36 protein-coding genes and 2 pseudogenes are annotated in these 46,832 nt (G+C 69.2%); 17 read left to right on the top strand and 21 right to left on the bottom strand.

Translation table 11 applies throughout. The features are described 5' to 3' along the window. Positions 1-136: 136 nt before the first annotated feature. Entirely contained in the window at positions 137-1,228 is a 1,092-nt protein-coding gene (locus tag HNV26_RS20360) for a D-TA family PLP-dependent enzyme (RefSeq protein WP_171442852.1), read from the bottom strand. Between the two features lie 135 nt (positions 1,229-1,363). Here HNV26_RS20360 and HNV26_RS20355 point away from each other — a divergent pair, with 135 nt between their 5' ends. Continuing rightward, positions 1,364-2,458: a winged helix DNA-binding domain-containing protein gene (locus tag HNV26_RS20355; RefSeq protein ID WP_171442851.1), complete on the top strand. Its 1,095-nt coding sequence runs from the start codon at positions 1,364-1,366 to the stop codon at positions 2,456-2,458. Between the two features lie 59 nt (positions 2,459-2,517). Here the strand turns inward: HNV26_RS20355 and HNV26_RS20350 are convergent, their stop codons facing one another. After that, a complete protein-coding gene (locus HNV26_RS20350; protein ID WP_171442850.1) occupies positions 2,518-2,895 on the bottom strand; it encodes an ArsC/Spx/MgsR family protein in 378 nt (125 codons plus the stop codon). Between the two features lie 1,340 nt (positions 2,896-4,235). Then, a complete protein-coding gene (locus tag HNV26_RS20345) occupies positions 4,236-4,646 on the bottom strand; it encodes a hypothetical protein (protein WP_171442849.1) in 411 nt (136 codons plus the stop codon). A 99-nt stretch (positions 4,647-4,745) separates the two neighbouring features. Between HNV26_RS20345 and HNV26_RS39335 the strand changes: the two genes are divergently transcribed. Then, complete coding sequence (locus HNV26_RS39335) at positions 4,746-5,102, top strand: hypothetical protein (protein ID WP_171442821.1); 357 nt, start codon at positions 4,746-4,748, stop codon at positions 5,100-5,102. Positions 5,103-5,616: 514 nt separating this feature from the next. Here HNV26_RS39335 and HNV26_RS39330 read toward each other — a convergent pair. Continuing rightward, positions 5,617-5,877 (bottom strand): annotated as a pseudogene (locus tag HNV26_RS39330) (transposase); the annotation flags it as partial. A gap of 458 nt (positions 5,878-6,335) precedes the next feature. Between HNV26_RS39330 and HNV26_RS20335 the strand changes: the two are divergent. Then, positions 6,336-6,698 carry a hypothetical protein gene (locus HNV26_RS20335; protein ID WP_253816838.1) on the top strand — a complete coding sequence of 121 codons (363 nt, stop codon included), beginning with the start codon at positions 6,336-6,338 and terminating at the stop codon, positions 6,696-6,698. Between the two features lie 69 nt (positions 6,699-6,767). Here HNV26_RS20335 and HNV26_RS20330 read toward each other — a convergent pair whose 3' ends face one another. Both HNV26_RS20330 and dacB read right to left on the bottom strand, forming a co-directional pair. Further along, complete coding sequence (locus HNV26_RS20330) at positions 6,768-8,975, bottom strand: prolyl oligopeptidase family serine peptidase (RefSeq protein WP_171442847.1); 2,208 nt, start codon at positions 8,973-8,975, stop codon at positions 6,768-6,770. Positions 8,976-9,128: 153 nt separating this feature from the next. Then, the gene (gene dacB, locus HNV26_RS20325) at positions 9,129-10,613 is read right to left on the bottom strand and encodes a D-alanyl-D-alanine carboxypeptidase/D-alanyl-D-alanine endopeptidase (protein ID WP_171442846.1); all 1,485 of its coding nucleotides are present in this window, start codon (positions 10,611-10,613) and stop codon (positions 9,129-9,131) included. A 149-nt stretch (positions 10,614-10,762) separates the two neighbouring features. On the opposite strand from dacB, the gene rdgC reads away from it, so the two are divergent. Continuing rightward, positions 10,763-11,410, top strand: coding sequence for a recombination-associated protein RdgC (rdgC, locus tag HNV26_RS20320; protein ID WP_171442845.1), 648 nt, complete (start codon positions 10,763-10,765; stop codon positions 11,408-11,410). Then, the gene (locus tag HNV26_RS20315) at positions 11,397-12,086 is read left to right on the top strand and encodes a hypothetical protein (RefSeq protein WP_171442844.1); all 690 of its coding nucleotides are present in this window, start codon (positions 11,397-11,399) and stop codon (positions 12,084-12,086) included. Before rdgC ends, HNV26_RS20315 begins: the two co-directional genes overlap by 14 nt. 9 nt (positions 12,087-12,095) lie before the next feature. Here HNV26_RS20315 and HNV26_RS20310 read toward each other — a convergent pair whose 3' ends face one another. Both HNV26_RS20310 and HNV26_RS20305 read right to left on the bottom strand, forming a co-directional pair. Then, positions 12,096-12,800 (bottom strand): TVP38/TMEM64 family protein, encoded by a 705-nt coding sequence (locus HNV26_RS20310; RefSeq protein ID WP_171442843.1) that lies wholly within the window; start codon positions 12,798-12,800, stop codon positions 12,096-12,098. Beyond that, positions 12,793-13,218: a GAF domain-containing protein gene (locus HNV26_RS20305; RefSeq protein ID WP_171442842.1), complete on the bottom strand. Its 426-nt coding sequence runs from the start codon at positions 13,216-13,218 to the stop codon at positions 12,793-12,795. Before HNV26_RS20305 ends, HNV26_RS20310 begins: the two co-directional genes overlap by 8 nt. 181 nt (positions 13,219-13,399) lie before the next feature. Between HNV26_RS20305 and HNV26_RS20300 the strand changes: the two genes are divergently transcribed. Next, positions 13,400-15,601, top strand: coding sequence for a hybrid sensor histidine kinase/response regulator (locus tag HNV26_RS20300; RefSeq protein WP_171442841.1), 2,202 nt, complete (start codon positions 13,400-13,402; stop codon positions 15,599-15,601). On the opposite strand, the gene HNV26_RS20295 is transcribed toward HNV26_RS20300, so the two are convergent. Beyond that, on the bottom strand, positions 15,589-15,996 hold the full coding sequence (locus HNV26_RS20295; protein WP_171442840.1) for a hypothetical protein: 408 nt from the start codon (positions 15,994-15,996) through the stop codon (positions 15,589-15,591). The two genes, HNV26_RS20300 and HNV26_RS20295, sit on opposite strands and share 13 nt — an antisense overlap. Positions 15,997-16,286: 290 nt before the next feature. Between HNV26_RS20295 and HNV26_RS20290 the strand changes: the two genes are divergently transcribed. Further along, entirely contained in the window at positions 16,287-18,587 is a 2,301-nt protein-coding gene (locus tag HNV26_RS20290) for an SO2930 family diheme c-type cytochrome (RefSeq protein ID WP_216612543.1), read from the top strand. 42 nt (positions 18,588-18,629) lie between these two features. Here HNV26_RS20290 and HNV26_RS20285 read toward each other — a convergent pair whose 3' ends face one another. After that, positions 18,630-19,913 carry an endonuclease/exonuclease/phosphatase family protein gene (locus HNV26_RS20285; RefSeq protein ID WP_171442838.1) on the bottom strand — a complete coding sequence of 428 codons (1,284 nt, stop codon included), beginning with the start codon at positions 19,911-19,913 and terminating at the stop codon, positions 18,630-18,632. Positions 19,914-20,166: 253 nt separating this feature from the next. Between HNV26_RS20285 and HNV26_RS20280 the strand changes: the two genes are divergently transcribed. Next, positions 20,167-20,973, top strand: a complete 807-nt coding sequence (locus HNV26_RS20280) for a hypothetical protein (RefSeq protein ID WP_171442837.1) — start codon at positions 20,167-20,169, stop codon at positions 20,971-20,973. A 4-nt stretch (positions 20,974-20,977) separates the two neighbouring features. On the opposite strand, the gene HNV26_RS20275 is transcribed toward HNV26_RS20280, so the two are convergent. Continuing rightward, complete coding sequence (locus HNV26_RS20275; RefSeq protein WP_171442836.1) at positions 20,978-21,769, bottom strand: hypothetical protein; 792 nt, start codon at positions 21,767-21,769, stop codon at positions 20,978-20,980. A gap of 94 nt (positions 21,770-21,863) precedes the next feature. Between HNV26_RS20275 and HNV26_RS20270 the strand changes: the two genes are divergently transcribed. Continuing rightward, the gene (locus tag HNV26_RS20270) at positions 21,864-22,904 is read left to right on the top strand and encodes an AraC family transcriptional regulator (protein WP_366816906.1); all 1,041 of its coding nucleotides are present in this window, start codon (positions 21,864-21,866) and stop codon (positions 22,902-22,904) included. Positions 22,905-22,934: 30 nt separating this feature from the next. Here the strand turns inward: HNV26_RS20270 and xdhB are convergent, their stop codons facing one another. The 6 genes from xdhB to HNV26_RS20240 all read right to left on the bottom strand — a co-directional run bounded on the left by xdhB (position 22,935) and on the right by HNV26_RS20240 (position 31,365). After that, positions 22,935-26,756 (bottom strand): xanthine dehydrogenase molybdopterin binding subunit, encoded by a 3,822-nt coding sequence (gene xdhB, locus HNV26_RS20265; protein ID WP_171442834.1) that lies wholly within the window; start codon positions 26,754-26,756, stop codon positions 22,935-22,937. Then, positions 26,753-27,589, bottom strand: a complete 837-nt coding sequence (gene xdhC / locus HNV26_RS20260; RefSeq protein ID WP_171442833.1) for a xanthine dehydrogenase accessory protein XdhC — start codon at positions 27,587-27,589, stop codon at positions 26,753-26,755. The genes xdhB and xdhC overlap by 4 nt, the downstream gene beginning before the upstream one ends. 191 nt (positions 27,590-27,780) lie before the next feature. Beyond that, positions 27,781-28,053, bottom strand: coding sequence for a hypothetical protein (locus HNV26_RS20255; RefSeq protein ID WP_253816835.1), 273 nt, complete (start codon positions 28,051-28,053; stop codon positions 27,781-27,783). Between the two features lie 196 nt (positions 28,054-28,249). Beyond that, on the bottom strand, positions 28,250-29,581 hold the full coding sequence (locus HNV26_RS20250) for a DUF418 domain-containing protein (protein WP_171442832.1): 1,332 nt from the start codon (positions 29,579-29,581) through the stop codon (positions 28,250-28,252). 126 nt (positions 29,582-29,707) lie between these two features. Beyond that, on the bottom strand, positions 29,708-30,340 hold the full coding sequence (gene nth / locus HNV26_RS20245; protein ID WP_171442831.1) for an endonuclease III: 633 nt from the start codon (positions 30,338-30,340) through the stop codon (positions 29,708-29,710). 137 nt (positions 30,341-30,477) lie between these two features. Further along, positions 30,478-31,365, bottom strand: a complete 888-nt coding sequence (locus tag HNV26_RS20240) for a LysR family transcriptional regulator (protein WP_171442830.1) — start codon at positions 31,363-31,365, stop codon at positions 30,478-30,480. A gap of 119 nt (positions 31,366-31,484) precedes the next feature. Here HNV26_RS20240 and HNV26_RS20235 point away from each other — a divergent pair, with 119 nt between their 5' ends. Continuing rightward, positions 31,485-31,889: a RidA family protein gene (locus HNV26_RS20235; protein WP_171442829.1), complete on the top strand. Its 405-nt coding sequence runs from the start codon at positions 31,485-31,487 to the stop codon at positions 31,887-31,889. A gap of 169 nt (positions 31,890-32,058) precedes the next feature. Here the strand turns inward: HNV26_RS20235 and eutB are convergent, their stop codons facing one another. Next, a complete protein-coding gene (gene eutB, locus HNV26_RS20230) occupies positions 32,059-34,383 on the bottom strand; it encodes an ethanolamine ammonia-lyase subunit EutB (RefSeq protein ID WP_171442828.1) in 2,325 nt (774 codons plus the stop codon). A gap of 250 nt (positions 34,384-34,633) precedes the next feature. Here eutB and HNV26_RS20225 point away from each other — a divergent pair, with 250 nt between their 5' ends. Together HNV26_RS20225 and HNV26_RS20220 are read left to right on the top strand one after the other, a co-directional pair. Next, complete coding sequence (locus HNV26_RS20225) at positions 34,634-35,527, top strand: 1,4-dihydroxy-2-naphthoyl-CoA synthase (protein WP_002640507.1); 894 nt, start codon at positions 34,634-34,636, stop codon at positions 35,525-35,527. 91 nt (positions 35,528-35,618) lie between these two features. Next, positions 35,619-36,029 carry a hypothetical protein gene (locus HNV26_RS20220; protein WP_171442827.1) on the top strand — a complete coding sequence of 137 codons (411 nt, stop codon included), beginning with the start codon at positions 35,619-35,621 and terminating at the stop codon, positions 36,027-36,029. Positions 36,030-36,045: 16 nt separating this feature from the next. Here HNV26_RS20220 and trhA read toward each other — a convergent pair whose 3' ends face one another. Both trhA and HNV26_RS20210 read right to left on the bottom strand, forming a co-directional pair. Next, on the bottom strand, positions 36,046-36,816 hold the full coding sequence (gene trhA, locus HNV26_RS20215; protein ID WP_171442853.1) for a PAQR family membrane homeostasis protein TrhA: 771 nt from the start codon (positions 36,814-36,816) through the stop codon (positions 36,046-36,048). 62 nt (positions 36,817-36,878) lie between these two features. Beyond that, a complete protein-coding gene (locus HNV26_RS20210; protein WP_171442826.1) occupies positions 36,879-37,298 on the bottom strand; it encodes a VOC family protein in 420 nt (139 codons plus the stop codon). 14 nt (positions 37,299-37,312) lie between these two features. Between HNV26_RS20210 and HNV26_RS20205 the strand changes: the two genes are divergently transcribed. From HNV26_RS20205 to HNV26_RS20190, 4 genes are all read left to right on the top strand, one after another. Beyond that, on the top strand, positions 37,313-38,311 hold the full coding sequence (locus HNV26_RS20205) for a hypothetical protein (protein WP_171442825.1): 999 nt from the start codon (positions 37,313-37,315) through the stop codon (positions 38,309-38,311). Between the two features lie 147 nt (positions 38,312-38,458). Beyond that, complete coding sequence (locus tag HNV26_RS20200) at positions 38,459-41,776, top strand: C45 family autoproteolytic acyltransferase/hydrolase (protein ID WP_171442824.1); 3,318 nt, start codon at positions 38,459-38,461, stop codon at positions 41,774-41,776. Positions 41,777-41,933: 157 nt separating this feature from the next. Next, positions 41,934-44,045, top strand: a complete 2,112-nt coding sequence (locus HNV26_RS20195; RefSeq protein WP_171442823.1) for a M13 family metallopeptidase — start codon at positions 41,934-41,936, stop codon at positions 44,043-44,045. A 52-nt stretch (positions 44,046-44,097) separates the two neighbouring features. Then, positions 44,098-44,322 carry a hypothetical protein gene (locus HNV26_RS20190; RefSeq protein WP_140790891.1) on the top strand — a complete coding sequence of 75 codons (225 nt, stop codon included), beginning with the start codon at positions 44,098-44,100 and terminating at the stop codon, positions 44,320-44,322. A 24-nt stretch (positions 44,323-44,346) separates the two neighbouring features. Here the strand turns inward: HNV26_RS20190 and HNV26_RS20185 are convergent, their stop codons facing one another. After that, positions 44,347-45,984: a fumarate hydratase gene (locus HNV26_RS20185; RefSeq protein WP_171442822.1), complete on the bottom strand. Its 1,638-nt coding sequence runs from the start codon at positions 45,982-45,984 to the stop codon at positions 44,347-44,349. A gap of 250 nt (positions 45,985-46,234) precedes the next feature. Between HNV26_RS20185 and HNV26_RS20180 the strand changes: the two are divergent. Next, positions 46,235-46,832 (top strand): annotated as a pseudogene (locus HNV26_RS20180) (OmpA family protein); the annotation flags it as partial.

Here is a 46,832-nt window from a genome sequence, read left to right as displayed (position 1 = left end):
CCCTCTTGCCAGGCTGCGATGACACGCTCGCGCAGGTCGAGCGAATGCGTACCGGACATAGCAGGCGATACCTCCTCACTCCGTCAACACCCTCCGCCTGCTCCCTTCATCCGCACCCCGCTATGAGTGGCGCGCGTCACCAGCCGCGTGCGGTGATGGCGTGCGCGCCGGCCCAGGTACCCTGACGCAGCAGGTGCAACCGGTCGTGCAGGTTGACGGAGGCGCAGGCGTGGTTGGGCACCACGCGCACGCGGTCGCCCACGCGGGGCCGCCAGTTGGTGCTGGAGAGGTCCAGCAGGCCGTGCTCCTCGGACAGGCCGCGCACCAGGACGTCTGGCCGGTCGAGCAGGGCGCCGTAGACGCCCGTGTCGGTGAAGCCTTCCTCCTTGGCCAGGGCCTTGGAGCCCGCGTCGATGACCGCCTGGCCCGGCACGGTGGTGCTCACCACCGTGGCCAGCACGGAGTAGGCACATTCCTCCCACGGGCATGCACCCACCGATACGGCGTTACGGTCATTGAAGATGTTGATGCCCGGGCGAATCTCCGTGAGCCCGGCGACTTCATGCGAACGCCACAGCGTCGGCGTGGAGCCGCCGCTCACGGTTTCGGGCCGCAGCCCCGAGTCCGTCAGGGCCTCGATGAAGGCCGCCAGCCGTTCGGACTGTGCGCGCATCGCGGAGCCCAGCTTCTCCTGGGGAAGGCGCAGGTGTCCGGCGTAGAAGGTGATGCCCCGGTACTCCAGGCCACGGCCGAACGCTGCGTTACCGGCCAGTGCGATGGCGTCCCCGGTGGACTGGAGGCCCACGCGCCGCATGCCCAGGTCCAGCTCCACCAACACGCCCACCGTACGGCCCGCCCTCCGGGCCGCGCGGCTCAGCATCTCCAGCGCCTCGCCCGAGTCCAGGGCCACGGTGAGCCGGACGTGCGGTGGTAGCGCCATGAGCCGGGCGAGCCTGTCGTCGCCCACGGGAGGATAGGCGAGCAGGATGTCGTCGCAGACGGTGGCCATGACCTCCGCCTCGCGGACGGTGGCCACGGTGACGCCCTGGGCTCCGGCGGCGAGCTGGAGCGCGGCGAACTCCGGTGTCTTGTGCGTCTTCGTGTGGGGCCGCCACCGCAGGCCGTGCTGGCGGGTGTACATGGCCACGCGCTTCAGGTTGGCGTCCACACGGTCCAGGTCCACGAGGGCTGCGGGGGTCGTCATCATGTCGAGCCGGTCCACATTCATGCCGTGCAATGTGGCACTCCGGTGTGCCGGGCTCCAGGAGTGCCGGGCATGTTCGCCCTTCGTTCGTGAAGTGCTACACCTCCGCGACTCGCGCGGTGTCACGACCCGCCAGGAGCACTCCGCGAGCGAGGCCACATGCCAGATTCCCCGTTGACCCTCAGGGCCCTCAACCGCGCGACCTTGGCGCGGCAGATGTTGCTGGCGCGTGAGCAGACGTCCGTGCTCGGCGCGGTGGAGAAGCTCCTGGCGCTTCAGGCCCAACAGGCGAAGCCTCCGTTCATCGGCCTGTGGTCGCGTGTCGCGGGCTTCGAGCGAGACGCGCTCCAGGTGCTGCTCCAGCGCAAGGAGGTGGTCCGCGCCACGTTGATGCGCGGCACGTTGCACCTGGCGAGCGCGGAGGACTATCGGCACCTGCGAGCCAGCTTCACATCGCTGCTCGAAGCCTCTGTGGCGTCGGTGCTGCGCGAGCGCGCGAAGGGGCTGGACGTCGCGCCGCTCGTCAAGGAGGCGCGCGCCTTCTTCGATGAAGCGCCGCGCACCTTCGAGGCGCTGCGAGGCCACCTGGTGGCCCGGCATCCCCAAAACGACGAACGCGCCATGGGCTTCGCGGTGCGGATGTTCCTACCCCTCATCCAGGTCCCCACGGAGACGGAGTGGGGCTACCCCGGCACCACGGACTTCGCGGTCGCGGAGTCCTGGCTGGGCGCACCGCTGCGCGCCGAAGCGGACCTTCCCACGCTGGTGCAGCGCTACCTCGCGGCCTTCGGGCCCGCATCGGTGACGGATGCCCAGACCTGGTCCGGCCTCAAGGGCCTGAAGTCCACCTTCGAGGCGCTTCGGCCTTCGCTGCGCACGTTCCGGGACGAGAAGGGGCGGGAGCTGTTCGACCTGCCCAAGGCACCCCGGCCGGACGAGGACACGGCCGCACCCGCGCGCTTCCTCCCGGAGTTCGACAGCCTGGTGCTCGGCCATGAGGACCGGGCCCGGCTGGTGGATGACGCGTACCGCTCCAAGCTCATCACCAAGAATCTGCGAGTCCCCGCCACCTTCCTCGTGGACGGCTTCATCGCCGGGACGTGGACGGTGGAGCGCAAGCGCGCGGTGGCTACGCTCGTCGTCGAGCCCTTTGCGCCCATCAAGAAGAAGGACCGTGACGCCCTGGTGAAGGAGGGCGAGGCGCTCCTGCGCTTCATGGAGCCCGAAGCCCGCACGTTCGAGGTCCGCGGGTAACTTGAACAGGATGTCCACCCCCGGAAGCGGACGAAGCTCACTCGGCCTGAAGCCCCCACTCAGGTGCCCGAGCCGCGCTCCGCGGCGAGCACCCTCTCCAGCGCCTCCGGGCTCCGCCCCACCACAGTCGTCCCGTCGCTGGCGGTAACGATGGGCCGCTGAATCAGCTCTGGGTGCTGGACCATGGCTGCAATCCAGTCGGCACGGTGTGTCGCGTCTCTGGGCAGCATCTCCAGCATGGCCTTGGTCGCCGCGGCCTCTCCCATGCGCACCAGCTCCCAGGGCTCCAGCCCGAGCCTCCCAAGTACGGCCTCCAGCTCCGCAGCGGTGGGGGGCGACTCCAGGTAGCGGCGGACGACGTAGGCTGCACCGGACGCATCCAGCGCGGCCATCGCGGCGCGGCACTTTGAACAGGCAGGGTTGATCCAGATCTCCATCCGGCCAGTCTCGCACGCTGCGGAGCAGCCCGCCCGCACTCTTGCCGGGCTGTCGGTGCTGCGGCAGGCAGAAGCGAGGCGCGCCCCCGCTTCGCCTGCCCGTGGAGGTTCCCACGTGCTCCGCACCGCCCCGCGGTCGGCGAGCCCACGCACTTGCCGCTGACCTTGTTCCCCGGCCGGTGGTGCTCGCCTCTCCCTCGTAGGTGCTCCCATCCCCTCTCAGCTCGAGATGGACGGTGCCGGACGTGCCCTCACGACTGACCCAGGTTCCATCGAAGGACTGGCCCGTGACCTTGCCGTTGATGGCGCCGGGCGATGTCGTTCCGGAATAGGTGCCACTGGCGCTCTCGCCAATTTGGACCAATTGCATGGTCCCGAAGATGTTGTCCGACCAGGTGCCGGAGAATCCCCATCAGCCGGCAGGGGGGCCCCCGGCGTAGGGCTGCTGGAGGGTGACACGCGGGCTGTGCGCCGGGCCGGAGCAGAGGCTGTGCCGCCTCTCGGGGCACATGCCGGCCTATGCGGCCCATCCAGGTGGCAGGCCGCAGGGGCGTGGGCCTCCAGGTGACTGTGGGGGCTTGGGCTCCACACCACGTGCTCTGGGGTGGGCACTGTGCCGGGGGGCAGCAGCGCAGGCCGGGAGGGCAATGCCAGGTGCTCCAGAATGGCGCGCCCCCACCGGGGGCCGTCAGGTATGCCAGCACCCTGCTGCGGCCTCCCACTTCGACTGGGAGCAGGCGCACCGTCTCAGCTGTCCCTGCCTGCTGACGTCGCCGCCGGTACACCCACGACTGCACGTGCTCAGCCGCACGCCTCGCTGCGTGGAGAACGCCGTCTGCGTCGGTCCGCTCCCTTCGGAGGCTTCAGCAACCCGCAACCATTCCGGCTTCGACATGCACGCCAGCGTCCACGGCGCCGGCGTATCCCTCAACACCCTTCACCACGTCGTTGGCCGGACGCTTACCCCGCTGCGTCTGCCCACTGGCCTCGAACGCTCCCGCGACCCGGACCCACTCCGGCCTCTCCACCTGCTTCGCCATGCCTTGTCGCGTCCGCCGCTGCCGCCGCCCCAGCAATCCCTCACGGAACGTTGTTCGCCGGACGGATACGCCCGAACCTCGTTGCGACACCGCGCAACAGACGCGGGAGCGGCGTTCATGTGATTCCAGAGCAGTACGACGCTGACGCAACATCACGGGGTCCCGGGGATGAATTCCCAGGGCCTCGTTTCACTCATACGAGCGAAGCCTCATTTGCGGCTGCGTTCGCCGGGACTGCGTCTCGCGCTTCCGCAACGCACGGAAACCACAGATCTGAATTCCTATCCTTCGTAGCTATGCTTAAACCGCATCCAGATAAGTATTCAGTGGGCCGATGATCGGGCGACGGCTGTACCACCATCCTCTGTTCGCTTCCGGTATGAGGAATTCCGACAGGCTTCGGCCTCCATCATCCCGGGTGGCCTTGCGAAACGTCTCATCGGCTTCGGTGACCAACCTCTGCAGTAGCTCGCTGTGAGGCCCTGGGAGTCTTTTGATGGTGGCCTCAAGCGCATCCCGGTGGTACAGAGAATATATGTAGTCGTCAATCCCGCCCGTGTATTCGCCAAGGGTGTATGCCAGATTCTGCCAAAGTGCGAGGCTGCGCTTGACCGGATGACCGGAACCCACCCAGACGTGAGCACGCATGTACGCGGTCATCTCCTCCAGAACTGCAAGTTCGGCTTCGGAACATCGCGGCTGAATGCTCATGAGTACACACAAGTTACAACATCTTCGCAGCATGGACAGATTCCGGACGCGTCCGGCTAATTCGATTGTTCTCGAAGGTCGTTGACATATTGCTTGAGAGTGGATGCGCCGGTGTCCGGGTTCCTCGGCCTGAGGTCGGTGCCCAGGTCAGGATGGTTTGAAGCGTTGGTTATGGCAGTTTCTGTTTCATGGGTAATGTATGTATTTCGTTCGTCCGGTAATGCAATGGCTCTTTCCGCGGTCTCCTGGTTGCTTGAGTTGCGTGGTCAATTAACTGAGGAGGTTCTTTGTTTTGATGTCATTTTCCTCAAGCTCTTCGACATGGTTGTCTTGAATGTACCCGTTTTCGATAGACTCTCCCAAGGTGGGAGCTGCCCCCTCTCCACTGCCTTCGGACAAGTACGGCATGACCTTGGCCGCGATATAGGCAGTGGTGAAGTATGGAAGAATGGATAGGAGCCCTGTTGAGGGCGGCGGGCTGGTGAAGAGGGGCAAAGAAGGGCCGCTGGAGGGTGACACGCGGGCTGTGCGTCGGGCCGGAGCAGAGGCTGTGCCACCCCTCGGGCCACATGCCGGTCCAATCGGCCCATCCAGGCGGCAGGCCGCAGGGGCGTGGGCCTCCAGGGCACTGTGGGTGCTTGGGCTCAATACCACGCGCTCTGGGGTGGGCGCTGTGCCGGGGCCAGCATCGCAGGCCGGGAGGGCAATGCCAGGTGCTCCAGAATGGTGCGCCCCCACCGGGGGCCGTCAGGTATGCCAGCCGCCTCCTGCGGCCCCCACACAGAGAGCAGGAGAAGACATCCAGCGCGAACGTCCGGCGCAGCAGTCCCGCCCAATCCAATCGCGGCGTGCGCTCCATCGTCGACGCCACCGTCGCAGCCTGGGCCGGGCTCTCCTCCTCCAACCCCAGCTCCGCCCCCACTTGAGGGAGCAGAAATGGCCGCACTTTCGCTCCTGGAGCGAAGATGCCGTGGAACCTTGTGAGGTTTGTCCGAGGCGGAGGCCCCAGCGACGCCAGACGACGGAGGAACTCCAACTCGGTGAAGAAGAGGAGCGTGGTGCCATCGGGCAGCGGATGCGTCATCCGGTACGCGAGGCGGCCATCCTCCAGTCGCGACAGTCGCTCCAGCGCCGGTGCGCCACGCGCCCCATCGCAGCACTGGTACGCCTGCAGCGCGTCCTCGGGCGCTTGGGCGGGCAGGGCCCCTCTTTTCTCCAGCAGGCGCAGCACCCGGTGACACACCTCCCTCAGCAACCGCTTCACCTCTGCTTGCGTAGGTGGCGGAAACGCCTCGAAGCGCAGGCCGTCCACCCCTGGCACGAAGACGCCGTCCGGCACCAGCGAGTGGAAGTGCGGCGTCACCTGTAAGGCCGAGCCGAAGAACTGGATGAAAGAGGCGGCCCCGACCTGCCCATGACGGATGCTCTGCCTCCGCGATCGCCGACGTTATAGGGCGAACACCGCGCGCAGGAAGACGGTGAGGACGTCCGACGAGAAGGCGACGAGCAGTTCGTCCTTAGAACTCTGGCAGCGCACCCGCGCGAAGCCGTGTGCCAGCACTCCGCATTTCAGGAGTGGCGGGGACGCTACCGCTGGGGCGTGGTGCGCCGCCTCTATGGTGTGCCGTGATTTCCGCCTTTTCTCGAAATAGGCTGCCCATGCAGCTTGCTCAGGAAAGGTGGTTTCGCATGCGTGGTTCACTGAAGCGGTTCGCGCTTCACGGTGCCGTGTTGCTGGCCGTCGTGGGGCTCACGGGCTGTGGCGTGGTGGACGAAGAAGGCGCGGCGTCCGACGGCGTGAGCGAAGAGGAGGCGCTCAATACGGGGTGCTGCACGGCGCTGACGGGGACGCCCCAGGCCTTCTGTGACTCGATTCCCCAGACGCCGGGGCGCTGTAATGAAGTCAACCAGGGCAGTTCCTGCATCTGGACGTGCACGGGCTGCTGCCAGGCGCTTCCGGGGACGGCGCAGAGCTTCTGCGACTCGATTCCCCAGACGGAAGGGCGCTGCAACCAGGTGTGGGGCGGCACGGCCTGTACCTGGACCTGCTGATTCGCCATGCAGCACCACATCCACCGCCGCGCCAGCGTCCGGGCGGCGGTGGATGCAGGCCTCACTCGGCTACTGCGGCTTGGGCGCCGCGACCTTCTTCGCCGGGGGCTGGTACTTCATGCCCAGGGCGTTGAACACGAACGAGTACACGTCCACCTCCTCCTCGATGCGCGCGTTCAGCGGCGTGCCGGCGCCGTGGCCCGTCTCCGCGTTGGCGCGCAGCAGGATGGGGTTCTTCGCCTTGGTGGCCTCCTGCATCCGGGCCACCATCTTCCGCGAGTGGAAAGGGTCCACGCGTGGGTCGTTCGCGCCGGACGTGAAGAGCACGGAGGGGTAGGCCGTGCCGTCCTTCACGTTGTGGAGCGGCGAGTACGCGTGCAGCGCCTTGAACTGCTCCGGGTTCTTCACGGTGCCGTACTCGGTGATGTTGAACTGGCCGTTGGGTGTCAGCTCCACCCGGAGCATGTCGTAGATGCCCACGCGCGCCACGACGGCGCCGTACATCTCCGGGTGCTGGGTGACGGCCGCGCCCATCAGGAGGCCGCCGTTGCTGCCACCCTGGATGGCCAGCTTCTTCGGCTGCGTGTACTTCTGGTCCACCAGCAGCTTCGCGACGGCGTGGAAGTCGTCGAAGACGTTCTGCTTGTTCGTGAGCGAGCCCTCGGCGTGCCACTTCTCGCCGAACTCCGAGCCGCCGCGCAGGTTGGCCACCGCGAACACGCCGCCCTGTTCCAGCCAGAAACCGGCCAGCGTGTTGTAGCTCGGGCTGATGGAGATGTTGAAGCCGCCGTAGCCCGTCAGCAGCGCCGGGTTGTTGCCGTTGAGTTTGGTGCCCTTCTTCTTGAGGATGCTGACGGGGACCTTGGTGCCGTCCTTGGACGTGGCGAACGCGCGCACCACCTCCACGTCGCTCAGGTCCAGCGGCGACGTGCGGGCCAGCGCCGTCTTCTTCACTGTGTTGTCCTTCGCCGAGTACCGGTACCAGGCCATCGGCTGGGTGAAGCTGGTGTTGATGAAGAGCACGTCGTCATCGCCCTGGCTCACGAGCCCGCCCACGGAGGACACGGGCAGGGTGGGCACCATCCCCAGCGCCTTGCCCTTCAGGTCCACCATGCGCAGCTGCGAAGGCCCGCCGAGCTGCTCGCTCACGTAGAGCCGCGACTTCGTGGGGAAGAAGCCCTGGATGCTGGCCTCGCCCTCCGGCACCACCACCGTGGCCTTGTCCAGCGTGGGCGTGGCCAGCGGCAGCCGCAGCACCTTGCCGCGCGGCGCGTCCTTGCGGCTGAGCAGGTACAGGGCGCCGTCGTGGCCGAAGCGCGCGCGGATGACCTTGTCCTCGAACTTCGACACCTGCGACCACTTCCCGGCGGCGTCGCGCAGGTACAGCATGTACTCGCCGCCGTCGCCGTTGGCCACGACGGCGGAGATGTGCTGGCCGTCGTGAGACGTGTCCAGCTCCGTCATCGCGATGCGCGGGAAGTCCTTGCCCAGCACATACGTGTCCTTCTCCGTGGGCGTGCCGAGCTGGTGGAAGTAGACCTGCTGGAAGAAGTCACGGTCCACCTCGGGACGCTCCTCGCCGCGCGGGTAGCGCGTGTAGAAGTAGCCCTTGCCGTCCGCCGTCCACGTCAGGCTGCCACCCGCGGTGCCGCCATTCACGCGGGGCACGGTCTCATTCGGCAGCGGCTTGCCGGTGGCCACGTCATAGACGGTGACGTCGCCGCTCTCGGTGCCGTTCTTCGACATCGACACGGCGACCTTCTTGCCGTCCAGCGTGGGGACGTACCAGTCGATGGTGGTGTGGCCCGAGGGGTCCACCACCATGGGGTCTACCAGCACGCGCTCCTTGGACGTGTCATCCACCGAGCCGAGCACGACCAGGAAGGCCTGCTGCTTGGGCGGCTGGGCCTTCATGGCGAACAACGTGCCGCCGGCCTCGTGCAGCCCGCCGTAGCCAGGGGACTTCCAGCTCAGCAGCTCGGAGACGCGCTGGCGGATGGCCTCGCGTCCCGGCAGCTTGTCCAGGACGGCGCGGGTGTACGCATTCTGCGCGTCGTTCCACTGCTTCACCTGCGCGTCGGACGAGTCCTCCAGCCACTGGTACGGGTCCTTCACCGCCGTGCCGTGGTAGGTGTCCACCGTCTCCTTCTTCGGCGACGCGGGCGCCTTGGTGGCGGCCTTGCGGGGCGCCGTCGCGGCCGGAGCGGGGGCGGGGGCGGCTGGCGCAGCCAGCGGCAGGGTCAGCACCGCCGCCGTCAATGCGGTCTTCAGCTTCACGGTTCACCTCGGGGTTGGAAAACGCGCACGCAGCCTGCCATGTCCCCTGGGGCGGGAAACGGCTTCGTTGCGTTGGGAATGCCGCCCTGTGCCGGGTGTTCGCCCGCGCCTCCGCCGTGCGACCGTTGGGAATGAGACGGTGCGTCCTGGGCGTCAGCGCAGCGGCAGTGTGACCAGCCCCGCGGCGAACCGATCGAACGCCTCATTGGCGGGCAGGGCGGTGCCGTCGTCCATGTTCCCCAGCATCAGCGCGAAGACGACGCGTGGGTGCCGCGTGTCGCCCGGCCGGTCCACCACGCCCACGAAGCACCGCTGACCAGACAGCGTGCCCGTCTTCGCGCGGATGTGGCCCGCGGTGTCGGCGGTGACGGGGCGGGCCGCGAGCGTGCCGTCCTGGCCGGCCACGGGCAGGCTGTCCAGCAGCGCGGTGGCGTAGGCTTCACGCAAGCTGGTGAAGATGACGCGCACCAGTCCCCGCGCGGTGGCCAGGTTGTACCGGGACAGGCCGCTGCCATCCACCGGGCGCAAGTCTCGCGAGGGGATGCCTCGGCGGGTCAGTTCCTCCGACAGCGCGGTGCGCAGGGCGCCGTAGCTCTCCGTGCCCGTGAGCTCGCGCGCGAAGCGCAGGCCCAGGCGCTCCGCGTACAGGTTGAGGGATTCCTTGTTCGTCACCTTCACCAGCTCGGACAGCGGCGGGCTGACCAGGGTGACCAGGGGCGCGGGCACGGAGGGTTGCCGCGGCGTGGGCGCCTCCAGCGTCACGGGCAGCCGGGGGATGCCGCGCGCGAGCAAGGCCGCCTCCACGCAGGCGGAGAAGAGCTGCTCGGGGTCGTCCACCGACAGCCTCACCGCGGCGGAGCGGGGGCAGGTGTCCGCGGTGGAGCGCCACAGGCAGCGCACGCCGGGCCCACCACGCTGGCGCACGCAGGCCAGGGAGGGGCGCTCCGCGTTCGTGTCCACGCCCACCACGGCCGTCAGCGTCGCGAAGGCGGGGGTCACCTGGAGGGTGGGGGGCTGCGCGCAGTCCGCGCCCGCGGGCCGGGACAGCGCCACGTCCACCACGTTCTCCCGGAAGACGAAGGCCGTTGGCGCCGCGCTGTAGGCATAGGCGGCGTCATCCCAGGCCCAGCCGGGGCCGAAGGGGAACTCCGCCTCTTTCGCGCCGCGCACGCGCACCTGCCCGCGCCACTGGCGGATGCCGCGCGCCTGGAGGGCGTCCGCCACCTGCTCACACGCCAGCGCCGTCTCGGGGAAGCGCCACGAGCCCAGGGACGGGTCCCCCGTGGGGTCCACCACGATGTCGCCCAGGAAGAGCCCGCCATCCAGCGTGCCCTCCAGGGCCACCGGCGTCTGGAAGCGGAAGTCCGCGCCCAGCGCGGAGAGGGCCGACGCGGTGGAGACGACCTTGAGCGTGGAGGCGGGCAGGAGCCGGACGTGCTCGCGGTGGGTGAAGAGTGGCTCGCCCGTCTGTGCGTCCACCACGTAGGCGCTGGCCAGGGCGCCTTCGGCCTCCAGGGTGTCGAAGAGCGCGCGGGCCAGGGAGGGGAGGGTGTCGCCCTCGGGGCGCGTCTCGCGGAGGCAGCCGGAGAGTACCAGGGGGGCCACGAGCAGCAGCGAGACGGACAGGACGCGGCGCATGTCGTCCGCCACGCTACCGCCGTGGGGCGGACCTGTCATTCGGCCGGGGACAGGCCGCCTGGAAAGGGAGCGCGGCCACGAGGAAGGCGCCGTCAGCCACACCGAGTGCCTTGACGACACGGCGCGCGCACCCCATCCTGCCGCGCCCCATGCCTGTCCTTCGTGGTGCTGTCACGTTGTCGCGCTTCCGGGTCGAACCGGCGAAGGAAGCGCCTTCGGATGTCAAACGCTGGCTGACGCGCGGCCTCAAGGCGCACGCGTTCGAGCCCATCGACCGCCGCTCCGAAGAGGAGCGCGCCGTCGGCTTCGTGGAGCTGGAGAACGAGGAGTCCAGCGAGTTCTCCGCCGGCCGTCTCTACTATGGCGAGTACGCCCTGTTCGCCTTCCGCATCGACACCATCAAGGTGCCGGCCGCGGCGCTCAAGGCGGAGCTGGCGAAGTGGGCCTCCGCCTTCGAGAAGGAGAATGGCCGCCCGCCCAGCCGCGGCGAGAAGACGCAGAGCCGCGGTGAAATCCGCCAGATGCTCCGCAACCGCGCCACGCCCCGCACGTCCACGGTGGACGTGAGCTGGAACCTGAAGACGCAGCAGGTGCAGATCTGGTCCGCGTCGCGCAAGGTGGTGGACGAAATCACCGTCGCGCTGGAGGGCGGGCTGAACGTGAAGTTCTTCGGCATGACGCCGTCGGCCATGGCGCAGACGGCGGGCATCGATGAGTCCCTGCTGGGGCCCACCGCGGAGCTGATTGGCATGGACCTGCCGGCGACGGCGGGGGAGGTGGCACATGGCGAGGCGTGACGAGGCGCGGGCCGAAGCGGCCTTCATGCGCGGTGATGTCGGCGTGGACGGCGGCGCCACCGAGGAGACGAAGGACGAGGCCGAACTCGAAAAGGGCAAAGCGCAAGATCAGCTGCTGCGTGGCCGCGCCTACCTGGGCCGCGAGTTCCTCACGTGGCTCCTGTGGCGCACCGAGGCCGGCGGGCCGCTCGTCGAGGTGGAGGGTGAAGGCGTCAGCGTCCTCTTCATGGGCCGCGTGGTGCTGCGCGGCGTGTCCGGTGAGGTGACGGAGATGAGCGCCAAGGGCACCCTGGCGCCGTACTCCGAGCAGGTGCGGCACTCGCTGGACCGCGGGCTGCTGGTGGCCCAGGCCCGCCTGCGCTTCACCCAGGGCGAGAGGGAGTTCGAGGCCACGGTGGACTCCGAGTTCCTCGACATCCGCGCGGGCAAGCTGCCGGCGCTGATGAGCGAGGAGGAGGATGACCAGCTCTCCGAGCGGCTCCTCCTGATGGAGCAGCTGGCCGCCATGGTGGACGCGCTGGTGCAGGACTACCTGTCGGTGCGCGCCAGCAAGGGTTGGAGCAAGACGGTCGTCCCCGCGATGAAGGAGTGGATGCGCGGCGACGAGCAGGGCGCGGACGCGCTCGCCAAGGCGGCCCGCGCTCGGGGCCGTGACGCTCGCACGGCGCGGAGCTGAGCGGACCGTCTAACGTGTCGCCGGGTCCGGATGCGGCGGTGTCCTTCGCCGCATCCAGGCCAGCGCCAGGCCGGGCAGCAGCACCATGCCCGCGAAGAGCAGCAGGAACGACTCCAGCCGCGCGGCGCTTGCGCCCAGCGCGGCATAGGTCACCGACACGCCCAGGTTGGCCAGGGCGCTCACGGTGAGGAACGTCCGGGGGCGCATGCGGCTGGTTCCCGCGAAGAGCACGGACGTCTCCGCCAGCACCGGCACCGCGCGGAAGGCGAGCAGGAACCAGGGCCCCATCCGTTCGGCGGCGCGGGTCAGCCGGCCCAGCTCGGCGTCACCCGCCATGCGCCGCAGCGCCGCCGTTCCGGCCCGCGCGCCCAGGCCATAGCCCACCACACAGCCCGCCATCATCCCCAGCCAGGACGTGGCCGCGCCGCCCCAGAAGCCCAGCAGTCCCCCTGAGGCGGTGCCCACCAGGCTGGAGGGCACCGGCAGCACGGCATCACCGGCCAGCAGTCCCCCGAGCAGCAGCGCCACCTGCCAGGAGGGGGGCCGCGTGGCCAGGAAGTGTCCGGACGCCGCCTCCAGGCTGTCCCCGAACCAGGCGAAGGGCACCAGGATGGAGGCCAGCAGCAACCCGCTGAAGGCCGCCCAGCCCATGACGGCGCGACCGGACATCCGGCCTGCGCCCGCCGCCGTCAAACCCGGCATGGGCTCAGCCATCCGCGATGGGGAGCCGGGACGCGGCGGCCATCAGGGACGTCTCGCGCTCAGCGGCCAGCGAGCCTTCCTCGGAGAATGCGATGCCCACCACCGCGCGCACACGGCCTGTCGCATCGAGCACCGGAATCGCCACCGCTGCCCGCGCGTCCACGGCCTTCGCGCCCGGCTTGATGTCGCTGGACGTGTCTTCCTTCAGGTTGCACGTCTGCACGGGTTGCTTGCGCACCTGGGCGAGCCCCGCCATCCCCTTGCCGTGTGGCACGTGCTGGACGGCCGCCATCAGCGGCGGCGGGATGTTGAGGGCCGCCACGAGGAAGAGGTCGTCTCCCCGCTGAAGGTGGACGGTGCCCGCGGTGGCTCCGTGCTCGCTGGCGAACGACTCCAGCCACGACTGGTAGGACGCGTTCTTTTCGTTCATGGCGCGCAAAACTGTGCGCCCCGGCTTCGCCCGCAGTCAACGCGCTCAGGCCCTGAGTCGACATTCGAACGCATCCTCCGCGGGACTGTTCAGCCCACGTCACTCCTTTGTACTGGAGGGCAATGCGTCCTCACGCCCGTGCAGGATGAGGCGCGACGCTCCGCTGGAAGGACGCAGGTCGATGAAGCCGCGCTCGCTCCGCTTCTATCTCGGGTTCCTCGCGCTCGGCCTGCTGGTGCCGCTCGTGCTCTTCGCGGCGGGGGCGGTGAACCGCTTCGCGGCCTCGCAGCGCGAAGCCCGGGCCCAGGGCATGCGCGAGACGGCTCGAGCGCTGGCGCTCGTCGTGGAGCGAGAGCTGGGCCAGTCCATCCGGGCGCTGGAGGTGCTGTCGCATTCGGCCCCGCTGATGCAAGGCGACCTGAAGACCTTCCACTCCACCTGCCAGGCCGTGGTGGCGTCCCAGGCACAGTGGGGCTCGCTCTCCCTGCTGGATGTGGAGGGCCGGACGATGTTCACCACGGACCAGCCCTTCGGCGCCGACCTGACGGCGCCCGTGGATGAGCGGCCCTACGTGCGCGAGGTCGTGGAGACAGGGCGCGTGGTCATCTCCGACTTTCCCTACCAGCGCTTCCAGGGGCAGCCCACCGTGGTGGTGGCGATGCCGGTGCGGCGCCAGGGCGTGCTCGCGGGCGTGCTGGTGGCGACGTACGCCATGCAGCACTTCGACAAGCTCTGGGACGAACAGCGCGTCCCGGGGAATTGGGTGGGCACGCTGGTGGACGAGGAGGGCGTCATCCTCTCGCGCAGCCGGGGCCGCGCCCGGTTCGTCGGAACGAAGGCCCGGCCCGAGTACATCGCGAACATCCGCGCGAGCCCAGAGGGGTTCTTCGCGTCGCAGACGGTGGATGGGATGAAGTCGTTCGCGGCCTACGCGCGTTTGCAGGTGGTGCCTTGGACGGTGTCGTTCGCGGGGCCTCGCGAGGTGTTCACCGCGTCGGTGGACCAGTCCCTGGCCGCGCTGCTCATCGCGGGGCTGGGGTGCTGTGTCATCGCCACCGCCTGGGCCGCCTGGGTGAGCCGGCGCATGACGCGTCCGCTCCGCGCCCTGGCCCGCGCGGCCCGGGAGCGCCCGGACTCGGCGGATGCCTTCACCAACGTAGGGCCCACGGGCATCACGGAGTTGGAGGACCTGCGGGCGACGCTCGCGCTCACCGCGGCCATGGTGATGGAGCGCGAGGACGCGCTGCGGGCGAAGATGACGGAGGCCGAGGCGGCCAACCTCGCCAAGGACCAGTTCCTGGCCATGCTGGGCCATGAGCTGCGCAACCCGCTGTCCGCCATCACCAGCGGCGTGAAGGTGCTGTCGGTGACGGAGGACGCCGCCTGCCGCGAGCGGGCGCGCGCCCTGGTGGAGCGGCAGGCCATCCACCTGGCGCGGCTGGTGGATGACCTGCTCGATGTGGAGCGGGTGAGCAGTGGCCGCATCCTGCTCCAGAGTCAGGCCATGGACTTGTCGGAGTGCGTGCGGCGCGCCGTCGCGGCGCTGGAGTCCTCCGGACGGACGCAGGCGCACCAGGTGGAGGTAGAGGCCCCGCGGGCCTGGCTGGAGGGGGACGCGAGCCGCCTGGAGCAGGTCGTGACGAACCTCGTGTCCAACGCGCTCAAATACACGCCGCCCGGCGGTCGCATCCGTGTGGTGACGCGGGAGGAGCCCGGCCATGTGGTGCTGGAGGTGTCCGACACCGGAGATGGCCTGTCACCGGAGCTCCAGGAGCGCGTGTTCGAGCTCTTCTTCCAGGCGGAGCGCACCCTGGACCGCGCGCAGGGCGGCCTGGGCATTGGCCTCACGCTGGTGAAGCGGTTGGTGGAGCTGCACGGCGGCTCCGTGTGCGCGCGGAGTGATGGGCTGAAGAAGGGCAGCACCTTCACGGTGCGGCTGCCGCGCGGCCAGGTCGAACAGGCGCCTCGGCTTCAAGACGCTCCTATGGCGCCGGCCCCCGGACGCCACGTGTTGCTGGTGGATGACCACGCCGACAGCCGGCAACTCGTCCGCGAGTTGCTCGAACTGGACGGGCACACCGTCAGCGAAGCGGAGGACGGTCCCTCGGGGCTGGCGCGGGCGCGCGAGCTGCGTCCCGAGGTCGTGTTGTTGGACATCGGCCTGCCCGGGCTCGACGGCTACGAGGTGGCCCGGGCGCTCCGCTCGACGGACGAAGGCCGCGAGCTGATGCTCATCGCCGTGACGGGCTACGGCCTGGCAGACGACCGGCGCCGCGCGCTGGAGGCGGGCTTCGACGAGCACCTGGTGAAGCCGGTGGACTTCACGCGTCTGCGTGAGCTGCTGCTGCCGAGGAAACGAGCCGTGCCGGCTCACTCCACGTAGCCGGGACAGTGCTGGACCGCGGGCTGGCACAGCTGCAACACGCGCGCTGGGGCCGCGAAGGTCTGTTGCCGGGCCTGGAGGTAACAACCCGCGGGGTCTTCGTCGGGCGCGGCGAACTGACATAGCTGGACGGCCTGGCTTTGCGTGAGTGAGCCTTCATCCTGGGCGCGCGCGAAGCAGTCGGCGGGCGTGGATGACCGAGCGCCGCGGCAGAGCTGCGTGGCCAAGGAGTCGTCGAGTCCGCCGTCGGTCGCGCGCTGGTAGCAGGACACCTGGGGCACGACACCCTGGGCGGCCGTGGCCGCTGGCGCTCCCACGAGGCCGAGCACGGCGGTGAGCGCAGCGCCCGTGAATGGACGAGAGAAACGGGATGTCGTCCGACTGCCTGTCTTCATGAGGCCTCCCTTCCGAGCAATCTAGGGGCTTCCGCGCGGTGAAGCCGGCCCCCGCACGGCCGTCCGCCCCAGGACAGCGCGGCAAGGGAAGGGGTCGTTCCGCCGTCTGCCTTGGTCGGCATGACTGTCAGGTGACGCGCCGTGTCCGGGGGCAGACGTCCCTCGAACGATGCCCGGGCCCAATTCACGACGACTGCCAATCACGCGGTCCGGCATCCAGCAGAGTCCGCCTCGGATGTGAGGTCCAGTCCCTGGCGTTCCGCCCCGTCGCGAACCACCACAGCCTCGCCATGAAACAACGACGAACGTCCGTCCTGATGCTGCTGGGCATGGTGGCGCTCGCTATGAGCCTGCTCGGCATTTCGCTCGCATGTCCTGGCGCTTCGGGTGACGGTTCCGGTCGCCCAGGGGATGAAGTTGAAATCACCGACCCCTCACCGGATGGAGGACCGGGGACGGACGGAGACGGGAGCGCTCCGATAGCGCCAGATGAAGGGGGCCCGGGTGCCCAGGTGCCCTTCGGGCTGGACGTGCGTCCAGCGAACCCTACGTGCGTAGCGCCTCCCCGGCCCCCGGACCCCGCGGGGGCCACCATCACCCGCGCGTTTCCGGAGCTGAGCTTCACCCAGCCCTTGTTCGCGCTCCAGGCGCCGGGGGACAGCCGCCGCATCTACGTGGTGGAGCGCGTGGGGCGGGTTCGCGTGTTCGACAAGGACGCCACGCCGCCCGTCAGCTCCGTGTTCGTCGACATCTCCGGGCAGGTGAACGTGGAGCATGACGAGACGGGCTTGCTCGGGATGGCCTTCCACCCGGCGTTCGCCACCAATGGTCAGGTGTTCCTCTCCTATGTCGGAAACAGCGCCATGGGGGGGCTACGCACGTTCATCGTCCGCTACCGCAGCCCGGATGGCGGGGCCACCCTGGACCCGACGAGCGCGGAGGTCGTGCTCGAACAGGACCAGCCCTTCTCCACCCACAACGGCGGCCACCTCGCGTTCGGACCGGATGGCTTCCTCTACTTCGCCTTTGGTGACGGTGGCGGACGCTTGGACCCGAAGCAGACGGCCCAGAATCCGGAGCTCCTGCTGGGGAAGATGCTGCGGCTCGATGTGGATAGCGCGCGGCCCTACGCCATTCCACCGACCAACCCCTACGCCATCGCCGGCGGGCGCAAGGAAATCTACGCCAGCGGCTTCCGCAACCCGTGGCGCTGGAGCTTCGACCGGAGCACCGGCGCGCTCTGGCTGGGCGACGTGGGTGAAAAGCTCCTCGAGGAAATCAACCGCGTCGAGCTGGGAGGCAATTACGGCTGGAGCATCCTGGAGGGGACCGAGTGCGCGCGCGGGAGCGGCTGCCGCACCACCGGGTTGACGCAGCCCGTGGCTGTCTATGGTCGCGCAGAAGGCGTCTCCGTCACCGGAGGCTACGTGTATCGCGGCACCGCCGTACCGGCGCTCGCGGGCAAGTACCTCTTTGGCGACTTCGGCTCGGGCCGCATCTGGACACTGCCGGGGGACGCCCTTCCCGGCGCAGCCGCGGTGCCCCAATTGCTCGTCACCACGGCGCTCAGCATCTCCTCGTTCGCCGAGCTCAACGACGGCGAGCTGCTGGTGGTGGACTTCGCGGGCGGAGGACTGCACCGCATCCACGCGTCTCTGCCCTCGGCGCCGGGGGGCGAGGCGTTCCCCACGCTGCTGTCCGCCACGGGCTGCGCGGACCCGACGAACCCGAACCTCCCCTCGGCGGGCCTCATCCCGTACGGCGTGAATGCCCCGCTGTGGTCGGACGGCGCGGGGAAGGAGCGGTTCATCGGTGTGCCAGACGGGGCGGTGATGACGGTGGGGCCGGAGGGCGTGCTGGACGCGCCCCCCGGCACCGTGACGGTGAAGACGTTCCTCCTGGGCGGGAAGCGGGTGGAGACGCGCCTCTTCATGCGCCATCCGGACGGCATCTGGGCGGGCTACACGTACGAGTGGAATGAGGCGGGTACCGACGCGACGTTGCTGGAGACGGGCAAGGTGAAGACGGTGGGGGCGCAGACGTGGACGTACCCCAGCCGGGGGGAGTGCATGCAGTGTCACACCGCCGCCGCGGGCTTCGTGCTGGGCCTGGAGGTCGCGCAGCTCAACGGGGACTACACATATCCGGGCGGGCGCATCGCGTCGCAGCTTCGGACCCTGGAGCATATCGGCGTGCTGAAATTGCCGGCTCCGGTGGAGCAACTGCCCCGGATGCCTGCCTACGGCGGACCGGAGCCCTTGGAGGCGCGCGCGCGGGCCTACCTGCACACCAACTGCGCCGTCTGTCACCGGCCCAATGGCCTGGGCCGCGGTGCGTTGGACCTGCGCTTCTCCACGCCGCTCACCGCAACGAAGATTTGTGGTGTGACGCCAGAGCACGGTGAGCTGGGCGTGGCCGGAGCGATGGTGGTCGCGCCGGGAGACCCGTCGAAGTCGATCCTGTCGCGGCGCATGCACTCGCTGTCGACGCCACGCATGCCGCCGCTGGCCAGCGCGGTGAAGGACAAGGAGGGCACGGGGCTCGTGGACGCGTGGATTACGTCCCTGTCCGCGTGTCCCGCGGGGCCCTGAGGCCTCGCGGGACGGGGCGCCAGCTTCGGTGAGGCTGGCGCCTCAGGCGGGCCGCTGGACGGTGCCGGAAGCGGGCTTGCCGTCCTTCAACCCTGGCGTCCGCACGTCGTAGTGCGCCACCACGGGTTGGTGGTCGGAGGACTCGGTGCTGCGGTCCACCTCGAAGAGGCGGGGGACCAGTCCAGGGCTGGCGTAGAGGTTGTCGAAGCGCTTGCCCGTCGCGGGCACCACGCCATTCTCATCCGGCAGCGAGGTGAGGGTGGCGCTGTCCGCGATGTCCTGGAGCCGCAGCCATTGCTCGCTGCCGCGTTGCACCCGGCCGGAGCGCAGCTCGGCGCACGCCTGCTTTGGCGTCATGAGCGAGCCATCCGGCAGGCGCACCTGTGCGGTGGTGGCATGGGCGATGGTCTCCGGCAGGCTCTGCTCCAGCACGTGGAGCTCGTGGCGCAACCGCGGGTCGGCGATGTTGCCCACCCCTTCGTCCCCCACGCTGGCGTGGGGCTCGCCGTAGCGCACCTCGTATTCCTCCACCGTGTCGGTGTCGTCGTAGGTCCTGAGGTGGGCCATCAGCCAGGAGCCGCCTGTCTTGATGGCGGTGTTGGCGTTGAAGTCCCCCAGCACCACCGCGTGCATGACCTCACGGTGCTGCAGCAACGCGTTGAGCTGGCGGAGGTTGCGGGCGTTGATGCCGGAGTCGCCCAGGGTGTGGTGCACGTTGTAGAGCACCACCGGGTGACCCTCCACCTCCAGGCGCACGTACAGCGCGCCCCGGTCCTCGGGGAGCTCGCAGGGGTCTCCGCCACGCCGCATGATGGCCGCGTCCCGCTCCGCGTCGGGCGTGGCGTACGTGAAGTGCGCCGCGTCCATCAGCGGGTGCCGGGTGAGGAAGGTCTTTCCGTTCACCAGCCGTGCGCCGGGGCCGCCGTCGTGTCCCTGATACGCCAGGTGGAAGCCATAGCGCTCCGCCAGGAGCACGGAGGTGGGGATGTTGGCCTCCTGCAGGCCCAGCACGTCCGGCAGCCGTCCGCGGGCCTCCAGGTCGTCGAAGTAGTCCAGCAGCGCCTGGCGGCGCTGCCCACCGAGCAGGATGTTGTACGTCATCACCGTGAGCCCTGGCCCGCGCGGCGAGCGCACCGCGGGGTTGCGGACCACCAGCGTGCGGCCGTCACCCAGCGCTCGCTCCGTATTGGGCAGGGACACACCGGCGAAGTCCGGAAGCGTCACGGTGGCCTCCCGGCGCGGAAGGGCGCCCTCGGGCCCGTGCGCAATCCGGCCAATCAGGGGGCCGACCCCCGGCAGGTGCTCCAGCATCTCCGGAACCTTCATCGGGGCTCCTTCCGCGGGAGCGGCTGCGCGGGTTGAGGGCGGAAGGTGTCTTCGTGAAAGGCAACTGGCGCCACAGGTCCTCCTCGATGCCCTCAAGGTCTGTGCTCGCCCTCCCCATGACCAGGGGGCTCCCAGGGGATGGAGGGCTGGCCGGGCTGCTCCGTTCGGGTGGGGGGCGGCCGGGCTTTCGGGCGCGCCGTCCCGGGCCTGGAGACCGGGGAAGCCCAGTCGCACTTGTGGTTGAATACCGGACATGCGGCGATTGGCGTTCCTGGCGGTGATGGCTCCTCTCCTGGTGGCGTGTGCCACGACCCGCCAGGTGGTGCCCCGAAGCACCTCCTGTGAGAAGGGCAGTCTGTGGGCGTGCAACGAATGGGGAGAGCAGCTCCTCCAGGACGGAGACCGGAGCCAGGCGGAGATGGCCTTCTCCAAGGCGTGTGACGGTGGCTCGACGCAGGGGTGCCTGGCCCTGGGGCGCCTGCGCATGGCGGACGGCAACCTCGCGGGCGCCGAGGCGCCGTTTGTCACGGTGTACGAGACGGACAGTGAGGAGGGCGCCCTGGCGCTCGCGGACCTCTACGACGCGCGCGGTGGCGAGGCCCACGCTCGGGCAGCGGCCAGGCTCCGGAGAGAGGCACCGGCGCTGGACAAACCGGCCTTCGACTTCGCCATGCAGTACCGGGTGGGGGCCTGGCGGCCGACGGCGGACCTCGCCCTCAACATCCAGCCCATGGCCTTCCTGGAGCGGCGGCTCAACATCGGCTCGAACCTGGCCTACACGAGCCGGGGCATCTCCGAGTTCAACGGCTTCGTCGGCTACCAGCACTTCGTCAATGCCTGGGTGGTGCCCTACGGCCGGTTGATGATGGGCACGGCGACACGCGACTCACGCGACCCGGGCTTCAACGTCGGCGCGGAGGTGGGCACGCGGCTGGCCCTGGGGTACTTCGGCCACGTCAACGTCGCGGCCGGCATGTCCCGGGCGAGCGGCAACTACATGTCCGTGGGCGTGGGCCTCAACGGCCTCTTCGTGCTGCTGATGCTGCTGCACGCCCCGTGACGCTTCAGCGCGTGGGCCGCCCGAGCACGTACGTGATGGCGGCCTTGCCCGGGGCCTTCGCCTCGCCCACCTCCCAGGTGTAGCCCTCGCGCGCCAGGGCCTCCGTCATGCGCCGGAGCTCGTCGGGCTGATGCGTCCTCAGCGCGGAGACCAGCCCGTCCCAGAAGATGATGAGCGGCGCCACCGGCACCACGTAGGTGAGCAGCAGCCGCAGCGGCGTCAGCGGCTTCACCATGGGCGTGAAGAGCAGCACCAGCAGGGGCACCAGCAACATGGACAGGATGGCCGGGGGCGTGCGGCGCACCGTCTCGAACGCGGCGAAGGGCGTGCCGCGGGCCTGGGCGTCCTCGAGCACCGCGCGGGCCTCGTCCGGCCGGAAGTGGTGCAGGGCGTTGAAGAGGGTTCGCATGCCCCGCAGGTCCGCCGGAACCTGGAGCGCGTCCACCGAGCGTTCCAGGTACTGCACGCCCTCTGCCCGCGCCCGCTCGGCGGCCTGGGCGTTGGGGAACTTGTCGGTGAGCACCACGCGCGCGTTGATGCCGTGCTTCTCCGCGAGCAGTTGGCGCAGGCGGGGCAGGGGGCCTCGGCCGCCGGAGGCTAGGTCCACCAGGTCCGGGCCCTGCGCCGCGCTCAGCCCGCGCGCCAGGATTTCCGCCGCCGCGTCGAAGATGCCCAGGCGCGTGCTGATGGTGTGGAGGTAGTCGGTCGTCAAGTCCCTCAGCGCGTCGGGGAGCCAGGTCTGGTCCGTGAACTCGAAGAGGTGCAGCCGGGGGAGCTGGGAAGGTGTGTCGTTCATGGTCCGAGCGTGCAGGCCCTCCGCCGCCCGCGCACTGACGGATGGCGACAGAACGGCTTGCCGGCCGCGCCAACGCGCCATTAGCGTCCCATGCGTGGCGCAGCTGCCTCCGTCCTCATCCTCCGAGCCATCCTTGTCCGCGCGCATGGCGCGGCAGGCGCTCCGGCTCGCGGCGACGCTGGGGCTGCCGGTGGAGGCGCTCTGCCGGGAGGCGGGCTTCCGGATGGAGGACCTGGACGACCCGGAGCTGCGAATCCCCTACGCCGCGTTGGACGGCCTCCTGGAGCGGGCGGCGGAGCTGTCCGGGGACGCCAACCTGGGGCTGCACATCGCCCGCGTGGACGTGGTGGACCTGGATGACCCGGCCACCTTCGTCGTCCTCACCTGCGCGACGCTGCGGGAAGCCATGGAGCGGGGCTGCCGCTACCAGCGCGTCTGGGGAGACGGAGAGCGCTTCCTGCTGGAAGAGACGGAGCGTGGCGTGCGAATGCGCTTCACGCCCGTGGGCGCGCCCCGGCCCGCGCACCGGCACCTGGTGGACGCGGCGCTGGTGCAGTTCGCCACCGGCGTGAGGGCCTTCACCGGCGTGGACGTCCGGCCGCTCGTCGTGCGCTTCACCCACGCCGCGCCCGCGGACCTCCGCGAGCACGAGGCGCTCTTCGGGTGTCCCATGGAGTTCGGCGCCCCCTTCAACGCCATCGAGTTCTCTTTCGAGGACGCCCAGCGGCCCTTCATCCACGCGAACGCGCTGCTCAACGCCATGTTCCAACGGCAGGCCCAGCGCGCGTTGGAGCGGCTGCCGGACGTGTCCACGACCACTGAGCGCGTCCGGCAGCAGGTCCGGCGCGAGCTGGCCGGCGGGGACTTCTCCTTCGTGGCCGTTGCCCGGGCCCTGCGGCAGCCGCCGCGGACGCTCCAGCGGCGGCTCGCGGGCGAGGGGCAGAGCTACGCGGCCATCGTCGAAGCCCTGCGCCGCGAGCTGTCCGAGTCCTACCTCCAGCGCCGCATGTCCATCGCCGAGGTGTCCTTCCTCCTCGGCTATGCGGACCCGGTGGCCTTCCACCGCGCCTTCAAGCGCTGGTGGGGGGTGAGCCCGGAGGGCTTCCGGAGGGAGCGGCTCCAGGCCCCACGCTGAGCCTGGACCGTTGTCCGTCCGGGCGGCGTCTCAGGCCGCCTCGCGCCCGCCCGCCGCCGCCGCGCGCGCCAGCCGCTTCTGGATGGCGAGGAACAGCGCCTCGTGCGTGGCCGGGGAGGCCAGCTCCACCTCGCCACCGGCCTGGCCGAACGCGGCCACCGCCTCACGCAGGGCCTCGCGCGCGGACATGGCCAGCATCAGGGGGGGCTCGCCCACGGCCTTGCTGCCGTGGATGGTGTTGTGCTGGTGCGCCCGCTCCAGCAGCCGCACCCGGAAGTCGATGGGCGCGTCGCTGAAGGCCGGCACCGCGTAGGTGCTGGCGGAGTGCGTGAGCAGCCGGCCATTCGCGTCCCAGCGAAGCTCCTCGCCCGTGAGCCAGCCCAGGCCCTGGACGAAGCCGCCTTCAATCTGCCCACGGTCCACGGCGGGGTTGAGCGAATCGCCCACGTCCTCCAGCAGGTCCACGCGCAGGACTCGCTTGACGCCCGTGTGGCCGTCCACCTCCACCTCGCACACCGCCGCACCGTAGGCGAAGTAGAGGAAGGGGCGTCCGCGGCCCTTGGCCTTGTCGTAGCCGATGCCCGGCGTCTGGTAGTAGCCCGTCGAGGACAGACCCACCCGGGACAGGTACGCCGCCTCCACCACGTCCGCGAAGGGCAGGGAGAGCTCGGGCTCACCGCGCAGGCCCACCTTCCCGTCGTTGAACAGCAGGGCATCCGGCGCCACGCTGCGCCCGTGCCGGTCCGACATCAGCCGCACGGCCACCGGGGCCAGCCGCTCCCGCAGGGTGACGCAGGCCACCCGCACGGCGGCGCCGTTCAGGTCGGAGCCGCTGGAGGCCGCGGTGGCGGAGGTGTTGGGCACCTTGTCCGTCGCCGTCTTCGCCATCCGAAGGGCGTCCGCCGTGACGCCCAGCTCGCGCATGACCACGCCCAGCACCTTGGTGTGCAGGCCCTGGCCCATCTCCGTGCCGCCGTGGGACACCATGACCGAGCCATCCCGGTACACGTGCACCAACGCGCCGGCCTGGTTGAGGAAGGTGGCGGTGAAGGAGATGCCGAACTTCATCGGGGTGATGGCCAGTCCCCGCTTGATGAAGGGGGATTGGGCGTTGAACGCCGCCACGTCGCGTTGCCGGCGCTCGAACTCCGACGACTTCTTGAGCTCCTCCCAGACGCGGAGGATTCGCTCGTCCTCCAGCTCCTGGCCGTAGTGCGTGGTGTTCGTCTCCCCGGTGCCGCGGTAGAGGTTGCGCTCGCGGACCTCGTCCGCCGGCAGCCCCACGGCCCGGGCCACGCGGGCCAGGACCTCCTCCGTCACCAGCATGCCCTGCGGACCACCGAAGCCGCGGAAGGCGGTGTTGGAGACGAGGTGTGTCTTCGCCACCCGCCCGGAGTAGGCCAGCGCCGGCACGTAGTACGCGTTGTCCAGGTGGAACAGCGCGCGGTCCAGGATGGACTCGGACAGGTCCAGGGACCAGCCACCGTTGGATACCAACTGGACGCGCAGGGCCAGCAGCCGTCCCTGGTCGTCGAAGCCCACCTCGTAGGCGGCATGGAACGGGTGGCGCTTGCCCGTCACCGCCATGTCCACGTCGCGGTCCAGCATCCACCGCACCGGGCGCCCCGTGTGCCACGCGGCCAGCGCGACGAACGCGGCGGGCGCGTTGCCCTGCGTTTCTTTTCCGCCGAAGCCGCCGCCCATGCGGGGGGACTGCACCACCACGCGGCTGCGCGGCAGGTGCAGCACGTGGGAGATGATGGCCTGCACCTCGGACGGGTGCTGGGTGGAGGACACGACGGTGATGTCGCCGTCGTCACCGCGCTCGGCGAAGGCGGCCTGCGTCTCCAGGTAGAAATGCTCCTGCCCGCCAATGGCCAGCGTGCCCGACAGGCGCTGGGGGCTGCTGTCCAGCGCGGCGTCCACGTCGCCCCGGCGGATGACGTGCGGCTCGGTGTGGTAGCTGCTCCGCGCCACGGCGTCCTCCACCGTGAGGATGGCGGGCAGGGGCTCGTACTCCACCTCCACGGCGCGGGCGCCCGCGCGGCAGGCTTCGACGGACTCGCCCACGACCAGCGCGACAATCTGCCCGTGGAAGAGCACCTCGCGGTCCGCCAGCAGCGGCTCGTCGTGACGGATGGGGCCGGTGTCGTTCATGCCGGGGATGTCCTCGGCCATGAGCACCTTCACCACGCCGGGCACCTTGCGCGCCGCCGTGGGATCTCTCTTGAGGATGCGGGCGTGCGCATGGGGCGAGCACACCGGCCAGACCTCCAGCATGGGCCGCTTCTGCGCCATGTCGTCCACGTACCGCGCGCTGCCCGTCACGTGGCCCAGCGCGCTCTCATGCCGCAGCGCGCGTCCCGCGTCCGCGGGGGCCTGGACCTCACCCGCGTCGAAGCCCGGCGCGGCGTCCAGGGCCGGGCTGTGCGAGCCGGAGAAGAACTTCTCCAGCAGGCCCGCCACCAGTCCCCGCCGGTACTCCGCGCTGCCGCGCAGGTCGCTGATGGGCGTGATTTCCTCCGCGAGCACGGGCAGCACGCGCGCCACTGTCTCGGCCGTCCAGGGCTGCCCCGTGAGCACCGCCTCCGCGCGGCGCGCACGCACCGGCGTGGCCGCGACGCCGCCGTAGCCCAGGCGCGCCAGCTTCACCACGCCGCCCGCGTCCAGCTCCACGCGGAAGCCCGCGGCGACGATGCTGATGTCCAGCTCGCGCCGCTTGGACACCTTGAAGGAGTCGGAGAGCCGCCGGCCGCCCTCGGGCACGGCGGCGTGGGGGATGAGGATGTGGCGGACGACCTCGTCCGATTGGAGCGCCGTCTTCCGGTAGGCGATGAAGAAGTCGGACAACGCCACCGTGCGCTCGCCCCGCACCGAGCCCAGGACGAGCGAGGCATCCAGGGCGAGCAACACCGGCGCCATGTCCCCAATGGGCGACGCGGTCACCAGGTTGCCCGCCAGCGTGGCGCGCTGGCGAATCTGCCGGGAGGCGAAGACGTTGAGCATCTTCTTCACCTCGGGCAGCTCGTCACCCAGGGCCTCTTCCAGAGCCACCAGCGAGGCCGCGCCGCCCACGTACCAGCCATCCTCCCCACGGCGGACCGCGCGCAGGGACTCCACGCCCTCGGTGGAGATGAGGAAGGGGTAGCGGCGGGACTTCTTGGTGATGTCCACGCCCAACTCCGTGGCGCCCGCCACCAGGTGGGCCTCCGGGTGCTTCGCGCGCAGGTCGAGCAACTCCTCCCAGGACGTGGGGCGCAGGAAGGTCTGTCCGCCGGCCTCGTAGCGCAGCGGGGACAGGGGCTCGGCGGGACCTTCGAGCGGCGCGGAGGGGATCGCCGTGGCGGGCGCCGGTCCTTCGTCGCGCTGGGCCAACGCCTCCATCATCGCGTCGCGAATGGGGCGGTAGCCGGTGCAGCGACAGAGGTTGCCACAGAGCTGGTCCGCCACGGCTGCCGGGGTACAGACGTCCTTGCGGGAGTACGCCTCCGCCATGGAGACGATGAAGCCCGGCGTGCAGAAGCCACACTGCGAACCGTAGTGCTTCACCATGGCCTGCTGTACCGGGTGGGGCTTCTCGCAGCTGCCCACGCCCTCCACCGTCACCAGCTCACGGCCGGCCACCATGGGTACCAGGGCGATGCAGGCGTTGAAGGCGCGCAGGCAGCGGTTGCCCTGGGCGTCCCGGTCCACCAGGGCCACGGTGCAGGCACCGCAGTCGCCCTCGGCGCAGCCCTGCTTGGTGCCGGTGAGGCCGCGGGCGCGCAGGACGTCGAGCAGCGTGGTGTTGGGGGAGACGCCATCGACGCGGACCGCCGCGCCATTGAGCTGGAACTCGAACATGTTGCTCATTCTCCTGACGAGCCCCCGCGCAGGCGGGGCGGCTCCGAGGGCGGGGCCTCGGCGGTAGTTTCGGTGTCTGCGCCCTGGTGATGGAGCTGGAGGAGTCCGGCGGCGATGCTCACCGCGACTTCCTGGGGCGACTTGCCGCCAATCTCCAGCCCCATGGGGCAGCGCACGCGGGCCAGCTGCGCCGCCGTCGCGCCCCGGGCCTCCAGGCGCTGACGGAAGCGGGCCCACTTGGTGTTGCTTCCAATGAGGCCCACGTAGCGCGCGGGCTTCTCCAAGGCGAAGGCGATGATGTCCTGGTCCAGGTCATGCCGGTGCGTCATCACCGCGATGTACGTGCGGCGCGCGTCCCAGACCGCGCGCGAGGCGAAGACGTCCCACGGCTCCTCGTGGCGGATGACCGAGGCGGGGATGCGCTCGCCGTGGACCCATTCGGGGCGCTCGTCGACGAGGTGGACCTGGAAGGGGGTGCCGTCCAACGTGCGGCACAGGGCCTGACCCACGTGGCCGGCGCCAAAAAGGTACAGGCGCGGGCCGTGGTTCACCGGCTCCATGAAGACGTCCACCACGCCGCCACAGCATTGGCCGAGCTTCGAGCCCAGCGGATACCGGTGCGCACGGGGTTCCCCTTTCTCCAGGCAGGCGCGGGCGTCAGCGAGGACGAGCTGCTCCAGGTGGCCACCGCCCACGGTGCCGTGGAACGTCCCGTCCGCGCGGACGAGCAGCTTCGCGCCAGGCTTGGCGGGGGTACTTCCCTGACACACCGTCACGGTCGCCACGGCGAACGGAACATCGTCCCGCGACCACTCCGCCAACTGGCGGATCCAATCCCACATTGTCCGGCGGAGTCTGCCACAGGCCGGGCTGCCCACGTCACATCCATGAAACGGAGTCCGGCTCAAAACGCGTAGCGCACCTGGCGGCGGGCCCGCATTTCCTTGAATTCAGCGACCAGGCGGCCCTTGAGTCCAGTGCGGTAGCGCACGTTGTGGACTCCGCCCGCTGTTGTGCGGCGACGGGGAAGTGCTCACTGCTCGCGCAGGGAGAAGCTCCAGGCCACCTCACGCTGCAGGTAGGGCTGCTGAGACTTGAGCTCCGCGGCATACGCCCCGGACGATGGGGCCGTGAAGGTGTGGTCCCCCGTTTCCCACTCGTACGCCAGGGCGACCTGCGCGCCGAGGGGATCAAGGATCCGGATGGTCGTTCTGTCGCCGCGCACGACGTAGGTCCGGCTCGCCTCCAAATCGAAGGAAAGGACGTCCACGTCCGAGCCCAACTCGAAGACGCCGGTCACGTTCACGGGAACTTCTGGGCCGGGCTCTTCATCACCGGCACAGGGGGGGAGTACGACAAGCTGGATGTGCGGCTGCTCAACGGTTCGGGGAGCGAAACCCTCCGCGAGCGCGCCTTCCATCTTTGGATTGGCTTTGGTTTCCGGGTGAGGGTGGCTGCTCCTCACCCAGCGGTCACGAATTGACGTCGCCGGGTCGAGCCCGTCACGCCGTCGCGGGCGCGGGCGGCGTGTCGGACGCGGCGCGCCGCATGGGCTGAGCCTTCCCATACGTCAAAGAGCGCCACGCCCACTCCACCGGACCGAAGCGGAAGCGTGACAGCCACAGGTGGCTCCACAGCACCTGGACGCAGAAGACGCCCACGCAGATGACGACACACGCGAAGGGGCCCTGCTTGCCCACCTGTCCCAGGCCATAGCCATAGAAGATGAGCAGGCTGATGACTGTCTGCGACAGGTAGTTCGTCAGCGCCATGCGTCCCGCGGGCGCGAGCAGCCCCAGCGCTCGCTGCCAGGTGGCGCGCTGGAAGAGCAGGGTGATACCCGCCAGATACACGCCCGCGAGCCCCACCTGTGCCAGGTTGCGCAGCGGCGCCAGCACCAGGGGCAGCCACACGGGCATCGTCTCCGGCGTGAGCACCTTCTTCTGCATGAGCACCGTCACCACCACGCCGGGCACGGAGCCCACCACCGCGGCCACCAGCCCCCAGCCGAGCAGGCGGCGAAAGAAACCCAGGTGCGAGGGGACGTCCTGGAAGATGCCGCGCCGTCCCGCCCAGAGCCCGAGCGCGAAGCGGCCCAGACAGGTCAGCAGTCCGGCCAGCATCATCGTGAAGAACTCATCGCGGTAGAACCCGGCGCTGGTCTTCGTCACGTCCCACCAGCTTCCCCCGGTGATGGCCGTCAGCATCCGCGCGTGGATGGCGGAGGTCTTCTCACGGGCCGCGGCCATGATCGCGGCACCGGCCTCGGGTGAGTCCGCCAGGAGCTGCGGCAGCCGCCAGACGAGGCTCATGAGCAGCGGCCACACCAGGACGAGCACCGCCGCGATGATGAGCAGCGTCCGCTCCGAACGCCGCCGCAGGAGCAGCAGGCAGAAGCCCATCAGCGCATAGGATGAGAGGATGTCGCCGTACCAGAGCAGGAACAGGTGCAGGACACCCACCACCAGCAAGACTGTCAGCCGCCTCACATAGAGCGGGACGAAGCCACCACCTCGCGCCTCGGCCCGGCCGAGCTGCACCGCGAAACCCAGGCCGAAGAGGAAGGCGAAGAGGGTGATGAACTTCCCGGAGACCAGCACCTCGAAGGCATACCGGGTGATGGTGTCCAGGAGCGAGGCATTGGCGATGGACGCCTCGAATTGTTCCCGGGACAGGAACACCCTGCCGCTGAACCACATCTGCACGTTGGAGATGAGGATGCCGAAGAGCGCGAAGCCACGCAGCGCGTCGAGCAACTCCAGGCGCTCACCTGCCTCGACCGGGCGGGCTTCGGTGCGCGGTGCGGAGGCAGCGGAGGAAGGGGCGGTGGGCATGATGGCTGAACAACGTCGTACAGCCATCTCGATTGCGAATTCCCCCCGTTTTTGATGTGCGTCTTTTCGCGTCCCAGGAACGGACGCGAAAAGACACGCATGTCCCACAGTCGGACAGGAATCAGGCTACACGCCGATACGCGGGCACACATCCTTCACGATGCATTCGTCGCATTTTGGCTTCTTTGCGGTGCAGGTGTAACGCCCATGGAGGACGGTGGCGGGGCCGAAGAAGGTCCACTGCTCCTGGGGCACCAGCTTCATCAGGTCTTCTTCAATCGCCTCGGGTTTGTCTTTCTTCGTCAGGCCCAGGCGCTGGCTGACGCGCGCCACGTGGGTGTCGACGATGATGCCGGAGGGGAGATTGAAGGCGGTGTTGAGGACGACGTTGGCCGTCTTCCGCGCCACGCCCGGGAGCGTCACCAGTTCGGCGATGGTGCGGGGGACCTCTCCTCCGAACTTGTCGAGGAGCGCGCGGCTCATGGCCTGCACGGACTTCGTCTTCTGCTTGAAGAAGCCGGTGGGCTTGAGGTCCTCCTCCAGCGCGGCGGTGTCCGCGTCGGCGAAGGCCTGTGGACCCGGGTACTTGGGGAAGACAGTGGCGGTGACGCGGTTGACGCGCTCGTCGGTGCACTGCGCGGCCAGGATGGTGGCGACGAGCAGCTCGAAAGGCGTGGACCAGTTGAGTTCGTAGCGCGCATCCGGATGGGCTTCCCGGAGGCGCTCGAGGAAGAGGGCGGCTTTCTCGGCGGGATTCATGGTGGCGTGAGTGAGCACCACCCTACTCGGAGCGTCTGACATGTGCCACGAGCGTTTCGGCGCCGCCCAGCGAGCGGCGTTGCCGTGTTCTCCTCCGCCTCACGGATACCTGAGGCACCACGGGGCGCCTTCGCGCGCTATTGCTCGACCAACAGGTCGATGAAGCGCCGCACCTTGGCTGGCAGGTGACGCTTGCTCGGGTAGAACGCCATGATCCGGACGACCTCCGTCTCGCATGACGGCAGCAGCGCCTTGAGGCGTCCACGCGCCAGGTCTTCGTCGACCAGAAAACTGGGAAGAAAGGCGATGCCCAGTCCCGCGACAGCCGCGTCCCGGATGGCCTCGCCGCTGTCGAGCCGCAGGCGGCTTCGACCCTCCACCGTCACATAGGAACCACCCTTCGGGCGCAGTCGCCAGCGCTGTCGTCGCGCCCGGCTGCTGAAGAGCAGGCAATCATGCGTCGCCAGCTCCTCCAATGTCTGGGGTTCGCCGCGCGCGGCCAGGTACGACGGGGCGGCGCAGACGAACACCCGATGTTGCGCTACGAGCCGTGACACCAGCCGCGTATCGGTGCTGGTGACATTGATGCGCACGGCCAGGTCGTAACCCTCTTCGATGATATCCGCGACGCGATCGGTGAAGCTCACCTCCACCTGCACGTCGGGCCAGGTCTGCAGATACTTCTTCAGCGCGGGCAGGACATGCAGTCTGCCGAATGCGTCGGGCACGGTGATTCGCAAGACGCCCCGGGGCGTGCCCGTGCGATCTCCGACGCTGGCTTCCGCTTCATCCAACGCCGCCAGGACTTGTTGGCAATGCTCATGGAAGACACGACCATCGTCCGTGAGACTCAGGTGGCGCGTCGTGCGATTGAGCAGACGCACCCCCAGGCGGGATTCCAGCCGGGCCAGGGCCTTGCCAGCCGCCGACCGCGTCAGCCCGATGGCTCGGCCACCGCTGACGAAACTGCCCGCGTCCACGACGGCCATGAAGGCGAAGATCTCATCCAGATGGGCGCGTTTCATGACGGGCTCTCGATTGTAGCCCTCCTGTCGCTGGAGTGGGGAACGCCGTTCGTCAGTGGGCTCGGTATACGCGTCCGGCAATCGCTCCTTTCGTCAACCTCACCCATTGGAGAGCACCCATGCCTGTCACCCTGATGAACCCCGAAGGAATGATGAAGCCCGATGTGTACCGACAGGTGGCGGTCGCCACCGGCAGCAGGCAGGTGCACATCGCAGGGCAGGTCGCGTACGACGCGGATGGGCAGCTCGTCGCACGAGGAGACCTTGCTGGGCAGGTCGCGCAGGCCTACCGCAACGTCGCCATCGCTCTCGCGGCGGCCGGGGCGACGTTCAACGACGTCGTTCGGCTGACGATCTACGTGGTCGACTGGAAGTACGAACGGATGCCGGACTTCCTGGCCGGCATCGAGCAGGTCTCCAAGGAGTTGAACATCGTGCCGGCGCCAGCCTCGCTGATTGGCGTCGCCATGCTCTTCGAGCCGGGCGTCCTCGTCGAGATTGAAGCCACGGCGGTCGTGGACTGACCCACGCCGTACCCCGCCATCGAGCGTCCCACGGTCAATGAATCGACGGGGGCTCGATGGCGGGACTGCATCCACGGCTGTCGGCACGGCGCGACGGTCAAGGACTCGAAGCCGGTGTGAGTGGCCATTGCCCGGGGCGGAGCATCCGCCCCACGTCGTCCCAGGGAGGTCACCCGCCCCGGGGCGCCAGTTGCTGAAGCAGCCGCACTGTCTCCGGCGCCGCCAGTGAGGGCGCATACGCCGTGAGCGCGACCCCGGACACCACGCGGGTGATGTTGTGGTCCACCTTGCCTGGCTGGGACCAGACGGCTCCGGGAGGCGCGGTGATGTACGCGGAGAAGGTGTGGTGGCCGGTGCCGGGCCGTTCGCCAATGACGTGGATGATGCCCCGGTGCCGGGCCGCGTCCTCCAGGCCCGCGTACAGCGCTTCGCCCACGCGGTACCCCGCGCGCACGCGACCGGACGTGAGCACCAGATGCTCTGGACCGGGCTGGTACCCCGCGGCAAGCAGCGCCGCGCGCAGCGCCTCCAGATAGGGCGCGAGCTGTCCCTCGTCCATGATGGCCAGCGCGTTGAGCCCGTCGGACACCATCAACTGCACGTCATACCGTCCCGCATGACGTGCCCTCATCGCGCGCACCGCCTCCAGGGACGCGGCGTCGAGCTGCTCGCCCGTCTCTGGGTGGAGGATGTACTCCGTCCGGTCTTGCGATTTCGAGACCAGCCGCACGCCCTCCGGAACGGTGGTGATGAAGGCGGGCGTCAGCTCCGTCCACAGGCTCTTCTTCGAGTCCGCGTAGACTCGGCGCAACTCCGCGTCCAGCGCGGGTTCCAGGTCCCACGGGTGCGTGCCGTGCCCCCGCGCCATGGGGACGCCGCGCGCGCGAATCGCCGACAGCTGTTGCTCCGCGTCCGCCCGGATGTCCGCCTCCGGCCGGCTGTCGCCCTTCGCGCGCAGGTACTGGAGATAGACCCAGACCGGGTCACCGAAGTGGCGAGTGGGCTTGCCCTCCGCGTCGATGACGCCCAGCCGCTGGAAGAAGGCCCACATCCGGTCATCCACCTTGTAGCCGAACTGCTCGCGGATGCGGACGTGGTCCTGGAACCCGGTGGTGAGGTAGCCCAGCATCGGGTCGTTCTTCGTGGGCAGCGCCATGAGGTACGCCGGATTCGCTGGCATGATGCGCTCGATGCACCAGTCCAGGTCGTCCAGTGATACGTCCATGTGCAGCGTGGAGCAGATGTCCAGGCCAATGGTGAGCCCGTGCAGCTTGCCCATCGCGATGTCTTCCAGGCAGCAGCGCACCAGCTGCTCGCGGGTGCGGAACACCTCCGGCCCGATGAATCCCGCGACGTCGTTGAGGTGCACCCATGGCGCCGCGCCCTGCCGCGCCCGGGACACACGTTGGGACAGGGCCCTCGCGAAGCCGTACTTGCGCGACTCGTGGAGGACCATGTCGTAGCCGTTGCCATGGCCGTTGGTGAAGTCCGCGCCCTGGCCCGTCTCGAAGTAGAGCCCGTAAGGCCCGGTGCGCCCGTCCGCGTAGGCGAGCATCTTCTCCACGGAGATGTCGAAGGTCGCGTTGGCGCTGTCGCTGCCAGCGATGCTCTGGAACCAGACGCCCGTGGTGCCGGGCTGCCGCCGCTCCACCTCCGCCTGCACGTCGATATGGGACAGCACGCAGTGGGGCAGCACGTCCGTCAGTCCGAAGGTCACCAGCACCTCGAGCAGGGCGGACTCGATGGCGGCCACGGACTCCGGCGTGGAGGACACCGGGTTGCATCCCAGCACCACGTCACCCACCGCGTATGAGAAGCCGTCGAACACCTGCCAGCGGATGTCGTCCACGTTGTCAGTGGGCGAGTTGGGCTGGATGCGCGCTCCCATGTAGCCGCGCGCGCCCACCTTGCTGCCTGGTAGCGGGTTGAACACCTTGCTTCCCAGCGCGATGAGCTCCGCGTCACTCATCAGCTTGACGACGCAGCCAATGGCATCGCTGCCCAGCCCGGGGCCGATGGCATGAATGGCCGCCTCGTCGGACTCCAGCAGGAACGTCCTCAGACGTCCCAACGTCCAGTCCGCCGTCAGCGCCGCCGCCTGCGAGTCCTCGGCCTCCAGGCTCAGTGCGTGCAACGCGTCCTGGTGCAAAGGGTATCGCCGCACGTCCGCCAGCCGCGTGTGCCCCAAGAGCCTGCGCGCATTCGCACGCGAGTTCTCATCCGCGGCGGCGACGCCCACGAGCGCGTCGCCTTCCTTGAAGGTGTTGGCCGCGCCCAGCACCTGCTTGTAGAGCACGTCGTCGAAGCCGCCCCGGAGCCGCTGGACGTAGCCGAAGACGTCCTCGCCCGGCTTCACATCTGGGATGTAGACGCCTCCCGGCGTGGGGGTGGACGTCGGTTTTCTCCGGCAGCCCAGAACGGAGGCAGCCGCGCCTCCCACCATCGCGGTCAGCACTGCGCGTCGGTGCAGCAGGAACCTCGGGTCCAGGTGCATGGTTCTCCCTCGCTCAGGACGTGCATGGTGGAAGGGAACACCCCTCGTCTCGCCGCGCACAAGCAGGGCCCGGGGGCTGCCGCGGGTGGCTGTAGGGCACCCGACGGAGCGCTCCGGCCAGGGTCTGAGCACTTCCTCGAGCTTCGGACAGATGGCACCCGTGCGGGCTGCGCGGGCATCCCTGGACGGGCGCTGCCGCTGCGCCTAGGGTCCGCGCGCATCCACTTCTCTCCCCCCGAGTGAGAACACCATGGTCTCGGACATCTTCAATCCGGCGCGCTGGAAGGCCGTCGAGGGCTTCAAGTTCAAGGACATCACCTTCCACCGCGCGGTGGACCAGGGCACGGTCCGTATCGCGTTCAACCGCCCGGAGGTCCGCAACGCCTTCCGGCCCCGCACCGTGGATGAGCTGTCCCGCGCGCTGGAGGCCACGCGCTTCATGACGGACGTGGGGTGCGTGCTCATCACTGGCAACGGGCCGTCGCCCAAGGATGGCGGCTGGGCCTTCTGCTCCGGTGGTGACCAGCGCATCCGCGGCAAGGACGGCTACAAGTACGAGGGCGAGGAGGGTGAGTCCGACCCCGCGCGCCTGGGCCGCCTCCACATCCTGGAGGTCCAGCGGCAGATTCGCTTCCTGCCCAAGGCCGTCATCGCCGTGGTGCCGGGCTGGGCCGTGGGCGGCGGGCACAGCCTTCACGTCGTCTGTGACATGACCATCGCCAGCAAGGAGCACGCGGTGTTCAAGCAGACGGACGCGGACGTGGCGTCGTTCGACGCCGGCTACGGTTCGGCGCTGCTGGCGCGGCAGATTGGCCAGAAGCGGGCGCGGGAGATCTTCTTCGTGGGCGCCAACTACTCGGCGGAGGAGGCCTTCCAGATGGGCATGGTCAACGCCGTGGTGCCCCATGCGCAGTTGGAGGAGTTCGCGCTGGAGTGGGCGGCGGAGATCAACACGAAGAGCCCCACGGCCATCAAGATGTTGAAGTACGCGTTCAACCTGCCCGACGACGGACTGGTGGGCCAGCAGCTCTTCGCGGGCGAGGCCACGCGCCTGGCCTACGGCACCGACGAGGCGCAGGAAGGCCGCGACGCCTTCGTCCAGAAGCGCAAGCGCGACTTCAAGCGCTTCCCCTGGTCGTACTGAAACCGCGGACGGCGAGGCGGCGCGGACGCCCTGGGAATACCCATCCAGGGTGATGGTCGGTGGAAGGGGCCTCGTGTTCTAGGCCTCTTTCATGCCGAAGACGAACCTCTCCGCGTCCCTCCTCATCGTGCTCGCGAGCCTGGCGCTGGGCTGCTCCAGCGGCGCCACGGGCGCTGTCAACCGCCGCGAAGCCTCCACGCCCGTCACGACGTGTCTCGACACCATCTCGTGCTGCCTCCAGCGTCATCCGGCGCAACCTGAGTTGTGCGGTCTCTCGGCCTCGGAAGCCGTCGTGTACCTGGCGGAAATCCAGGCCGTGGCGAAGGAGCGCGAGGCGAGCGGGGACGACGGCGCGAAGGCAGGATGGAAGCGGCGCTGCGTGGACACCCATGCCCGGTGCAGGGACGCGGGGCGGGGACGATGGGTGGGGGACTGCTACGCCTGTTTCGCCCGCTGCGAGCGCGAGCGGGAATGGCCATACGACCGCTGCCACCGGCGGTAGCGCCGTCACGCCGGTGTCAGGCGCCGCCCACGATGTCCAGGATGACGGCGTAGTGCACGCCCGCCGCGGCCACGACGAGCAGGTGGAAGATCTCGTGGTAGCCGAAGACGGTGGGAATCGGGTCGGGCCAGCGGCGCGCGTAGATGACCGCGCCCACGGCGTAGAGCACGCCGCCCACTACGAGCCACGCGACGCGCCCGCCGCCAATCACCTGGTGGAGCCGCAGCATCACCGGCGTGGCCACGGCGCCCAGCGCGACGTAGAGCGCGGAGCGCAGCCCTCGCGAGGTGTGCACGCCCAGGAGCGTGAGGCCCGCGCCCGTCAGCGCGGCGATCCACATCAAACAGAGCAGATACAGGCTGGTGTCACCCGTGGTGTCCAGCGTGGCCATGGGCGTGAATGAGCCCGCGATGAGGATGTAGATGGCCGCGTGGTCGAGGCGCTGGATGCGCCGGTACGCGTCCAGGCCCCAGGTGAAGCGGTGGTAGGTGGCGCTCACGCCGAACATCAGCACCAGGCTGCCACCGAACACGAGGTCAGCCAGGTACTGGGGGCCGCGCGCTGGCAGCAGCGCCAACTGGATGCACCCGAGCAGCGCCGCCACGAAGGCCACGGCGTGGGAGACACCTCGGAGTCGGGGCTTGACGCTCTCGATGAGGAGCAGGGTGTCGGTGCCATCTGGAGACGCCATGACCTGCTCGTAATCATCGCAGGTCACCCTCGCGTCAGCGCGCGGGACATCCCGTCCAGCTTCTGACGCCCGGAGCGCCCGAGCGTCCAGCGGAATACGGCCGCGGGTGCGAACCGGAAGACACCACCGCCGGTTCGCAGCCAGGCAGACGCTCCGCGTCAGAACGCCGGCTTCATCACCACGGACTCCGCTGAGCGCGTCACCGGGCCATGGAACACGGCCTCGATGTTGTTCCCATCCGGGTCCAGGACGAACGCGCCGTAGTAGCCGGGGTGGTAGTTGCGCTCACCCGGCGCCCCGTTGTCCCGGCCGCCCGAGGCGAGCGCCGCCGCGTGGAAGCGGTGGACGGTCTCCCGGTCCTTCGCCTGGAAGGCCAGATGGACGCCGCGCTCGGAGTGGGGCGTCCCTGGGGCCACCCGGTCGACGAACAGCTCGTCGGCGGAGAAGTGGTGGGGACTCTCGCTGAAGAAGGGCACGCCCAACACGTCCAGCACCGCGCGATAGAATCGCTTGCTGGCATCGAGGTCCTGGACGCGCAGATGGACGTGATCGAACAGCCGGCCCTTGTGGAACTCCATGTGGCTCCTTCACGGTGATATGGCGCACGGACGTCGAGCGGTGCGCGGGGAGGCGCGAGGCTGACATGAAACCTCACATGCTGACCTTCTTTTGCGAGTTGGAGGCGGAGCCTCTGCGTGAGCTATTCGCCACTCCTGGCGTCGTGGAGGACCTGGCGGCGCTGGAGGCCGGGGTGAGCCTGGGCCTGCTCGACCTGGGGCCGGAGCGGGCCCAGGTGGTCCAGCGGCTGAACCGGATGGGGATTCCCGTCACGGCGTGGCTGCTGCTGCCCACCGACGAGGGCTACTGGTTTCATGCGGGCAACGTGGCGCAGGCGACGGCGCGCTACGAGGCCTTCCAGGCCTGGACGGCCGAGCACCACTTGGCGTGGGAGGGCGTGGGGCTGGACATCGAGCCGGACATCCGCGAGCTGCGGCGGTGGATGGAAGGCGGATGGCGGCAGTTGGGCGAAATCCTGCCCAGGCTCGTGCAGGGGCGCCGCGTCCGGGACGCGAGGGCAGGGTACGCGCGGCTGATGGAGCGCATCCGCGCGGACGGCTACCGGGTGGATGCCTACCAGTTCCCCATCATCGTGGACGAGCGGGAGTCGCGCTCCACGCTAGTGCAACGGCTGGCGGGGGTGCTCGACCTGCCGGCGGACCGTGAGGTCCTCATGCTCTACACCAGCTTCCTGCGGCCCCATGGCCCCTCCGTGCTTTGGAGCTACGGGCCCGGAAGTCAGTCCCTGGCGGTGGGCGTCACCGGCGGGGGCGTGGAGCTACCTGGCGCCTTCGCCGCGAAGCCCCTGGATTGGACGGAGTTCTCGCGCGACCTGCGTCTGGCGGTGCGCTGGACGCATGACCTCCACGTCTTCAGCCTGGAGGGCTGCGTCCAACAGGGCTTCCTGAACCGGCTCCGCACCTTCGACTGGGATGCGCCCGTCACCCCGCCAGCGACCGCGGCGCGCCGGGTGGACGCCGTGCGGCGCGCGGCCCGGCTGCTGCTCCGCACGAGCGCCTGGGTCCTTCGCTGAAGGACGGACGGGCGGACAGCGCGGTAGCCGCCGTGCGTCATCGCCGTGTCGTGGAGCATCGCGATTGACGCTCGGGGAGGGCGGGGGTGTCATGCGCTCCGGCCACCTCTACCCGTCGCCCGGTGTCCCTGCCGGGCTGGGAGCCTCATGTCCTCCTTTCGCATGACGTCCAAGCTGCTTGGCGCGCTGCTGCTATCCGGGAGCACGCTTCACGCGGCACCCTCATGGGCCGCCGCGCCCGCCTCCACGCCCGTCGCCGTGCCCAACGGGAACTTCGAGACTGGGGGCGGCTCCGGCGCGCTCCCCGCCTTCTGGAAGTCCCGAGGGCAGGGGAAGGCATCCGGCAGCGCCGCGGCGAAGGTGGAGGGCGCTCGCGGCCTGGCCATCGAGAACCCGGTGGGCGGCGCCGAGACAACGGTGGAGTCCGAGGCGATGAAGCTCCAGGTGGGCCAGCTCTATCGGCTCAGCGCCTGGGTGCGCACGCGAGGCGTCCAGACGGACCCGCAGGCGCGCTACCCCACGGCGCACGGCGCCTGCCTGTCGATGAAGAGCTTCCCCTTCACCAACTGCTCACCCGCGCCCGCGGCGGAAGCGGGAGGCCGCGCGTCGGTGCTCTTCTTCGCCACCCAGTCCTCGGACCGGGTGCAGCTCCACCTGGGCCGCAACGGCAAGGCCACGGGCACCGCCTGGTTCGACGACGTCCGTATCGAGAAGGTGGACGACATCACCGCCTACATTCCGCTGGAGTCGGTGCGCTGGGCCGGCAAGGGCTTCCGTTATGACGAGGGCGGGTGGATCTACGTCCACATCGAGGGCGAGCCCTACGAGCGGGGCCACCAGTTCGGCCAGCTGGTGCCGCAGGAAATCGTCCGCTACATGGAGAAGCTCGGTATCGAGAAGGACAAGACGGACGCCTCCAAGGGGTGGAACCACCAGCGGCTGCTCGCGGACGCGCTCTTCCTGCGCAAGTACGACGCGGAGTTCCTGGAGGAGATGAAGGGCATCGCGGACGGCGCCAACAGGGCGGGCGCGAAGTTCAAGGACCGCGAGCTGGACCTGCTGGACATCGTCACGCTCAACTCCGCCGTGGACGCGGGGCAGCTCGCCGAGGCGAACCGGGCCACGGGCACGCCGCTCACCGGCCGCACCTTCCTCAAGGCGGAGGAGGACGCGGAGCGGGCGGGGAAGGGGGACCACTGCTCCTCCTTCGTGGCCACCAGGTCCGCCACCCCGGATGGCCGCGCCATCATGGGACAGATTTTCATGTGGGGCGGCTACACGGGCGTGCACTGGGACGTGGTGCTGGACGTGAAGCCCACCAAGGGCCACCGCTTCGTGATGCAGACCTTCCCGGGTGGCATCCACAGCGGCGCGGACTGGTACGTCAACGCCGCCGGCATCGTCATTGGCGAGACGACGGTGGGGCAGTCGCCGTTCGACATGAACGGCACACCCCAGAGCAACCGCATCCGCAAGGCCGCGCAGTACGCGTCGTCCATCGACGACGTCGCCCGCATCATGAAGGACGGCAACAACGGCCTCTACACCAACGACTGGACGTTGGCGGACATGAAGACGGATGAGGGCGCGTGCCTGCTGCTGGGGACGAAGAAGACGCGCCTGTGGCGCACCGGCGGCAAGGGGCAGGCCGGGGACACGCCGGGCAATCTCAAGGACTTCATCTGGGCCAACAACAACAACCGGGATTTGGAGGTGCGCAAGGAGTACGTGCCCAACCCGGACAACGCTCCGGTGGACCTGTCCTTCAACACCTGGAACCGCGACATCGCCTTCTGGGAGTACTACGCGAAGTACGGCAAGAAGGGCTTCGACCTGGACACCGCCATCCGGATGATGGCCTCCAGCCCCATCAACCGGCCCCACGCATGTGATGGCAAGGTCACCACGTCGGAGATGGCCCAGAAGCTGATGTTCCTGGCCCACTACGGCAAGACGACGCTGCGCGAGAAGATGGTGGGCGGCCGGTGGATTCCCGACCTGCCCGGCGCCACGCCGCACCTGTCGCTGGGCTACACGGCCTTCAGCCCCGTCTTCGTCGCGGAGAAGCTGGGGGCCGCGCGCAAGGGGTGGATGCCTCCCGCAGAGCCGGCCGCCCTCAAGCGCGACGTGTCGAAGGTGAAGGACGCGTTCGTCTTCGGCAGGCCCCTGCTGTGGGCCAACACCGTGTTCCCCGCGACGGACGGAGAGAACTGGCTGGTCAGCGGCACCGCCGCGTATTGGAAGCTGCTCAAGGACCTGCCGGCGGACGGAGACACGTCCGACAAGGCCTTCGAGTACCAGCGCAACGCACTGGCAGACCTCAACGCGCGCTACCTCTTCACCACCTCGCGCGAGGCGGACGTGGTGCCGGCCTCCGCGAAGACGGACTACGGCCGCTACGGCGCCTACATGCTGCCGCGCATCAAGGGCACCTTCCTGCTGCACCAGCTCCGGTTGCTGCTGGGCAACGCCCAGTTCTCCAAGGCGATGAACGCCCTGCATGGCCGCTACGCCAACAAGAACGTCACCACCGCGGACTTCAAGCGCGCGGTGCTGGAGGCCACCGGCAGGGACGTGGGCCTCTTCGTGTCGCAGTGGGTGGAGCAGACCGGACTGCCGCAGCCGCGCATCCGAGCCAGCGCCGCGCAGGTGAAGGACGGCTACGAGGTGACGCTGAAGGTGGAGCAGCCTGGCTCGCGCCCCTGGCACTTCGTTGCGATGGTGGAGGTGCGCACCGCGAAGGGCGCCACGCTGGAGCGCGTGGAGGTGAAGGGCCTCAACGAGACGTTCTCCTTCCGCACGGCGGAGCCGCCCGTCCGCGTGGTGTTCAACGCCGGCAATGACATCCCGGTGCCGCGCGAGCACCACCAGACGCTGTCGAATCAGCTCGACGCCTGGGAGAAGCTGCTCCTGGTGCACGGCACGGCGCGCCAGACGGAGTCCATGCGCACGCTGGCGCTGGGCTACCGGGAGGTGCTGGCGGACGCGTTCGTGGAGTACCTGATGCCCATCAAGCCGGACGCCGAGGTGACGGACGCGGAGCTGGCGGACCGGGACCTGGTCCTCTTCGGCGGCGCGGAGGACAACGCGCTGCTGGCGCGGCTGGCGGCGGAGAAGAAGCTCCCCGTGGAGCTGGGGCGGCGCTACTTCCGCTGGCAAGGCAAGACGTACGGCCGCCCGGATGATGGCCTGGCCGTCGCGCTGCCGAACCCGTGGAACCCGAAGCGGTCGATGTACCTGTTCGTGTCCAACAGTGGACTGCAACTCTGGCACATGACGCGCGCCTACCAGCGCGGCCTGCCGGGCTGGGCCCTGTACCGGGGCGCCGAGGTGAGCGCCAAGGGCTTCCACGACGTGGACGCGCTGGCCCAGGACCTCACGGTGACGCCCGTCGCCCCGCCCGCCGCGCCAGCGGCCCCGCCCACGCCTGTACCGGCGCCGGTGCTGGGCCAGTCGCAGCGCTAGCGCACGCCGAGAGGGGCCCCACCGCGCGAAAGGTGCGGGTGGGGCCCGCTCCACGGAATAGGAGACGGTCCCGGGTGTTTTTCCTGCCTGTCCGGAGGGACGACGACCCTCCGCGTCTGGCAGCATTCGCCGCCTCTCACTTCCTCACGGAGCCGCATTGAGCCCCCTGAAGACCTTCTCCCGCCGTGCCTGGGCCCGCAGCGCCTTGGGCACCCTGCTCCTCACCGGTTGTGCCACCACGCAGCAGCCGGCCCCCTCCGATGACGCGCCTCCTCCGGCCGTGCCCGCCGCCGAGGCCGCTTCCACGGAAGCCGTGCGTTCGCTGGGCGTGGAGCTGAAGCACCTGGACCGCGGTGTCCGGCCGCAGGACGACTTCTACGCCTTCGTCAACGGCAACTGGCTGAAGACGACGTCCATCCCGGCGGACCGCGCGCGCTACGGTACCTTCATCGAGCTGGCGGACAAGGCCGAGCTGGCCATGCGCGCCATCATCGAGGAGTCCGCCGCGGCGAAGGAGCGCCACCCCGGCTCCACCGCGCAGAAGGTGGGGGACCTCTACAACAGCTTCATGGACACCCAGCACATCGAGTCGCTGGGCCTGAAGCCGGTGAGCGACGAGTTGGAGCGCGTGAAGGCCGTGAAGCGCGCGGACGCGCTGCCGGAGCTGTTCGCGACGCTGCTGCGCGAAGGCGTGCCGGTGCCGTTCGGCATCTTCGTGGGCCAGGACCAGAAGCAGGCCACGCGTTACACCGTCTACGCCACGCAGCTGGGCCTGGGCCTGCCGGACCGGGACTACTACACCAAGCAGGAGCCGCGCTTCGTCGAGGTCCGCGCCGCGTACGTGGCCTATATCGAGAAGCTGCTCACGCTGGCCGGTGAGAAGAACGCGAAGAAGGCCGCCCAGGACGTGATGGCGTTCGAGACGGCGCTGGCCGCGAAGCAGTGGGACCGGGCACGCAACCGCGACCGCGAGAAGACGTACAACCCCAAGACGGTCGCGGAGCTGGACGCGATGACGCCGGGCTTCTCCTGGGGCCGCTTCCTCAAGGCGTCCGGTGCGGAGGCCACGCCCTCCGTCATCGTCCGTCAGCCGGACTACCTGGAGGCCTTGGGTGGGTTGCTGAAGTCCACGCCGCTGCCGGTCATCAAGCAGTACCTGGCGCTGAAGGTGCTGGACACCCGCGCGCCGCTGCTCAGCAGCGCCTTCGAGCAGGCGCACTTCGAGTTCCGCGGCAAGACGCTGCAGGGCCTGGAGGAGAACCGCCCGCGTTGGAAGCGCGGCGTGGCCCAGGTGAACGAGGTCGTCGGCGAGGCCGTGGGCCAGCTCTACGTGGAGCGCCACTTCAGCCCCGACTCCAAGAAGCGCATGCAGGAGCTGGTGGCCAACCTGCGCGAGGCCTTCCGCAAGGGCATCGACGGACTGGACTGGATGAGCCCCGCCACCAAGGCGCAGGCCCAGGCCAAGCTGGAGAAGTTCGGCGTGAAGATCGGCTACCCGGACAAGTGGCGGGATTACTCGTCGTTGGACATCGTCGCCGGGGATCTGGTGGGCAACGTCCGCCGGGGCGAGCTGTTCGAGCACCAGCGCGCGGTGGGCAAGCTGGGCAAGCCCATCGACCGCGAGGAGTGGGGCATGACGCCGCAGACGGTGAATGCCTACTACAGCTCCACGATGAACGAGATTGTCTTCCCGGCCGCCATCCTCCAGCCGCCGTTCTTCAACCCGGAGGCGGACGACGCGACGAACTACGGCGCCATCGGCGGCGTCATCGGCCACGAGTTCAGCCACGGCTTCGACGACCAGGGCAGCCGCTCCGACGGCGACGGCAACCTGCGTGACTGGTGGACGCCGGAGGACAAGTCGGGCTTCGAGCAGCGCACCAACATGCTGGTGAATCAGTACAACGGCTTCAGCCCGTTGGAGGCCATGAACGTCAACGGCAAGCTCACGCTGGGCGAGAACATCGGCGACCTGAGCGGCCTCACAGTGGCGTACCAGGCCTACAAGCTGTCCACCCAGGGCAAGACGCCGCCCGTCATCGACGGCTTCTCCGGCGACCAGCGCTTCTTCCTGGGCTGGGGGCAGATCTGGCGTGGCGTGTACCGGGACGATGCCATGCGGCAGATGCTGCTGACCGACCCCCACTCGCCGCCGCAGTACCGCGTCAACGGCGTGGTGCGGAACATGCCGGAGTTCTACGAGGCCTTCGGCGTGAAGCAGGGGGACGCCAACTGGCTGCCGCCCGAGCAGCGCGTCAAGATCTGGTAGCCCCGCGGTACGGGCCGGTGGACAGCGGCCACGGGCTGTCTAGGCTGGAGGCGTGAACGCTCTCGCCGTCCGGCTCGTCTGTGGCCTGCTGTTCTCCGTGTTGGTGTTGGGGGCCATCGTGAAGCCCCCTGACAACTTCAGTCAGGGGCTGGGGATGTTGCTCCCCGCCACCATGCTGTTGGGCGTGGCCCTGAAGGGGCCGCGGCGCTCCATCATCCCGAAGCGCCGCGCCTCCGCCACGGCGGCTCCCAAGGTCGGGGAGCCGCCTCGGCCCTGAACGTCCGGGGCGGGTGGCCCCCGTTCAGGCCTTCTTCGCCGCCGACGGCTTGTTGATGTTGGCGAAGAAGTCGTTGCCCTTGTCGTCCACGACGATGAAGGCCGGGAAGTCCACCACTTCAATCTTCCAGACGGCCTCCATGCCCAGCTCGGCGTACTCGAGCACCTCCACCTTGGTGATGCAGTCCTTGGCCAGCCGGGCCGCCGGGCCGCCGATGGAGCCCAGATAGAAGCCACCGTGCTTCTTGCAGGCCTCGGTGACGGCGGGGGAGCGGTTGCCCTTGGCCAGCATCACGAAGCTGCCGCCCGCGGCCTGGAACTGGTCCACGTATGCGTCCATGCGGCCGGCCGTCGTCGGGCCGAAGGAGCCCGAGGCATAGCCTTCCGGCGTCTTCGCCGGGCCCGCGTAGTAGACCATGTAGTCCTTGAGGTACTGGGGCATGCCGTTTCCGGCGTCCAGCACCTCCTTGATCTTCGCGTGGGCGATGTCGCGCGCCACCACCAGGGGGCCGCTGAGCGACAGGCGCGTCTTGATGGGGTAGCGCGACAGCTCCGCGCGAATCTCGCTCATGGGGCGGTTGAGGTCGATCTTCACCACCTCGCCACCCAGCTCCCCGTCCGTCGTCTCCGGCAGGTACTTCGCCGGGTCGGCCTCCAACTGCTCCAGGAAGATGCCGTCCCGGGTGATCTTCCCCAGGATCTGCCGGTCCGCCGAGCACGACACCGCGATGGCCACCGGGCAGGACGCGCCGTGGCGGGGCAGGCGGATGACGCGCACGTCGTGGCAGAAGTACTTGCCGCCGAACTGCGCGCCAATGCCGGTGCGCTGCGTGAGCTTGAGGATCTCCTGCTCCAGCGCCACGTCGCGGAAGCCGCGGCCCAGCTTGTTGCCCTCGGTGGGGAGCGAATCCAGGTAGCGCGCGGAGGCGTACTTGGCCGTCTTCAGCGCGTATTCGGCGGAGGTGCCGCCAATGACGATGGCCAGGTGGTACGGCGGACAGGCCGCGGTGCCCAGCGAGCGGATCTTCGCGTCCACGAAACTCAGCAGGCTCTGCGGGTTGAGCAGCGCCTTCGTCTCCTGGAACAGGTAGCTCTTGTTGGCGGAGCCGCCGCCCTTCGCCATGAAGAGGAACTTGTAGGCGTCACCGTCCGTCGCGTAGAGCTCGATCTGCGCGGGCAGGTTGTTGCCGGTGTTGACCTCCTTGTACATGTCCAGCGGCGCCATCTGCGAGTAGCGCAGGTTCGACGTCTGGTACGTCTCGAACACGCCGCGGGAGATGGCCTCCTCGTCATTGCCGCCGGTGATGACGTACTGGCCCTTCTTGCCCATGACGATGGCGGTGCCCGTGTCCTGGCAGGAGGGCAGCACGCCGCCGGCGGCGATGTTGGCGTTCTTCAGCAGCTCCAGCGCCACGAAGCGGTCGTTGGACGATGCCTCGGGGTCCTCGAGGATGTGGGAGAGCTGCTTCAGGTGCCCGGGGCGCAGCAGGTGCGCGATGTCGCGCATGGCCTCGCGGGTGAGCAGGGTGAGCGCCTCGGGCGCGACCTGGAGAAAGGTGCGGCCGCCGGCTTCGAAGGTGGAGACGTGGTCCTTGGAGAGCAGCCGGTATGGCGTCTCGTCCTTGCCCAGCGGCAGCATGTCCTGGAACTGGAAGTCGGTCATACCCATAGGCGTAGCGCTGATGCGGCCCTCGTGGGTAGCTGGAACTCGTGGCGCGAGAAAACCTCCCAGCATGGGAGCTACAAGTCCCTTCACTCCAGATACAGCCTGATACATGGACAGAGGAGGGAAGGTGGGCGAGGGTTGGCTGGTCGTCAGCCCGGGTGGCGGACAACTCGCGGAGCCGCCAGGTTGTGCGATGCTGTGAGCCCCCGTGGCCGCCATCTCCGTTCCAGTTCCCCTTCTTGTTTTCATGGCCTTGCTCGCCACCTCCGCGCGCGCGGCGGAGCCGTCCGCCGTGGAGCAGCGGGCGCGCGAGGACCTGGACCGTCAGCTCCAGGAGATGGTGAAGACGCCGCCGCCGGAGATCGTCATCTCCTTCGAGGGGCTTCCTGGATCGGGCACGTCGCGTGGCTACAAGCTGGTGGAGGCGGACTTCCTCGTCAACGGCCAGCCCCTGGCCATCCCCGGCCTGGACAAGCTCAACGGCCCCGGGCTGCACCGGCTCGCGGTGCTCACGGTGGAGGAGGGCTCCTACACGCTCGTCTCGCACGTCACCTACGCCAACGAATCCTGGAACCTCTTCAGCGAGGAGAGTGGCTTCCTCTGGAAGCTGACGGCGTCGGTGACGGTGCAGGTGCAGCGCGGCCTGCGGGCGCGGGTGCGGGTGCTGCCCGCCATCAACCCCACCGCGCCGGACCCCCGGCTGAAGCTGAAGCTGTCCCATGACGTGAAGGCGGAGATGACGGCCGCCATGGCGGACGTGGCCATTCCCGACGTGCCGGATGCGGGGGCGCCCGTGGCCGCGGTGGCGCAGGCTCCCACGAAGCCGACCCCGCCCCCCGTGACGC

It is taken from the genome of Myxococcus xanthus (assembly GCF_013116825.1).
In the GTDB taxonomy this organism is placed as follows: domain Bacteria; phylum Myxococcota; class Myxococcia; order Myxococcales; family Myxococcaceae; genus Myxococcus; species Myxococcus xanthus_B.
This window is presented reverse-complemented; position numbering and strand designations above follow the sequence as displayed.

Coding starts and splice junctions, on each gene's coding strand:
- HNV26_RS20360 (WP_171442852.1), bottom strand. CDS start 1,228: ATGAATGTGGACCGGCTCGACATGATGACGACCCCCGCAGCCCTCGTG.
- HNV26_RS20355 (WP_171442851.1), top strand. CDS start 1,364: ATGCCAGATTCCCCGTTGACCCTCAGGGCCCTCAACCGCGCGACCTTG.
- HNV26_RS20350 (WP_171442850.1), bottom strand. CDS start 2,895: ATGGAGATCTGGATCAACCCTGCCTGTTCAAAGTGCCGCGCCGCGATG.
- HNV26_RS20345 (WP_171442849.1), bottom strand. CDS start 4,646: ATGAGCATTCAGCCGCGATGTTCCGAAGCCGAACTTGCAGTTCTGGAG.
- HNV26_RS20335 (WP_253816838.1), top strand. CDS start 6,336: ATGCGTGGTTCACTGAAGCGGTTCGCGCTTCACGGTGCCGTGTTGCTG.
- dacB (WP_171442846.1), bottom strand. CDS start 10,613: ATGCGCCGCGTCCTGTCCGTCTCGCTGCTGCTCGTGGCCCCCCTGGTA.
- rdgC (WP_171442845.1), top strand. CDS start 10,763: ATGCCTGTCCTTCGTGGTGCTGTCACGTTGTCGCGCTTCCGGGTCGAA.
- HNV26_RS20315 (WP_171442844.1), top strand. CDS start 11,397: ATGGCGAGGCGTGACGAGGCGCGGGCCGAAGCGGCCTTCATGCGCGGT.
- HNV26_RS20310 (WP_171442843.1), bottom strand. CDS start 12,800: ATGGCTGAGCCCATGCCGGGTTTGACGGCGGCGGGCGCAGGCCGGATG.
- HNV26_RS20305 (WP_171442842.1), bottom strand. CDS start 13,218: ATGAACGAAAAGAACGCGTCCTACCAGTCGTGGCTGGAGTCGTTCGCC.
- HNV26_RS20300 (WP_171442841.1), top strand. CDS start 13,400: ATGAAGCCGCGCTCGCTCCGCTTCTATCTCGGGTTCCTCGCGCTCGGC.
- HNV26_RS20295 (WP_171442840.1), bottom strand. CDS start 15,996: ATGAAGACAGGCAGTCGGACGACATCCCGTTTCTCTCGTCCATTCACG.
- HNV26_RS20290 (WP_216612543.1), top strand. CDS start 16,287: ATGAAACAACGACGAACGTCCGTCCTGATGCTGCTGGGCATGGTGGCG.
- HNV26_RS20285 (WP_171442838.1), bottom strand. CDS start 19,913: ATGAAGGTTCCGGAGATGCTGGAGCACCTGCCGGGGGTCGGCCCCCTG.
- HNV26_RS20280 (WP_171442837.1), top strand. CDS start 20,167: ATGCGGCGATTGGCGTTCCTGGCGGTGATGGCTCCTCTCCTGGTGGCG.
- HNV26_RS20275 (WP_171442836.1), bottom strand. CDS start 21,769: ATGAACGACACACCTTCCCAGCTCCCCCGGCTGCACCTCTTCGAGTTC.
- xdhB (WP_171442834.1), bottom strand. CDS start 26,756: ATGAGCAACATGTTCGAGTTCCAGCTCAATGGCGCGGCGGTCCGCGTC.
- xdhC (WP_171442833.1), bottom strand. CDS start 27,589: ATGTGGGATTGGATCCGCCAGTTGGCGGAGTGGTCGCGGGACGATGTT.
- HNV26_RS20250 (WP_171442832.1), bottom strand. CDS start 29,581: ATGCCCACCGCCCCTTCCTCCGCTGCCTCCGCACCGCGCACCGAAGCC.
- nth (WP_171442831.1), bottom strand. CDS start 30,340: ATGAATCCCGCCGAGAAAGCCGCCCTCTTCCTCGAGCGCCTCCGGGAA.
- HNV26_RS20240 (WP_171442830.1), bottom strand. CDS start 31,365: ATGAAACGCGCCCATCTGGATGAGATCTTCGCCTTCATGGCCGTCGTG.
- HNV26_RS20235 (WP_171442829.1), top strand. CDS start 31,485: ATGCCTGTCACCCTGATGAACCCCGAAGGAATGATGAAGCCCGATGTG.
- eutB (WP_171442828.1), bottom strand. CDS start 34,383: ATGCACCTGGACCCGAGGTTCCTGCTGCACCGACGCGCAGTGCTGACC.
- HNV26_RS20225 (WP_002640507.1), top strand. CDS start 34,634: ATGGTCTCGGACATCTTCAATCCGGCGCGCTGGAAGGCCGTCGAGGGC.
- HNV26_RS20220 (WP_171442827.1), top strand. CDS start 35,619: ATGCCGAAGACGAACCTCTCCGCGTCCCTCCTCATCGTGCTCGCGAGC.
- HNV26_RS20210 (WP_171442826.1), bottom strand. CDS start 37,298: ATGGAGTTCCACAAGGGCCGGCTGTTCGATCACGTCCATCTGCGCGTC.
- HNV26_RS20200 (WP_171442824.1), top strand. CDS start 38,459: ATGTCCTCCTTTCGCATGACGTCCAAGCTGCTTGGCGCGCTGCTGCTA.
- HNV26_RS20185 (WP_171442822.1), bottom strand. CDS start 45,984: ATGACCGACTTCCAGTTCCAGGACATGCTGCCGCTGGGCAAGGACGAG.